We start from the raw sequence: 57,671 nt of genomic DNA on the forward strand, positions 1-57,671 counted from the left end.
TTCGTAAAAAATACGATAATCGCCAGAAGTTGCCATACCATTATTTTTGGGGGCTAAAATACGATGCGCTTTACGCACACCTAGCTCTGTATCTGGCTGTTCAATAGCGATACGCCATTCTTTATCACTAGGTTTTTTACCTGAAACTCTAAGCTCACCGCCAATTTCAACCATGTAGTTCGTTAAGCCATGACTCTCAAGTAGTTCTGCTACCTTATCAATACCATAGCCTTTTGCCGTGGCAGAAAATGATAGCGCTAAGCCATCGACTGATTTAGCTAAACCTTGATCTGTTAATATCAACTTATCAACACCAATTTTAGCAATCATTGCTAACAGTGCTTCATTAGTTGGTCGCTTAGTGGGCTTTTTATCAGGGCCAAAACCCCATAAATCAATTAATGGTCCCATAGTCACATCAAGGGTTTTAGTTGATTTCCCTAAGCGAATTGATTCACTGACTACAGCTCTAAAGTCACTACTGATAGGCATTACTTCGCCTGCTGGTAAACGGTTAAATTGATTTATTTCAGAGTCTTTAATGTACGTAGACATGGATAAATTAATGTCTTTCAATAACTGTGTTACTTCAGGCAACAAGTTAAGCGAGGCTAGTTTTTCTTGCTCGGCAAATACTTTAATGTGATAAGTTGTGCCCATCGTTTTACCTTCAAGGTATAACTCTTGCGGCTCATTTTTACCACAACCAGATATGAGTAAAGTGAGAGTAAGAAAAAATAAGGCAATTAATGCCTGCGGGTGAAAAACTCTATTCATAGCAGCCTACTCAGGTTAAATTTTAAATATAAAAAAGCCCCGTAGCATTAGTTACTACGAGGCTGATATTCTAACCAAAACTAAATTGTTTTGATATGGGTGTTAGCCACCGAAATCATCTAATAAGATATTTTCGTCTTCAACACCTAAGTCTTTCAACATAGTGATAACAGCAGCGTTCATCATTGGAGGACCACACATGTAGAACTCACAATCTTCCGGCGCTTCATGTTCTTTAAGATAGTTCTCAAATAACACGTTATGGATAAAGCCAGTATAGCCTTCCCAGTTATCTTCTGGTTGTGGATCTGAAAGCGCTGTATGCCATACAAAGTTAGGGTTTTCAGCGGCTAAGCCGTCAAAATCTTCAACGTAGAACATTTCACGTCTAGAACGTGCACCATACCAGAAACTCATCTTACGCTTAGAGTTCAAACGTTTAAGTTGGTCAAAGATATGTGAACGCATAGGCGCCATACCAGCACCACCACCAACAAATACCATTTCAGCGTCAGTATCTTTTGCAAAGAACTCACCAAATGGACCAGAGATAGTTACTTTATCACCTTCTTTAAGTGACCAAATGTACGATGACATTTTACCACAAGGTAAGCTTAAGTCCCTTGGAGGCGGCGCAGCGATACGCACGTTAAGCATGATGATGCCTTCTTCTTCTGGGTAGTTAGCCATTGAGTAAGCACGAATTGTTTCTTCGTCTACTTTAGACTCCAGCTTGAAGAAACCAAAATGGTTCCAATCGCCACGGTACTCTTCAGGTACATCGAAATCAGCATATTTAACGTGATGTGCAGGGGCTTCAATTTGAATATAACCACCGGCACGAAACGGTACTGACTCGCCATCAGGTATTTGTAGTTTAAGCTCTTTAATGAACGTTGCTTTGTTATCGTTAGAGATAACTTCACAATCCCATTTTTTAACACCGAAAATTGACTCTTCAAGTTCAATTTCCATGTCGTTTTTAACATTTACCTGACACGCTAAACGACAGCCTTCACGGGCTTCACCTTTAGATATGTGATCAAGTTCAGTTGGTAAGATATCGCCGCCACCAGAGTGAATGTGTACACGACACTGACCACAAGAGCCACCGCCACCACATGCAGATGATACGAAAATACCTGACTCAGATAGTGCACCTAATAGCTTACTACCTGCTGATGTTGTAATGGCTTTCTCTGGATCGCCATTTACGCCGATGATGATGTCACCGCTTGCAACTAACTTAGATTTAGCACCAATGATGACTAAAACTAGCAGTACAACGATAGCGATGAAAACACCAACGCCTAAGAAAATCTCATAACTCATGATTTATCCTCGCTACCTATTAAAGTGAAATACCAGAGAATGACATAAAGCCAAGACCCATTAAACCAACAGTGATAAAGGTAATACCTAAACCACGTAGGCCGTCTGGCACGTCTGAATATTTCATTTTCTCACGGATACCAGCAAGTAAAGTAATTGCCAGCGCCCAACCCACACCAGAACCGATACCATACACCACTGATTCAGTGAAGTTATAGTTACGTTCAACCATGAAAGATACTGCACCAAAGATTGCACAGTTAACTGTGATCAATGGTAGGAAGATACCTAACGCGTTATAAAGTGCTGGGAAGAACTTATCTAATGCCATTTCAAGAATTTGTACTAGTGCTGCAATAACACCAATGAATGTCAAGAAACGTAAGAAGCTAAGATCCGCTTCTGGGTAACCAAGCCACTCAAGTGCACCAGGTGCCAGAACTGCATGATAAACCAAGTTATTAACTGGTACTGAGATACCCAGTACCACGATAACTGCTACACCTAGGCCGATAGACGTTGTTACTTTCTTTGATACTGCAAGGAAAGTACACATACCTAGGAAGAAGGCTAAAGCTAAGTTTTCAATGAAAACGGCTTTTACGAATAAACTTATATAATGTTCCACAGTCTGCCCCTTACCCTTTCGCTTCTACTTGGTCTTTCTTATAAGTACGAAGTACCCAAATGAATAAACCAATGATGAAGAATGCACTAGGCGGTAAAATCAATAGACCCATAGGTTGATACCAACCACCATCTTGTACAAGAGGGATGATTTCAGCACCAAACAATGTACCTTTACCAAATAGCTCACGAATAAAGCCAACTGTCAGTAGCACAACTGAGTAGCCTAAACCATTACCGATACCATCAAGGAACGACATAAGTGGCGGCGACTTCATCGCGTATGCTTCAGCACGACCCATTACGATACAGTTAGTAATGATTAGGCCAACGAATACAGATAGCTCTTTTGCCGTAGCATAAGAGAACGCTTGTAGTACTTGGTCAACAACAATTACCAATGACGCAATAATAGTCATTTGCACGATGATACGTACAGATGACGGGATCTGGTTACGGATCATTGAGATAAATAAACTTGAAAAAGCCGTTACCAAGGTCAATGCAATTGACATGATTAATGCATTTTTTAAGCTAGATGTTACCGCAAGCGCAGAACAAACACCGAGAACTTGGAGCGCAATCGGGTTATTAGCAAAGACCGGACCAAACAGAACCGATTTCATTTCTTTTGTATCAGCCATTATTTCAATGCTCCTTCACGTACTCTCGCTAGGAAAGGGCCAAAGCCGTTTTCACCAGTCCAGAAGTCAATTGCATGATCAACACCGTTTGAGGTTAAAGTTGCACCTGATAGACCATCAATTTGATGTTCATTTTTAGCACCGCTTTTTACTATATCAACGGGTAATGCTTTACCTTGAAATGAAGCAGTCCATTGTGGGTTTTGAATTTCCCCACCCAGGCCAGGTGTTTCATTATGCTTATAAAAGTTAATATCTTTAACTGTTTCGCCATCGCTTTCAAGTGCAACAAAGCCATACATAACACCCCAAAGACCATAGCCTTGGATAGGTAAAATGATTGCATCAGTTGAACCGTCAGCTTTTTTAGAAATGTAAACTGGTGACTCTGTAGTCATACGCTGAATGCCTGCGATATCTTTGATACCGTTTGCTTTTAGTGCAAAACTAATTTTTTGGTCAAATTTACTTTTCTCGAAATCAAAAGTATTTGGGTCAGTGTCAACAAACTCACCAGTTTTCATATTAACAACACGCGCTTCGATTTTTGCATTGAAAGTATCAGAGATATTTTCAACAGCATCGATACCCGCTGCTGCTAAGATATTCTTTTGAATATCCTGCGTTTTGTTAGCTTGCTGCAATGGGCGAAGCTGAACTGAAGCAAACGATACAATGATTGCACACACTAAACATAGTGCTACAACAACAGATAGCGTTTTGCCGATTGATTCGTTATTACTAGACATTACGTGCCAACCTCCGCTTGATATTAGCCTGCACTACGAAGTGATCGAATAATGGTGCAAATAAGTTAGCAAATAAGATTGCTAGCATCATACCCTCTGGGAATGCAGGGTTAATTACACGGATCATTACAACCATTACGCCAATTAGTGCGCCATACGCAAATTTTGCTTTATCTGTAAATGCCGCTGACACTGGGTCTGTCGCCATAAAGAACATACCAAAAGCAAAACCACCAAGCACAAAGTGCCAATGCCAAGGCATTGCAAATACAGGGTTAGTGTCAGATCCAACTGCATTTAATAAGAATGCTGTTGCAACCATACCCAAGAATACACCTAGCACAATGCGCCAAGAAGCAATTCGAACGTAGATTAAGAACAAGCCACCAATCATCACTGCAAGGGTAGATGTTTCACCGACTGAACCTTGAATGAAACCGTAGAACGCATCCCACCAAAGAGCTATGTTGCTGTAATCAAGAGAACCAACAAACGCTTGACCTAGCATAGTTGCACCAGAGAACGAGTCTACTGCTGTCCATACTGTGTCACCTGAGATTTGTGCAGGGTATGCGAAGAATAAAAACGCACGGCCAGCTAATGCAGGATTTAAGAAGTTACGACCAGTACCACCAAAAATTTCTTTAGCGATTACTACACCGAATGTAATACCTAGTGCAACTTGCCACAAAGGAATGGTTGCAGGCAAGATAAGTGCAAATAAAACAGAGGTTACGAAGAAACCTTCGTTAACTTCATGCTTACGCACTGAAGCAAATATAACTTCCCAAAAACCACCTACAGCAAATGTTACTGCGTAAATAGGTAGGAAGAAACAGGCTCCGTAAAACATTTTAGCGCCCCAGCCGGAAGCAGCGGTTAATTCACCACCAAACATCTGGAACAGGCCAACTTGCCAAGTATTTGCTAGCTCAAAACCTTGTGCTAATGCACCAGCGGCCTGATGACCGATATTGAACATACCAAAAAACATTGCAGGGAACGTCGCCATCCACACTAAAATCATCATGCGTTTTAGGTCGATGTTGTCACGAACGTGTGTCGCGCCTTTATTTACGTAACCCGGGGTATAAAAAATAGTTGCAGCTGCTTCATACAGCGCATAGAATTTTTCATGTTTACCACCGGCTTCAAAATGCGGCTCGATATCTTCTAGAAATTTCTTTAAACCCATCTCTTAGCCTTCCTTCTCGATCGTAGTCAAGCAATCGCGTAGGATTGAACCATACTCGTATTTGCCTGGACAAACGAAGGTACATAACGCTAAATCTTCTTCATCAAGTTCAAGCGCACCCAAAGAAATTGCACCATCTAAATCACGTGCAATTAAATCACGTAATAATAGCGTAGGTAGAATATCTAAAGGCATAACTCGCTCATAGTTACCAAGTGGAACCATGGCGCGCTTTGAACCACCTGTTGACGTTGTCATTTTGAACAAACGACTCGGCGTAAGGTGTGATAAGAAAGTACGTGTCACAGAGAATTTATCACTACCTGGACGGATCCAGCCAAACAACTCTTTCTCACGACCTTCAAGTAATACAGATACTTGAACATGGTAGCGACCTAAGAATGCTTGCGGACCAGCAGAAGTAGCACCCGCTAATACCGAACCAGAAATAACACGGTTATCACCATCTTCTAATTCGCCAGCAACTAAATCATCTAATGCTGCACCCAATTGAGTTTTCACTAAACGTGGGTTTTTAACACGCGGACCAGCAAGCGAAACAACACGATCTGTGAAGATTTCACCAGTAAGGAATAAATTACCAAAGGCGATAACGTCTTGGTAACCAATATGCCAAACTTGTTTGCTAGCAGAAACAGCGTCTAAGTGATGGATATGTGTGCCAACAAGGCCAGCCGGATGTACGCCACCAAACTCATGTACTTCTACTTGAGGAATTGATGAACTAGGTACTTGGCTACCTGCTTGTTTACAAACAAATACTTTACCATCGGTCAAACGCGATACAACAGCTAAACCTGCTTCGAATGCTTGCACATGCTCAGCAATAATAACCGCAGGATCTGCAGCTAAAGGGTTAGTGTCTATTGCAGTAACAAAGATAGAGCTAGGATTTGCATCCACAGCGGCAACTTTGCTGAATGGGCGAGCACGTAGTGCTGTCCATTGACCAGACTGGATAAGTACTTCTTTGGCTTTTTCACGATCGAGGCTCGAAAGCTGCTCAGCCGAAAAAGAGTCAAAGGTGATTTGCTCACTGGCGTTTACTTCGATAACGACAGATTGCAGCACACGTTTTGCACCACGATTAATTTCTTTTACTGTACCAGAAGCTGGGGCAGTAAATAATACACCTGGGTTCTTTTTATCTTCAAAAAGTACCTGGCCTTTTTTAACTTGGTCATCCACACGAACATGCATGGTTGGACGCATACCAATAAACTCTTCACCTAGCACAGCTACACGTTTGACGGTAGAACCATCATGAATAACTTGCTGAGGTGCGCCCTCTATGGGTAAGTCCAGACCTTTTTTTATGTTGATCATACGCACTTGCACTACATTAACGGAAAGAAACTGAAAAATCGAACCAACCACGTCGCTTCTTTTAGTAATCTCAAGCTAAATTCAAGATAACAAAGAACCACCTGTCAAATTACAAGACAAGCAACGCAGTAAAAAACTTCTCACATATATTGCCCGAATTTTAACATCAATCAGGGTCACTATGCGAGTCTAAATATGAAATTTATACGACAGGAGCGCTTATTTAGCTCAATAGATGCATTTGAATAAAATTCAATATAGACCAAAGTGCTATTGCTTGCGAGGTAGGATGAAAATTAAACAGCAATTAATCAAAAATTAAAACTTAAAGACAAAAAAAGTCGCCTAAGCGACTTTTCTATTCATGATTATTGATCAATCTATCATGTTTGCGATTGGTGCTATTGAATCTACATCTTGCTCGTAATCAACTGTGTCGATACCAAAACCGAATAAACGTAAAAACTCATTGTGGTACCCCACGTAATCAGTTAATTCGTCAATTGTTTCTGTTGTTACGCAATCCCATACTGTTTGAATTCGGGCTTGAACATCATCTTCCAACTCTTTGTAGTTTTGGAATAAATGACCACCGTCATCAAAACGTGGTGACTCGCCATATAAATTTTCAGTGAACAATGCGTGAATTTGTTCAATCGTGCCTTCATATGTTCCATCCGCTTTCATTACTTTAAATAAAGCAGAGATATAAAGCGGCATAATAGGAATAGCAGAACTTGCTTGCGTTACTACCGCATTTAATGATGATACGTATGCTTCGCCATTTAATGCTTTGGTTGACTCTTTAATAGCAACTGTTGCGCGATCTAGATCTTCTTTCGCTTTACCAATTGTCGCATGACCATATATTGGCCACGTTAATTCTTTACCGATGTATGTATAAGCACTGGTTTTAAAGTTATCAGCTAAAACGTCAGCTTCTTTAAGTGCTTCTATCCACATTTCCCAATCTTCGCCACCCATCACTTTAATCGTGTTGTCGATATCATCTTGATTTGCGGCCTCGACTGTAATGTCGTCAATTTCACGTTTTGATGTATTTAAGTTTTTGGTCGTAACTGCATTCCCAATTGGCTTAAGTGTTGAAGAATACACTTCACCTGTATTTGGATCTGTGCGACGAGGAGATGCAAGACTATAGATAATTAGATCAACTTTACCTAAATCAGCTTTAATTGTATCAATCGCTTTTTGTTTGATTTCGTTTGAAAACGCATCGCCATTAATATTTTTAGACCATAAGCCTTCAGCGTCAGCTGCCGCTTGAAATGCAGCGGTGTTATACCAACCAGCTGAACCTGTTTTACGCTCTGTGCCTTCTTTTTCGAAGAAGATACCTAATGTTTTAGCACCGCCACCAAATGCAGCAGTAATACGAGATGCAAGGCCATAGCCTGTTGACGCACCGATAACTAACACATTTTTAGGTGCATTTTTTAATGCGCCTTGCTGTTTTACATAGTTAATTTGTTCTTGTACGTGCTCTGCACAACCTACTGGGTGGGCGTTAGTACAGATGAAACCGCGAATTTTAGGCTTAATGACCATTGATCATCCTATATCTATCTCAATAAAAATTAGCGCTAGTTTAAAGGCTAATTGTAAAAATACAGGTCTGATCAGTAATAGTTACTCTCAGACCTGGCCGTTAATCTAATTTTGATCCACCTAAACAATTTGGCGAGTCAGCAACTTGGCCGTTATGTTCACTAAATTCTGTCGGTGTAAATGTATGAATTGCCAATGCGTGAATATGATTAGCCAACTCATCTTTTAAAATCTCATTAATTTGACGATGACGTTGCAGCAAACGCTTACCGCTAAACTCTTCACTGACTACTATAACTTTAAAATGAGAGTCAGTACCACGACTATGCATGTGGCTTTCGTTCACTACATTTAGATGCTTGCAAGCAATCGCATCTGCTAGTTTGGTTTCAATTTGCTGTTGCATTGACATAATTAGTCACTTAAAAACATGTTTATAGGTTCACTATAACAAGTAAGCCTATAAATTGGCTAGCTAGGCGTTGGTAAAATGTATCTAAAAGTCAAACTTATACGGGGGTGAGCTAAGGTTGTTTGTTTTGGTATGGCGTGTTGGTAATCACGCTGACTATCGCCATGCATTATTAAAGTACTGCCGCTGTGTAACTTTAAGTCAGTTACTTTATTTGTCGCTTTATGCTTTAGCTTTAGCACCCGCTCGGCGCCAAGTGAAACACAAACGATTATTGGCTTTGGGCCTAGTTCAATTTCGTCATCACTGTGCCAGCCCATCGTATCGCAACCATCGCGGTAATAATTAACAAGTAATGAATTTAAAGGCTGCTTTAAATGACGCTCTAAACGTTCTCGCATAGCTAATAAAATAAAAGGCCAAGGCTCGATAATTAATTTACTGTGTGAGTACCCATATTCAATCTCATTATCACTGATAAAGCATTGTAAGCGCGGTATTGGGCCTGTTCGTCCATATACTGTTGTACTGGGTTGTTGCCAAGGTAAATTTTGCTGTAAATGATAGAATAAATTGAGACTTTTTTGCGCACTCAGCGTCATTCTTTGATAAGAAAAGCCATTTGGTAACTGTTGGGGGTTGGCGTTTGGCCGTTGCATGTTAGAATTTACCTATCATTTGATTACTGATCACTAACTATTATGACCACGCAAGCACAGTTCGGCGATAAAAAATTTACTCTTGAACGTTTTCCTCTCGATCAAAAAAATCGCAGCTTACAAGCTTGGGATTCTGCTGATGAGTACCTAATTGACTATGTTACGGAGCATTATCCTGATTGTCGATCTTTGCTGATCCTAAATGATAGCTTTGGCGCGTTATCTTGTTATTTTAGCAAACAACAGTTAACAGTTTGTTCAGTAAACGACTCTTATATTAGTCACCAAGCAGCCGCATATAATTTAGCAGAAAATAAAATTCCAAGCACAACATTTAGCCAACTAGATAGTTTATCTGCTTTGCCTGAACAAGTTGACTTAGTTATTTTAAAAGTGCCGCGCACATTAGCTTTTTTACAATACCAGCTATCAGAACTCAGTGAAGTGCTTGCACCAGGAACACCGGTTATTGGTGCAGCTAAAACGAAAGACGTACATAACTCGACCATTAAAGCATTTGAACAATTTATTGGTGAAACAAAAACCAGTTTAGCTGTGAAAAAATCACGTTTGGTAATTAGCCAAGCACAAGGCGGTTATAAGCCTGCTGACTTCCCTGTGAGCTGGCCTCTTGAGGGAACTGATTTTACCATTAGTAATCATGCGAATGTGTTCTCTCGTGACTCGCTGGATATTGGTGCAAGATTCTTTTTTGATTACTTACCGCAAACCAATAAAGCTAAACGTATTATTGATTTGGGCTGTGGTAACGGTGTTGTTGGTTTAATGACTTTATCACGCTGCCCTAATGCAGAAGTCACGTTTGTTGATGAGTCATATATGGCTGTTGAATCAGCACGCTTAACCGTTGAGCTAAATATGGAAAACAAGTTTGAACAATGTGCATTCATCGAAAACGATTGCTTAACTGGTTTTGAACGTGAAAGTGTTGATATCGTGCTATGTAATCCGCCTTTTCATCAAGCGCAAGCGGTTACCGATCACATCGCATGGCAAATGTTTAAACAAGCCAAGGATACGTTAAAAAATGGCGGTGAATTACGCATTATTGGTAATCGCCATTTAGACTATCACGATAAACTAAATCGCATGTTTGGTAATTGTCAGTTGCTCGGTTCAAATAAAAAGTTTGTCGTATTAAGTGCAACCAAAAATGATGGAATGTTATAAAAGTGATGAAATACATTTTGCCTTGCTTTGCTTTATTAGCACTGTCGGCCTGTAGTAGTCAACCTAACCAGATGATCTTAAACCCGGTCTATCAAGGGGGGAAATTAAGCTCAATAAATAATAGCGTGAGCACCAGTGTGATTGATTTACGTGGCGATCCAGCCACCTTAAAGTTAATCAAATCAGACAAAACTCAAACTATTGCCAGCCCAGGGCTGACTGCATCATTAAAAAGTGCCTTAGATAGCGCATTAAGTCGTAATGGTGCCAGCATTTCGAACCTTGCAACCACGCGTTTTGAAGTGGATATTCATACCCTGCAAGCCGTTGTGAGCGAAAAAATGGTTTCTCACACTAGCAATGCAAAAGTTGAATTAGGCGTGCGAGTTATTCGTAGCGATAGTAATTTTAGTAAAGTTTACCGCGGTACAGCCAATTTTGATGGCCCACTAAGTCACGACAGAGCTAAAGTTGAAGGTCAGCTCAATAAGTTGACTGTGCAGTTAATAACACGCATGGTATCAGATCCTGAATTACTCGCATTTTTAGAAGGTTAAGTATGAAACGTCTATTTTTATTATGTGCATTATTAGTGTTTAGTCAAAACCCCATTGCTGCGACTGAGGGACGTTTTGTGCAAAAAGATAATATGTTTCCACGCGTGGAAATCACGACCACAATGGGAAAAGTAATTATTGAAATGGATCGCTCAAAAGCGCCAATTACAGTTAATAACTTTCTCACCTATGTAATGGACGGCAGCTATAAAGGCACTGTATTCCACCGAGTAGAACGTGACGTTGAAAACGAACGTGACTTTGTAATACAAGGCGGTGGCTACGATAAAGAGTACGATGGCGTTTATGAAGGTGAGCCAATTTTTAACGAAAGCGGTAACGGTTCAAAAAACGATATGTACAGCATTGCTATGGCTTATCAAGATCGTCAGCCACACTCAGGGACTCGTCAGTTCTTTTTCAATATGGATGATAATGATCATTTAAACCCTGGTAGAGAATGGGGTTTTTCAGTATTTGGCATGGTGATGGATGGATACGAAACACTCGATAAAATTATGCAAGTTGAAACCGGTTTTAATGAAAAAATTGGTTATGATTTTGTACCTAAAGAGCCAATTATTATTTTAAATATTGCCGTATTAGAGCCCACTCCTCTGTAATACTTAATCATGGGGCTCACTGCCCCTACAACTTTGCCAATGAAGGCGTTATGAAAAGCAACTTATCTATTTCTGAATATTTTTCTTACTTTAAAGACAAACGTCTGATCAACGTATTCATTTTTGGTATGAGTAGCGGCTTTCCATGGGTTCTCATCGGCTCTGTTATGTCAGCATGGCTCAAAGATGAGGGCCTTAGCAGAAGTATGATCGGTCTATTTGGTATAGTGTTTGGCGCATACAGTATTAACTTTTTATGGTCCCCTTTGGTCGATAGAGTCAAACTTCCTCTACTTTATAACTGGCTCGGTCAACGACGCAGTTGGATCTTATTTTGCCAGTGTTTTATTTTACTTGGCGTCATCTTGCTCGCAGGACTCGATATTACGGCGCATTTAGGTATCGCTGCAGCTTTATGTTTACTCATTGCCATTGCTTCTGCCACTCAAGATATCGCTATTGATGCTTTTCGTATAGATACCCTCGATGAAAACGAAAGCCATAAAGCAACTGCGGCTGCGGCTATGGCAACCTCAGGATGGTGGAGTGGTTATGCACTACTCGGTGCAATTCCATTTTATATGGCTGATATGCCAAATATTGGCTGGCCACAAGTCTATTACTTTTTAGCAGGGTTAATGTTGCTACTTATGAGTTGTGTTTTTTGGGCTAAAGAGCCGAAATCGAACCGCGAAGCAGTACACGCTGAGCTTGAACGCATTTATCAAGCAAAACTGGCATCCACTCACGACAACCATATGTCAAAAATATTTGCATGGTTGGCTGTCACTGTGATCGACCCATTTAAAACCTTCTTTGCACGCAATGGCGTAAAAACAGCGCTCGCCTTACTTGCTTTTATCTTCTTATTTAAAATTGGTGAAGCATTTTTAGCGCGTATGTCGATCGTGTTTTATAAAGAAGTTGGTTTTTCTAATACACAAATAGCAAACTACTCAAAATTAGGAACAGGCTTAATTACAATTGTTTTTGCGTTTTTAGGCAGTATTTTTAACCATAAATACGGGATCGTAAAAGGCTTATTTATTAGTGGTGTTGCAATGGCAGCGTCTAACCTCATGTTCTCATGGATCGCACTAGCAGGCCCACAAGAGCACTTATATGCGATGGCTATTATTGTTGATGGCTTCACTCAAGCATGGTCGCTAGTCGCTATGGTGGCGTTTATATCTATGCTATGCGATCGTGCATTTAGTGCCACTCACTATGCATTATTAGCATCATTGGGGAATTTAGGGCGCACCTTACTTTCAAGTTACAGTGGTGTAGTGATTGATGATTGGTTAGGTGGAAATTGGTCGTTATTCTTTATTCTAACGGCGTTGATGGTACTACCATCATTAATATTCTTATACCTAATAAGACATAAGCTCTATCAATTAGAAAACAGTTATCATAGTAAAAGCGGAACGAAAATTTAGATCTGGTGATAATTAAAATGACATGGGGCAAGGATTAAACAAATACTGTGCATCCTTGCACTTCTATTATAAACAGCTTAACAACGCGCTAAGCTTTTATAACTGATCTTCTTTTAGTAAACCTAACCCTTCATATGGGTCAACTTCTAACGCATCACAATAGCGCAAGAATTCAATTACATCTAAGCGACGCTCTTGATTTTCGATTTTACCAATAAATGAATGCGGAGTACCTAGTACTTGTGCCAGGCTACGCATAGTGTGACCTTTCTCATGGCGTTTGCTTTTTAGCCACTTAGTCAATCTTGAGTTTTCTTCTGAAGAAACTGTTTTACCCATCATAAAAAACATCTCCTACTAGATGATTTAAAATTAATTTAGTCTAAAAGTGAAATTTTGCCCGTCTCACTCTTGGATACATTATATACTATTCAGACTCATGTGAAATAACTAATTTCAAAAAAGAACCTTTTACAGGAACGAGTTATTACAAGAAATACATGAGTTGCAAAATGAGCAACAATAGACCTATTTAATGATTCGTTCCTCTTTAATGTAACAAATTATTTATATAATGAAACTATTTTTAGGATAATAAATTTAAACACTAAAAATCAACAACTTAAAATCAAACAAAAATACATATTTAACTCGGAGAACAAGAAATGTTTCGTTTACTGTTTTTATTACCTATTATCCTATGCGTTATTTGGTACTTTTTTCTTAACAAAAATGGTGTCCCAATCAAGCAGGGAAAAAAAGGGTTTATATACATATTAGTATTTTCGACCCTTGTATTAAGTTTCTTTATTTTAATGATACAAGTCACTCACCATAAATAGTGAGTGACTTAGTCAATTTCCACTTAACTACACTCGCGTAACATTAAAAAGCAATGAGTAAAATAAGGGTTAAAACGGTGGCAAAGGTTAAATCCTGCACAGCCACTGCACTGGCTCGTTGTATTGACTATTATGTTGAAGGAGTGCCAAAATCGATTGTTCTATTAAATAAATCAATATTGATCTGTAATACCTTTAGAGCGTGCTGACCTTTGTGGATTGAAATTTGCTCAATCTAGGGGCGATTTAATCGCGGCGCGAGGTTTATAACCTAGCGGGCTCGATAACTGCTCCTGCGTTATTCTACTGGCTCACATCCATGTGAGAATAAGTAAAAATCGAGCAAAGCTTCCGCGCCAGCTCACGCCGCTTACCTACATTCATGTAGGTAACAAAGAGTCAATCGCCCCTAGGAAGAATCCTTTGGGCAGCGCATGTTTGGCATTTATACTGCTTCAAAATCAATCACGAAAGGTCAACACGCCCTAGCATTAAACCTAAAATAGTTGTAATTCCCGTTAGAAATATAGGGCATAGACCCTGCACCTCTATTCGTAAAGTAGCCTATTTAATGTCTAAACCTCGCCTGCGTAAGACATTATAAGTGACTATTAGTATCATATTGTTATTCACAACAATCTTCGCTAGTGTAATCACCTCAATCATTCAAAATGCTGCTGCACAATTTATCGAGTTCTGATTTGCCGTAAAATAACAGTGTTTTTATATTTTGAGCCACTAAGCTTTATAATTTACAACTTTATCAGCCTACGCAGACTATTTACTTTTGCCTGTGAGTCTTGCTACTGAGTAAATATTTTCAGCCCAGCGCTTCCTTTTAGGTGTAATAAAAAACCTAAGGCTTTACGATAATAACCTTTGCGTTTACCACTTTTTATAGATTTTAAGCAATAAAAAAGCCGCTATTAAGCGGCTTTCGTATACAAATAACGATTTAAACGCTGAAACTAGCGCCACACCCGCAGGTGGTTGTTGCATTTGGGTTAGAAACAAAAAAGCGTGCGCCTTCAAGTCCTTCAGTGTAATCAACTACACCATCAACCAAATACTGTATACTCATTGGATCAACCACTAAGGTGACGCCATTTTTTACGATCTCTAAATCGCCTGGGTTTGCTTTTTCATCAAAAGTAAAACCATACTGGAAACCAGAACAACCACCGCCGGTTACATAAACACGCAGTTTTAGTTCAGGGTTTTCTTCTTCATCAATTAACTGTTTAACACGAACCGCGGCTGCATCGCTAAACTTAATCGGTAATTCTTCTGACATACCAAGACCCTCAATTCCTACATTGATCGGATTATCTAATACCCGAGTGTTTTAATCAAGTATAGCGTTTATTTACTAAGCGCGAATACCTATAAATGATTAGGGCGTGTTAACCTTTGTGGATTGAAATTTCCAAACACACTGCTGTAAAATAAATCACGAAAGGTTAACACGCCCTAAAGTAACCGCCCATCGTTTTAAGTCAAAAATAGCACTGCTTGTGGTTTACTCTTTAAACACTGCTCATTATTAAAATGAATAACTGTAAATGGCATATCCCCACACCGATGAGAATAAACCTAACGCGATAAAAACAGCAGCTGATCCCATATCTTTGGCACGGCAAGATCATTATAAATTGAACTTATAGAGCAAGTAGTGATCAGATCAAGGCATGATATTAACCTGCATATTCTTGCGCTTAAAGGGGATCACTCAGGCATTCAAAAAGAGCTGAAGCTTGGTGGCACAAACGAGAGCGTGAAGGGTTAACGCAGAGCAATTTCGATGAGTATACCGAAATTAGCGCTGGTCATGGGCGTATCGAAACACGAACTTGTCAGCAGTTACTTATTGATAAAAGCTGGTTAGGCAAAGCGTATCGTTGGTCAGGCTTAACGAGCATACTTAAAGTCACGGCTGAAGTTCATGATAAATCGGCAGGCACAGATACAACAGAAACCCGTTGGAAGCTCATTAGACTCAAATGCGGAACAATCACTCAATGCAGTACGCAGTCACTGGCAAGTTGAAAGCATGCATTGGATGTTAGATATGAACTTTCGAGAAGATGAATCAAGAATACGCAAAAAACAGGGTCCACTCGTATTTATTGTAATGCGAAAAATAGCGATGGCGTTGTTTAAACAAGATACAACTAAGTCAGCAAGTATAGCGAGGAAAAAGAAAATGCCTGAACTAGGCGATGATTAACGCTCAACCCTGCTAGAATAAGGGGTTAAAATGCGCTAGCCGTGGCGTTTGTAACAAAATGTAGGCTTTGTTATTTTTTATAAAACTAGTCCGAAATAATAAACGATGCATTTAATCTAATCAATGTACAAAAACCGCATAACTATCAAAACACTCACTCTTTAACTTTCCCTGTTTCATTCATCACATCAAGCAACGCTCTATTCATTCTTTTTATAAAATCGTCTTTATATGGATAGCTAAACTCACGGCTAAATCCTATGTGCGCGGTTCTATGACTAAGCTCATCTTTTTCTATAACTGTAACCGTATTATATTGCGGGTAAGTTTTATTTATGCTGTTTAGTTCATATTGTGTGGCTTTTCTATCGTTGACGTAACAATCTATTTTATTGGTAAGTAATTTGATTACATTCGCTGCGGTGCTTTTATTTTCCCATAACTGGATTCGCCCTCGTGCAATTGCTTGTTTATAACGTTCATCCAGCAGTAAATAACCAGCATTCATTCCTAAATGAACAGGTTTATTAACCGGTAAATCTAAATTTAATGCAGCTTTTAAATCAACATTTTCACGACAATAAGTCACCACAAATTCGGTCCCTAACGCCACCGAATACGACGAAATAAAAGGCCTTGAATCATAATGTAAATACGGAGGAACCACGCCAATAACATCGCCTTTTTTAACGGTAAGTAATGCTCTTTTCCATGGTGTTGAAATTATTTTAACGTGATAATCTAGCTTTAATTGAGTACTAGCACGTCTCAATAAATCAATATAAATCCCTTTTACTTCACCATTTTCTAAATAGCTATACGGCGGATAATCATCATCAGCTAAAATAGTAACATCTACGTTGCTATGACTTGTAAATGCACACATCAGCATGAGTAAGCCCGTAATCAGTATTAAACGCTTTTTTAAAATATGCATGTTTTTACTATTAGTAACTCCACTTTTGTGAGTAGTCATAGCGAAACCCTACTGATAATGAACTAAAGTCAGCTAAATAATCAAAGTCTCGGTAAAGGTATTCAACATGTAAACGTAAGTTTTCTGCAGGCAACCATTCAAGCGTTAAATTTGCGCCATTATAGTTTTGCGTTTGATCGGCTTGGTGTCCATCATCAAAATCAAAATAACCCATTTTTACTTTATAATTTTTGCTAAGCGGATAAGCCATTGATACATCAAGTGTATGCCCGTCTCTATCCAGGCTTAAGTCTCTATTGTATTCTTTTGCTTGATATCCCAGCGCAAAATACAAACCACTATCAAAAGAGTAAGCTACTGATCCAGCAACAATATTATTATCTCCCAACGCTTGTTCATTTTCATAGATACCTTTATTTGTATACGTCAAAGCAACATGTAAATTATTTTTATCATAACTTACCCCACCATTGATAAGGTCACTTTTATTATCGCCTTGTGCGCCATTAAATTGGCTAACCAGCATCCACGTAAAATCACCTTGCGTTATCTGATAAGTAAGCAGGTTATTTACAAAAAAGAGACTTTCAGGATCATATGCAAACGGGCTATTACCGTGGTTAAAAATATCGACGTACTCAGCAATAAACAGGTACTGAGCTGGGCGCTGCTTGCCTATACCGACCTTCCCATAAGGGCTATCCAAAGCAACATAGACTTGCCTAGCTTTACCAAAATCACCATTGTTTGATAAATCAACGCCCCACTCACCATGGAGAATCCCTTGCCATTGGTCGTTAAATTCTACCGTTGATTTAATACCAACATGAGAAAGTGCGTCTCTTACATCCCATTGAGATTCGTTGTCTTCATCAATATATCCGAGTGTTGGTCTTATTGTTGCGTAAATTTTAACATCTTTTTTAATAGCCTCAGGTGATGATACAGGTAATTGCAAATCAGTAATTGGGGGGATTATTGCGACATTTGACGCAACAGAAGAACCCTGTTTTTTATTTTCAAGCACCTCAATTCTTTTACTGATACTCTCAAACTGTAGTGTTAATGACTCTAAAGCGGCTAATTGCGCGCTGATTTTATTTAGCTGTAATTTTAAATTTTTTAGTTCTTGTTGTTCATCTTGAGCGTATACTGAAAACGAGCAAGATGTAGTTAACAAAAAGCAGATGAGCTTTATTTGCATGAATGCGCCTTACCATTTAAACTTTTCCTAAGTGTAGACTATGTTTATATATACATAACAAAAAACACTCGTTCTTATTCAGTCAAAAAGTGAAATATTATGAAAATCAGAACTAAATTCTCCATCGCTTCAGGCATAGTGGTATTTATCGTTATTTCACTACTTGCAACAACAACTTACTTACTTGTACAACAAACGCTAAAAAAGTCCACCGACGCGTATATGCAGGATAATGCATCACTGTTATCACAAAGCATTAGCAATTGGCTGGTTAGTAAATCAGCACAAGTTAATGTTTTAAAAAAGCAGATTGAATCAGACTTCTCTAAAGATAATTTTCAAGCTGGGTTAGAAAACCCAGCCTTTTCAGATGATTTTTCATTAATGTTTGGTACGCTAAGCGATGAAAAAGGGCTTCGCTCTAATGATAAACAGAGGGTTAATCCACCTGGTATCGATTTTAAAGAAAGACCATGGTACAAGTTAGTGCAAAACAACGATGCGATCTCATTTACCGCACCTTATGTTGATGCTGCTACAAACGAACTATTATTATCAGTTGTCACTGCAATTAACACTTCTAGTGGTTTTCAAGGTGTTATTGGTGGTGATTTGAGCTTAAATGCCATTGCTGATAGCGTAAATACCATTAACTTTAACGGCAATGGTTTAGCATTTGTTGTCGATGGCACTGGTAAGATTATTACTCACCCGACCACCAGCTTCAGCAATAAACAAACTCAAAATATTTACCAAAAATCCCCAACTGAAAGTAAGCAAATTTTAGAGATTGAGCACGAAGGACAAACAAAGTTACTCTACTTTTATCCCTTGAGTGATAACGCTGGCGTTGATTGGTCTTTAGCCATGCTACTTGATAAAGATAAAGTGTATGAATCCCTAACCGTCTTTACAACACGTACCTTTTTCATTGCTATTTTAAGTATTGCTTTTTGTGTGTTGGTCATCAGAACATTGGCAACAATACTATTAAGACCGCTAGATGAACTAGAGCATGCAATCAGTGAAATTGCCTCTGGTGGCGGAGATCTAACTCAACGATTAACAGTAACTACAGAAGATGAGTGTGGCGTGGTAGCTAAAAGTTTTAATCGCTTTTTATCGTCATTACAGATATTAGTGACGGGCGTTATTGATAAAGCGAATAGTGTTGAAGCGCAAAGTGCAGCAGCAAAATCATTATCAACCGAATCAAGCCGCTCCCTGAACGAACAATACCAATTAATTGATAGTCTAGCCACTGCGATGCATGAGATGAGCACCACCTCATCTGAAATTGCCTCCAGCGCACAAGAAGCTGCAACATCAGTAACCTTGGTAAATGATTCAACGAGTTCAAGTAAAACCTTGTTTGAAAAAACCACATCAGATATTACTAATCTATCGGATTCAATTTCTAACTCCCAAGAACTGAGTAATCAATTAGCGGAACACAGTAATAGTATTGAGCAAATACTTTCTGTAATAAATAACGTAGCAGAGCAAACCAATTTGCTTGCACTAAATGCAGCAATTGAAGCAGCAAGAGCTGGGGAGCAAGGGCGCGGGTTTGCGGTTGTGGCCGATGAAGTAAGAACCTTAGCCTCAAGAACGCAAAGCTCAACAACAGAAATAAAAGCAATGATTGAGCAGATTCAACTGTTTTCATCAAAAGTACAGCAAGCTATGGAGCAAAGTAAGCAAAAGGCATCGCAGTGTGTTGAGCAAACTGAGGTTGCCAATCAATCTTTAAACACTATTTCTATGTCAGTTAAAGACATTATGGATAGGAACTTTCAAATAGCTGCCGCGATTGAAGAGCAAAGCACGGTTATTGAAGAAATTAATAAAAATACAATTAATATTAAAGATATTAGTGTGCAAGTGGATGAATTTGCTAAAGAGCAATTTGAAACCAATACAAATCTAGCTGAAAACGTAAATGCTCAGCAAGATTTACTGAAAAAATTTATTGTGTAATTAAACTTGATGGTATATGCCCAAGTCACCTCAAGATGTAAGTGTCAGTTGGAATTAAAAGCGATTTAGACAAGGCATTGATTGTAAATAATGGTTGCCCCCTTGTTAAAATCAATAGCGCAGTATAAGTCGCTTTTAAATCAACCCTTTGGGCATTTCACAGACGCTTACTTTCATCGTTGTAACTTCTTAAAAGGGACTGCCATTACTGCAAATAACGCCTTGATATTAAACACCTGTGAAACGCTGAATTCTGCATTTTGAGGTGGTTTGGGCATAAATATACCTGCAAGCTCACCTTCTGCATATTGAAACTGTATTAATAATACGGCGCACTAAGCCGTCTATTTGCCACTAATAAATCCCCCCATCCCCCCGTACTTATGCCCTTGAAATGAGCCTGATAAAATCAGAGGTTATCCGTAGATAATTCAAAAATCAAAAGGACTTACTGCCGTACATTTGATAAACTGCCCGCCTAAATGGGTGGCGAGGAAAAATGCATGTGGCTTGAAACGCTTAGGCGTCGCTTGGCTAAGCCAAAAACATCGGTGCAACTGTGCTTACTAGGTGTATGTGCTGGTTTAATTGCTGCGTTTTTTATCATCTTATTCCGTTTAACAATTTTATTCTTTCAAGGTTTATTTCTTGAAACACCTGATGACTTTACAACACTTCCAACCCTTGAACGGGTATTAATGCCAATTGGCGCGGCCTTTTTGATTGCCTTATTTGCAGCCCTAACAGGTTTTAAACATTATCGCTTAGGCATTCCCTTTGTTATTCACCGCATAAAGCGTCACTACGGACAAATGCCGTTATATAACACAGTTAATCAATTTGTCGGTGGTGCTCTGGCGTTAATTAGTGGTTTTTCTGTTGGACGTGAAGGGCCTTCAGTACATATGGGTGCAACGGGCGCAAGCTTGCTTGCTGATAAACTGCACTTACCTCACAATGCTATGCGCACGCTAAGCGGTTGTGGTGTGGCTGCGGGTATTGCCGCTTCGTTTAATACACCACTAGCAGCCGTCATTTTTGTGATGGAAGTGGTGCTCAGAGAGTATAAAATCCACATATTCGTCCCCATTATGCTTGCCGCCGTAACGGGGGCCCTTGCCACTCAATTTGTATTTGGTGATGTCTCTGAGCTTGCTCTTATTGTTGTTAACCCCTTAAGCGGTTGGCATTACCCATTTTTAATCATTTTTGGGATGGCTTTAGGCGCGGTTGCTTTTGCGTTTAACCAAAACCTGATGATGATAATTCGCACGTTTAAACCCCTAAGTATGTTCCCGCGTTTACTATTGGCCGGCGTAATTGCAGGCGGTATAGCTTATATGGTCCCACAAGCGATGGGCTCTGGTATGAGCGCTATTACTATTGCAATTGAATCTCCTGACGATGTACAACTGTTAACAACCATTTTAATTGCTAAGTTGCTTGCCACCTTATTTGCGATTGGATTGGGTATCCCCGGTGGAATTATAGGCCCAGTTATTGGACTGGGTGTATTAATGGGCACTCTCATGGCATTTTTTGCACAATTTATTAGCCCCGGTGCTGATATAGCCGGCACTTATAGCGTATTAGGCATGGCAGGCTTACTCGCTGCCACACTGCATGCCCCGCTTGCCGCTTTAACAACCGTTATGGAACTGACCTCAAGCCCTGAGATTATTGTCCCTGCTATGCTGGTTATTTCGACAGCCTACGTCACTGCATTACAAATTTTTGGTAATCGTTCTATTTTCTTGCAGCAATTAGATTTTCAAGGTTTGTCGTATCATGTATCCCCTGCCACTGAGGCATTACAAAAAGTGGGGGTGATGGATGAAATGGATGAAAACTTTAAATTGCTCTACTCCGCGGATAAAGAACAAATTAAAACAAGCCTTGATGCTGTGAGTAGTCAAACTCCCTTGATTGTTTACGATACTGAAAATGGCTACCGTTTAGCTGAATACGATTTAAGTTTAATGTCAGAACAAAACATATCAATAAATTACATTAACTTACAAGGCGTTAGTAGCCAATCAACACTTGCTGATGTATTTGACTTACTAAAAGATAAACGCAGCGGTGCTGTGTATATTTATAACTTACTCGATAACCAACAAATTATGGGAATTATGCGCTGGGATCAGATCCGCCATATCCTTACTATACGTAATAGCTTACTGTAACAAAAAATAAGAGAACACTATGAGCGCGCTACTGGTTTATAAAGCCTTACATGTATTTTTTATGATTGCCTGGTTTGCCGGCATATTTTACTTACCACGCCTTTTTGTTTATCACGCCATGAGTGAAGAACGAGCCTGTAATTCTATGCTTAAAGTGATGGAGCGTCGCTTGCTCTATTTTGTAACCCCTTTTGCCATATTAACAGCCGTATTTGGTGTACTACTCATTGTTGAATATGGCCGGGAATGGTTTAAATACAGCATGTGGTTGCATTACAAATTAGTACTCGTCATCGCACTGTATATATACCATGCGTATTGCTTTAAATTACTCGCTGATTTTAAACATGACCGTAATACACGCAGTGATCGCTTTTATCGTATTTTTAATGAGTTGCCCGTGTTAGTGCTATTAGTCATCGTATTTTTAGCCATAACTAAACCAAGTTTATAAAAAATTTGCTATAGTACCGCGCGATTGCGTGCCCATCTTTGATGGTTAGATCGCGCCCCTTTTCAATGTGATAGGAATAACCCCATGTTAAGTTTCCAAGGTGAAAATATTCTTTCGGTCAATCAGCTTGATCGTGACTGTATTGAACGTATCTTTGCAGTTGCAAAGAAAATGGAGCCATATGCTAAAAAGCAAAAACGCACAAACGTGCTTGAAGGGGCAATATTAGCAAACTTATTCTTTGAGCCAAGTACGCGTACTCGCGTAAGTTTTGGTACTGCTTTTAATTTATTAGGCGGCTTGGTTCGCGAAACAACCGGTATGCAAAGTTCAGCTCTTGCCAAAGGCGAGTCGCTCTATGACACCGCTCGTGTTATTTCAGCTTATGCCGATGCAGTCGCCATGCGCCACCCTGATTCAGGCTCAGTTGCTGAATTTGCAACCGGTTGCTCAGTGCCTGTCATAAACGGCGGCGATGGCCCAAACGAGCACCCGACACAAGCACTACTTGATTTACTGACTATTGAACGTGAACTTCACCGCTTTGATCAAAACATTGATGGTATGCACATCGCCCTTGTTGGCGATTTAAAATATGGCCGTACGGTGCATTCGTTATCAAAACTACTGTGTCATTATAAAAACATTAAGTTTTCGATGGTCGCACCTGACGGCTTACAAATGCCAAGCTACATTTTGGATGCTGTTGATAATGCGGGTCATAAAATAGAAATTGTTGATAAAATGGAAGGCAATTTAGCCGCTGACATTGTCTATCAAACACGTATTCAAGAAGAGCGCTTCCCATCACAAGAAGAAGCAAACAAATACCGTGGTGGCTTTAGAATTAGTCAATCTATTTATAATGCCCATTGCAAACCCAACTCTATTTTAATGCACCCACTGCCGCGAGATAGTCGTATGGAAGCTAATGAGCTCGATAACGATTTAAACCTAAATGACAACTTAGCAATTTTTCGTCAAGTACAAAATGGCGTATTAATTCGCATGGCTCTGTTTGCACTTACACTTGATGTTGCCGATAAAGTAGAGCAATACGAAGTTGCAGTGCCTTGGTTTAGCCGCAAACGCGATAGTTAATTTTTAAAGTGACAACTTAATAGGATTTTTCATGACAATTAGCCAAGATTTATTTGCCCGCGCACAACAATCTATTCCGGGTGGTGTTAACTCACCAGTACGTGCCTTTAATGGCGTTGGCGGCACACCGCTATTTATTACCAGCGCACAAGGCCCATTTACTTTCGATGCCGATGGCAATCGTTATATTGATTATGTAGGTTCATGGGGTCCGATGATTATGGGCCATAATCACCCTGCAATTAAGCAAGCAGTGCTTGAAGCGGTAGAAAATGGCCTAAGTTACGGCGCACCTACCGAAGCTGAAATATTAATGGCCGAAAAAGTAAAAGAGCTAGTTCCATCAATCGAAAAAGTTCGCATGGTAAGCTCAGGAACTGAAGCCACCATGAGCGCAATTCGCTTAGCTCGTGGCTTTACTGGCCGTGACAAAATACTTAAATTTGAAGGGTGTTACCACGGTCATGCTGATTCACTACTAGTGAAAGCAGGCTCAGGTGCATTAACTATGGGCGTGCCTAATTCACCGGGTATTCCTGAAGATTTTGCTAAGCACACATTAACAGTGTCGTTTAATAACCTTGATGAAGTGAAAGCCATTTTTGCAAAATATGCAGATGAAATTGCGTGTATTATTGTAGAGCCAGTGGCCGGCAACATGAACTGTATTCCTCCTGTTCCTGGCTTCTTAGAAGGCCTGCGTGAAGTATGTGATGAATATAAATCAGTGCTTATTTTTGATGAAGTAATGACCGGCTTTCGCGTAGCACTTGGCGGCGCACAGGCTTATTACAACATCATCCCTGATTTAACCTGTTTAGGTAAAGTTATTGGCGGCGGTATGCCTGTGGGCGCGTTTGGCGGTAAAACGCAGATCATGGATTACATAGCTCCAGTTGGCCCTGTCTATCAAGCGGGTACTCTTTCAGGTAACCCTATTGCAATGGCCGCAGGTTTGAAAGCGCTAGAGCTACTTAGCGTTGAAGGCCTACACGCTAAGCTTGAAGCGAAAAGTAAAGCAATCTGTGAGGGTTTTGAAGCAGCAGCAAAAGCTGCAGGCATCGCCCTTACAACTAACTATGCCGGTGGCATGTATGGCTTTTTCTTTACTGATCAAGACAAAGTAACCACTTACGAGCAAGCTACACAATGCGATTTAGAGCGCTTTAAAAAGTTCTTCCACTTAATGCTTGAAGAAGGCGTTTACTTGGCCCCATCAGCATTTGAGGCAGGTTTTGTATGTTCTGAGCATTCAGAGCAAGAGATTACAGATACGATTGCCGCTGCACAGCGCGCTTTTGCAAAACTATAAGTATTAGGGTGTGTTGATCTTTCGTGATTAATTTTGCAGCAGACTGTTTGGTATTTAGGCAAGACAGCGCCTATGGTGTGTGGTTGTTCCCCATAAATCGACGATAACGCAGTATAAATGCCAAACATGCGCTGCCCAAAGAGTTCTTTCTAGGGGCGATTAACTCTTTGTTACCTACATGGAGGAAAGGTAAGGGGCGTGAGCAGGACGCGGAAGCTTTGCTCGATTTTTACTTATTCTCACATGGATGTGAGCCAGTAGAATAACGCAGGAGCAGTTATCGAGCCCACTCGGTGACAAACCTCGCGCCGCGATTAAATCGCCCCTGGATTGAACAAATTTCAATCCACAAAGGTCAATACGCCCTCGTTTTAATGTAATTAAAAAGCCCATAAGGGCTTTTTTTGTTTATAGGCTAATATTAATGAATGATATTGCAAGTAAGCTAGGTCTTACTAAACAGCATTCACTATTTTGCCTATAACAAGAGAGCACTATGTCAGGACTACGACGCGCAACTTCCCCTGCTATCAACTTGATGGCAAATTTAAAATACAAAACTAAAATTAGTCTCGTATTTGGTATTTTATTAGTTCCCCTAAGTGTTAGCCTATTCTTCTTACTCTCGTTATTAACCGATAGTATTCATGTTTCAACAATGAAACGTCAAGGTTTACAAAGTTACAGTGCTTTACTCGAAAACCAAATGAACTCCCAAACAAATAAAAATGCTGCTATTGCTCGCAGCTTCGGTTATCAAGTTAGTGACTCTCAAAACAAGGATGCGCTTGAATTAGTCTCTATCCAATCGCAACTCGCTGTGGATGATCATTTAGCCAGTGCTTACTTGAACCGCGCACTGGTATCTCCCATCCCAGCTTTAATAGAACAAGTTAATTTAACAAGCAATAGCGCAAATACAGTTTTAACTAATAAAGGCTTTACTCCTGACACATTTATAGCGCTGTCAAATTTATCTAAATCCTTACCTCAGTATGAAGAAAACATTGAAAAAACCTTATTCGTAGCCACAACGGCCAACAAACAAGTGAGTAAAATTTTAACTCCTTTGATAAATAAACTACAGCAAAGTACCCTTAACTTTAAGCGCGCCATCGACAGCAAACTATTAGAGCCCGATAATTTAGAAATAACACAGGCCGAGTTTTCTCAATTACATCAAGCAGTCACCAGCAATATCAAAGAACTTATAAAGCAAAGTGTGCCAACACTTGAGCAACTAATTACTGACAAGTTACAGCAGCAACAATGGATCAGAAACATTGTATTAATTGCTTCAATATTAAGTTTGTTGAGTGCATTTTATTTATTAATTGGTTTTTATTTTGCTGTAGTGGATGGTATCACCCGATTTGCTGACGCAGCAGAACAAGCTGCTAATGGCGATCTAAGTGCTAGATTAGAATCTATCGGCAGTGATGAAATGAGCATTATTACAGCCCGTTACAATGCATTACTAAAAGCATTTAGTAATCTATTAGCAGAAGTAAAAAAAACAACCGTAGATTTAAGCAGCGCTACGGTATCACTTGAACAAGCAAGCCATCAAACAAGTCATGATGTAAGCGAGCAACAAGGGCGTGTAAATACAATTCACAACGCATTAAGTGATATGTCAGACAGTGCTCATGCTGTTGAAGAATCAGCAAATCAAGCAATGTTAATTGCGCAAAATGCAGCCCAACATGTTAAAGAAGGCTCGCGTAACACCATGGAGCTTGCTCAGTATATGCAAGACTTACAAGTGGAGTTTAGCGAAAACCAACAAGCACTCGATCGCCTAGCCGTGGATAGCCAAAATATTGGTAATGTAAGTAAAGGTATTAGTGAAATAGCTGATCAAACCAACTTATTAGCGCTAAATGCCGCTATTGAAGCAGCGCGCGCTGGAGAGCAAGGCCGTGGTTTTGCTGTTGTTGCTGATGAAGTACGAACACTTGCTTTACGTACACAGGCACAAACTCAAGAAATACACCAAATTATCAGCTCATTGCAGCAAGCATCAGATGATACACAACAAAAAATGCGTTCAAGTGTAGAGAAGATGGTGCACTCAGTGCAGTCAGCAAATGACACTAATAATGTGCTACAAAATGCAGAAAAAAGCATGCAAGAGATCAAAGTACAAGGTGAGCAAATTGCGCAGCGTGTGCAATTACAATCCCAAGCAACAACCCAAGCGTTAAACGATGCCCAACAAATTAGTCACTTAGCAGAGCAAACCCAAATATCTGCGCAGTCTAGCCTATGTGATGCGAAAAAAATTAGTCAGCTTTCAGAGCTACTATCCGATGCAATGCGATTTTTTAAATCTTAATGTATGCTATAAAAAAGCCAACTTATGTTGGCTTTTTTACTTAGAGACTTAACGCTGGCAGCTTGGCCTTGGTTCGAATTCGCTAACCCTAAGTGGTAGTTGAATAACTTTACCGCATCCCGGTGGTGCTTGTTTTCCTGTCAGTTCATTAATAAATGCCCAGCGAATCGAAGCAGGACGTGTATCGGCAATTGCTTGTGGGTTAAGCGGTTTAAGATAACGGATATACGCTTCAAGCGCCCCTACACTGCCTGTTAAGCCCGTACTTTTATTATCATCACGACCAAGCCATGCGACCGTTACTGTATTTTGATCAAACCCTGCAAACCAGCTATCACGCAAGTCATTACTCGTGCCTGTTTTACCCGCTAACTGAATTGACGGAAAATGGGCATTTAAACGTTTTGCGGTACCATCTTTTGTCACTCGCTTCATCGCATACTTGGTCATGTACATGGCGTCTTTTGCAAACCTTGGCTGTGATTTCACCTTATGTGAATACAAAACACTACCCACAGAGTCAGTCATTGCTGAAATCGATGTCAGCGCTCGGTATTCACCGTCAGCTGCAAGCGTGGTGTAAAGCTGCGCCACCTCAAAGCTCGACATTTCAAGTGCACCTAATAATAATGAAGGATAATGATCTATTTGCTCTTTAACACCCAGTTTATTAAGTGTATCGGCGACGTTATCAACACCAACATCCAAGCCCAAATTCACTGCTGGAATATTAATACTTTGACTAAACGCTTTATAAAGCGGCAACATACCACGAAACTGACGATCAAAGTTCTCAGGCTGCCATACTTTTCCTTGCTCATTTGTCACCTGCAAAGGTGAATCATCTAACAAGGTGGCTAAGTTATAATTAGGCGAACCAAGTGCCGTTAAATAAACCGCAGGCTTCACCAGTGAACCAATATTTCGTTTAGTATCAAGTACACGGTTAAACCCTAAAAAGCGCGGATCACGTCCCGCAACTAAAGCCGACACACCGCCTTTTTCTACATTAACTGAGATCATCGCCGCTTCTAACTGCTCTGTCGTTGAGCGCTTCTCTAAGTACGGTAAACTATTTGCTATTGCCTCTTCCATCGCAGCTTGTTTTTGCAAATCAAAATAGGTAAACACCCTCACACCGGCATCTAGCACCTCTTGATCAGGTAATAGTTTTTTCAACTCACGATCAACTAACTCCAAATAACCCGGGTATGATTTTGTAATGCTGTCTTTCATTGGTGACACAGTAATAGGACGCTTTAGCGCTGCACGGTACTCTCTGGTATCAATTAATTGATTTTCGACCATTAAACGCAATACTAAGTCACGGCGTTCCATCGTCCGTTCACTATAACGACGCGGGTTGTAATATGACGGACCTTTAACCATTGCCACCAGTAAGGCTATTTGGTCAAACTCAAGTTCATCAACGGGCTTTGAAAAATAAAAGTCTGACGCTAACCCCATGCCATGAACACCTTGGTTATAGGATTGACCAAGGTATACCTCGTTTAAATAGGCTTCTAGGATCTGATCTTTTGAATAACGATAGTCTAAAATTAAAGCAATGAGTGCTTCGTTGAATTTACGCACCAGCGTGCGCTCACGGGTCAAATAAATATTTTTAGCTAACTGCTGTGTTAACGTACTGCCACCTTGAACCGTACGACCGGCTTTAATATTACTATACAAAGCACGCATAATTGACCACACAGACACACCATGGTGTTTATAAAAATTTTGGTCTTCAACCACCAGCAAGGTATCTTTTAGCATTGGCGGGAATTTATCAAGTGGTACAAATTCGCGATCTTGTTTTGAGTCATTGCCAATACGTGCTATTTGCACCGGCTCCAAACGCGCTGAATTAACACGGCGCCCAAACTTGTCTTTAATCGTCGCCAGTTTTTGCCCCGCGAAACGCAGCTCAATTTCACTCGCTTGCTCAAACCCGTCATAAAAATCAAACTCACGACGGTAAATTTTGATACTGTCTGGACCTTTAATATATTGCCCAGTACGGCTTATTTTATTAACGGAAGAATAACTTAAGCGTTTGAGCTCCCAAATAACTTCGTCACTAGATAAAAACTGTCCTGGATAAAATGTCATTGCTCTGGCGTATACTTGCGCAGGCAGTTGCCATTTATTACCTTCAAATTGGCGCGTTACCTTTGCATCAAGATAAATCAAATATAAACTCATAGCGACGATACCCGCTAAAGTTAACTTCCAGAAAATAGACCATAGCTTACGCCCAATACTGCGCTTTTTAACATTTTCAGACGCGTTCTTTTTAGCTTCAGTTTTTTTATTTGCAGTGGTTTTACTCACCGTTTTTTTTGCGGCTTTAGGTGTCGAGCTTGGCTCTTTCTTTGCAGGGCGTTTTGAAGACGTTTTTGTTGTTCGCGAGTCTTTTTTATCAGTCATTGACGTTGCTATTTATTTCCAGAAGTTAATTTTACAGATGTAATGACGACAATATTAACACCTGTAAAATTAACAGTCACTGAAACTTAGCGTGTACACAACCAAAGTGAATGGATCACGGCAGGTATAAAAAAGATAAAACATAGAACGATATTAATGATGAGATCTTTACCCACACCCGCTTTTAAAAATACAGCTATCGGTGGTAAAAATAACGACAAAATGATCAGTACTAATTTGTTATCCATAAGGATCCTTATTATAGTTTGGTAATAATTTTGTCCTAAGCATAGCCAGTAATCGTTATTTTTCCTATGCGAATGTTCTGATTTTTCCGTGTCTGTATTGTCTATCGCACAAAAAAGCCCTAACCGCAGTTAGGACTTTGTTTTGAACACACAATTATTTAAATTTGCTATTACTGATTAGTTACCACGCACAGAGACAAACTCAGGATAAGCATCAATACCACAATCGTGCTGATCCATTCCATTTAACTCTTCTTCTTCTGTGACACGAATACCTATGGTTTTCTTCAAAACAGTCCATACAATGACTGACGCTATAAATACAAACCCTAAAATACACACCAAACCAATTAACTGATTAACAAAGGTTGCCTCTGCATTCGTAACAGGCACTAGCATGATACCAAGTACCCCGCATACACCATGAACTGAAATTGCACCAACGGGATCATCAATTTTAACTTTATCCAGCGCTACAATGCTAAATACCACGAGTGAGCCACCTAAAACACCCAATAAACACGCCATTACCGGCGAAGGTGATAAGGGGTCTGCCGTAATCACAACGAGTCCTGCCAATGCACCGTTAAGCACCATTGTTAAGTCTGCTTTACCCCATAGCACTTTACATACAAACAACGCTGCAATTGCGCCAGTGGCCGCAGCGGCATTGGTGTTTAGTAATATTTTGCCTACGGCAGTTGCATTTGCTGCATCTGAAATTAATAACTGAGAACCACCGTTAAAACCAAACCATCCCATCCATAAAATAAACGTACCCAATGTTGCTAACGGCAAGTTAGAACCCGGAATTGGATAAATTTCACCATTTTTACCGTATTTACCTTTACGAGCACCAAGCATTAATACACCTGCAAGCGCCGCCGCTGCACCTGTACCGTGCACAATCGCAGAACCTGCAAAGTCAACAAAACCCATTTCAGATAAGAACCCTCCACCCCAAGTCCAATAGCCCTCAATCGGGTAGATAAAACCGGTTAATACAATTGCAAATGCAAGAAAAGCCCATAACTTCATACGCTCAGCAACAGCCCCCGATACAATTGACATCGCAGTTGCTACAAATACAACTTGAAAGAAGAAGTCTGACTCCAAAGAATGATCTGCATCAGCAGCTTGCGTGCCTATTAATGCGCCAAGCGAAGGGACTAAGCCACCTTCAGTGTTGTCTACATACATAATGTTGTAGCCAACCAGTAAAAACATGGTGCATGCGATTGCATACAACGCCACATTTTTAGTTAAAATTTCAGTGGTATTTTTTGAACGCACTAAACCGGCTTCAAGCATGGCAAAACCTGCAGCCATCCACATCACTAAAATACCTGAGATTAAAAAATAAAATGTATCTAACGAGAATTTGAGTTCTATAATCGTGTTTTCCATAAAGCCCCCTTAAATTGCTTCTTCATCTAATTCACCCGTACGAATACGGACAATTTGATCCAAGTCGTAAACGAAAATTTTACCGTCACCTATTTTTCCTGTTGAAGCAACCTTAGTAATGGTTTCAACAACACGTTGGCAATTTTCGCTACGAGTAGCAATTTCGATCTTTATTTTTGGAATAAAATCGACTTGATATTCGGCGCCGCGATATAACTCGGTGTGCCCTCGTTGACGGCCAAACCCTTTAACGTCAACAACGGTCATTCCTTCAATGCCTAAATCAGCCAATGCTTCTCGCACATCATCCAGTTTAAATGGCTTTATTATTGCACTAATCATTTTCATAGTGGCCCCCTTCGGACGCTTATTGTTATCCTGTTTCCTTAGATAATCCAACCTTTGTGCCACTATTTAAAGCTCTTATTAAACAAGAGCTTATTAATTAAAGTTAATTTTAAGCAATAAAAAACGCACCATATAGGTGCGTTTTATTAACATTTCTACAGTGCTGGTGCAGCACACTAGCTTTGTTGTACAACACAATCTCTGTCTTGCGCTTTTGCTTGATATAACGCCTTATCTGCCAAGCGCATCGCACTCGTTAATGTTACATTTTGAAAGTTTGCTAAGCCAATGCTTACCGTAATGGTAAATGACTGACCATTTATAACAAAGTCATACGCAGCAAGACGTGATCTAAATGCATCAAGTAGCGGGTATGCTTGCTCTAAACTGATGTCAGCCAACACAATTGCAAACTCTTCACCACCTACACGCGCTACCGTAAAACCTTTGAAAGAGCTGCGTAATAAAGACGCAACTTGCTTTAATGCCTGATCACCCGCTTCATGACCAAACTTGTCATTAATCGCTTTAAAAAAGTCAATATCCAGCAATGCTAAGCTATTTTTACGTGCTGTTTCCTTTAAAAGCGACTCTGCAAATTGATAAAAGTAACGTCGATTATATAAACCAGTTAAATCATCACGATATGCACTTTCTTTAATATCTGCGATTAACGAAAGTTGTTCCATTGTTTGCAATACCCGACAATGGAACTCTTCGTTCATAAATGGCTTTGTTAAAAAGTCATTAGCGCCATACTTTATAAAGCGTGCTGATAGGCCATGTTTGCCAGCCCCAGATAACCCTATGATGGCTAAATCATCACGCCCTCTAAAATTGCGCACCGCTTTAACTAATTCAAAACCATCCATAGTAGGCATAGCGTAATCAGTCATGAGTAGTTTAATTTCAGCGTCTTTTTTTAGAATTTTTAGCGCTTCTTCACCATCATGGGCCACTTGTACATCAAACAACTGCTTTTCTAGCATTTGTTTCATCAATGAACGACTTAGTAACGAGTCATCAGCAACTAATGCTTTACATCCTTGATTACGTAATAATTGTGCAACCAATTTTACAGCGTAATGATACGAATCACGGTTGTCTTTAATAACATAATCAACAACCCCTATCTCGAGCATTTCTTGGCGCTTGTATTCATCAATTTTTGAGGTTAAAACAACTGTAGGAACATTTTTTTCCAACGTGTATTTAACAACCTCACCGTTCATTGCATCGGGAAGAGTTAAGTCAACAAGCGCCAAAGTATAGTTTTGATTGCTTATATATTCTTTAGCCTCTGCTAGTGACCAAGCAAAATCAACTGCTACATTAAGGTAGTGGGCAACTAAATGGCGCAACACTTGCTGAACAACTTTACTATCTTCAACCACTAAAACTCTTTGCATAAATCTTCTCTATACTGCAGATGGATTTTGCTTGTTTTATCCCTTCCCTAAGAAACAACAAAGCACAACGTAATAATTTAGCATGGAATATACTCCACTCTTGTAATAATCAAAATCTATTAAGGTTAATATACGCATAAAGCATACTTTCTTTGAAAAAAGCTAATATAAACTTCCGCCTCTTAACGATTAATACTGGTAGCTAGTCTCATTACCTTTGTTATTTTCTAAAAAATTATCTTTAATAGGCTAACTTTCGTTTAAAGGATCCCCCATGAAGCTTGTCAGTATCATTAGTTTATCTCTGGCCGCACTAACAGTTAGTGTAACAACCAGTAGTTATGCCACAGACAATCAACGCCGAATCGACGTTGACAGTAATGTTGTAACTCAACATAAAGCGCGTATTAATGGTGAGCGTTTTTCTTATACCGCTACCACAGGTACACAGCCGGTGTGGGACGATAAAGGCGATGCGGTTGCCACCTTGCAATACACTTACTACGAGCGAGATAAGGTCGATGATCGCACTAAGCGCCCATTACTAATTTCATTCAATGGCGGACCAGGTTCTGCATCTGTATGGATGCACTTAGCCTATACTGGACCACGCGTATTAAAAATTGATGACGAAGGTTACCCAATTCAACCTTATGGCGTTAAAGACAACCCATATTCTGTGCTTGATGTTGCTGACATAGTTTACGTAAACCCTGTAAATACAGGGTACTCGCGGGTAATTGAAAATGATAAAGGCGAATTATTAAGCAAAGATGCACAAAAGAGTATGTTTTTTGGCGTAAATGCCGACATAAAATACTTAGCAGAATGGCTAAATACTTTTGTAAATCGTAATGAACGCTGGCGCTCACCAAAATTTTTAATCGGTGAAAGCTACGGCACTACGCGTGTATCTGGCCTTGCTCATGAACTACAAAATCGTCAATGGATGTACATCAACGGTGTTGTTTTAGTGTCCCCTACTGATATTGGGATTAAACGCGATGGCCCAGTAAAAGCCGCTAACCGCCTGCCATACTTTGCTGCCACTGCCTGGTATCACAAAGCACTAAGCCCGGAACTACAAGCTAAAGATCTAGATGAATTACTGCCTGAGGTAGAAAATTTTACTATCAACAAACTAATTCCTGCACTTGCAAAAGGTGGTTTTATTGGTGATGAAGAAAAGAACGCGATTATTAAACAAATGGCGCTTTATGCAGGGGTATCTGAAAAATTTGTTCAGCAAAACAACCTTGATATTCCAAACAACTTCTTTTGGAAAGAACTATTACGTGAACGCGGGCAAACACTGGGGCGTTTAGATTCACGTTACCTAGGAATTGATAAACGTGACGCTGGCGAATCACCTGACTATTGGCCTGAGCTAACGTCGTGGTTGCATTCATTTACACCGGCTATTAACCATTATCTTCGTGAAGAGCTTAACTATAAAACAGACATAAAATACAACTTGTTTGGTAATGTTCACCCGTGGGATCGCAGTAATAACAAAACAGGCGAGAACCTACGTTTAGCAATGGCACAAAACCCATATCTTAATGTACTTGTTCAAGCCGGCTACTTCGATGGCGCAACAAACTACTTTGATGCTAAATACACTATGTGGCAGCTCGATCCAAGCAGTAAAATGCGCGATCGTTTAAGCTTTAAAGGCTACCGTAGTGGCCACATGATGTACCTACGTCATGCCGATTTAGAAAGTTCAAATAACGATTTACGTGACTTTATGCTCAAAGCATTGCCTAAAGAAGGCCAAGCTGCAAAATACTAATCGTATTAACGTTTACAACAGCCCGCTTATTGCGGGCTTTTTTTTACCCATGATTTTGATCTACCCAAGTCGCGTATTTAGGATGTTACAAGGGCTTAGGGTCGAAGCGTTACCTTGTAATAATACCTTGGCTAAATCGCTTTTAATTCCAACGACACTCGCATCTTTAGGTGGCTTGGGTATATACTCAAACTATTGATCTCACGTTTTTGGAAAACACAGATGGCAGAAAACTTCCGTGTCATGTTTGCAGGGCTAGCGCCAGATACAGAGCAAGCACAAGCGATCACCCAATTAGCTACAAAGCTAAAAGCCCCCACAAGCAAAGTCGCTGCCTTTTTTGACAACAAACCTCTATTTGCACCATGTGAAAAAGAAAAAGCATTAAAACAAGCCAAGTTACTTGCCAGTGTTGGTATCACGAGCAAGTTACTGCCACTAAATAATTCAGCCTCGGCAACAAATAATAACGACACAGCAAGCTTACGTGACGAACGTATTTTTAATGCCCTTGATTACATTACAAGCAGCTTAATTCGTATAGAAGAAAAGCTCGACGACTTAGAACAGCGTTTACCTGCTACAGCACAACAACCTTTAGAAGATGAAACCGATGATTGGCAAGATGACGACTTACTCATCGATGACGAACTAACAACCCCGGTAAAAAAACGCAGTAATATTTTATTATATTCACTGATATCGATGGTGATCCTGCTATTAATTGTATTGGGCTTATCGTTTTTGTTTCCTGATTTTTTTAATATTTTGGATAGTTAAAAGGTAATATACGCTTAAAATGAGCCAACAAAGAGCCACAATCCGTCAAGAAACCCGAAGAAAACGCAATTCACTGTCAAATAATGAACAAAAAATTGCAGCCTCTGCGCTCAAAGTGAATTTTACTCAACATTTAAAACTACAAAAAACAACTCAAAATGCCCATGTAGGTATTTATTTAAGTAATGATTCAGAATTAGATACATCATTGTTAATAAAAGACCTTTGGTCTAAAAACCACACCACCTACCTCCCTATCATTCACCCATTTAACGGCACTACTTTATACTTTCAGCGCTATGAAGAAAATTCACCCATGAGGCCAAATCGCTATGGTATCTTGGAGCCTAAGTTAAATTGTAGTCAGATATGCCCACTTGCAGAGCTTGATTATCTACTTATGCCATTAGTTGCATTTGATGATCACGGCAACCGTTTAGGGATGGGGGGTGGCTTTTATGATAAAACGTTGGCGCGCTACGAAAAAGAAAATTGGCAAAAACCACAACTAATAGGCCTTGCATATCAATGCCAACATGTGGAAAATTTACCAATTGAATCGTGGGATGTACCACTAAAGTTCATAATCACACCACAGAAAATCTATCATTGGTAAGCAATTAATTTGTATACTAACGTTTAGCAACTCCACCTATAGAGCATAAAACTATGACACAAGACGAATTAAAAAAAGCCGCTGCTTGGGCAGCCCTAGAGTTTGTAAAAGAAAACACGATAGTAGGTGTTGGCACCGGCTCAACGGTAAATCATTTTATTGACGCCCTTGGCACAATAAAAGACACCATTAAAGGTGCGGTTTCAAGCTCTGATGCATCAACTGCAAAGTTAAAAGAACTAGGCATTGAAGTATACGAATTAAACGATGTAGATGGCCTTGATGTATACGTAGATGGCGCTGATGAGATCAACACCCTAAACGAAATGATCAAAGGCGGCGGCGCAGCTCTCACCCGCGAAAAAATAATTGCAGCCGTGGCTAAACAGTTTGTATGTATTGTTGATGATACGAAACTAGTCGACACACTTGGTGAGTTTCCACTGCCAGTCGAAGTGATTCCAATGGCGCGAAGCTATGTAGCCCGTGAATTACTAAAGCTTGGCGGCGACCCTGTTTATCGCCATGGAGTGGTGACTGATAATGGCAATGTCATTTTAGACGTTCACAATTTATCAATCACTCAAGCAAAAGAATTAGAGCTAACAATTAATCAAATTGTTGGTGTAGTAACTAACGGCTTATTTGCCCATCGCGGTGCAGATAAAGTCATTATAGGCACCAAAAATGGGCCACAAATTAAATAAATAGGATGAGGATATGAGTAAGGTATCGTTAGCAAAAGACAAAATTAAAATTCTCTTGCTTGAAGGTGTGCACCAAAGTGCAGTTGAAACACTTAAACGTAATGGTTACAGCAACATTGATTACGTAAAAACATCGTTACCTGAAGATGAGCTAATTGAGCGTATTAAAGATGTGCATTTTGTCGGCCTTCGTTCTCGTACTCATATCTCAGAAGCTGTTTTAGAAGCCGCAGATAAGCTCGTTGCGATAGGCTGTTTTTGTATCGGCACCAATCAGGTTGATTTAAATGCAGCCCGCCAGCGCGGTATTGCAGTATTCAACGCGCCGTTTTCTAACACTCGCTCTGTTGCTGAACTTGTACTAGGTGAAATACTCCTGTTGTTCCGTGGTATTCCTGAGCGTAACGCCATTGCACACCGTGGCGGCTGGTTAAAAACGGCCAATGGCTCGTTTGAAGCAAGAGGTAAAACACTCGGTATAATTGGTTACGGCCACATCGGTACTCAACTGGGTATTATGGCTGAAAATATCGGCATGAATGTTGAGTTTTTTGACATCGAAGACAAACTAAGCCTAGGTAATGCCAAGCAAGTGCATAACTTAACGCAATTATTACAACGCGCCGATGTTATAAGCCTACACGTACCAGAAACACCGCAAACCAAAAACCTTATTGGCACAGCAGAGCTTTCAGTAATGAAGCAAGGCGCAATATTAATCAACGCCTCTCGCGGTACTGTGGTTGATATTGACGCCCTAGCCGAAGCCCTTACAGAGAAAAAGTTAAGTGGCGCAGCCATCGATGTATTCCCTGTTGAACCAAAATCTAACGCAGATGAATTTATCTCGCCACTGCGTGAATTCGACAACGTGATTTTAACACCGCACATTGGTGGTTCAACACAAGAAGCACAAGAAAATATCGGCATTGAAGTTGCTGGTAAATTAGCGAAATATTCAGATAACGGCTCAACAATTACTGCAGTTAACTTCCCAGAAGTATCGCTACCAGAGCTTGCAAATCGTAGCCGCTTATTACACGTACACCACAATCGCCCTGGTGTACTAACACAAATTAACCAAGCGTTTGCCCAGCACGGCATCAACATCGCCGCGCAGTATTTACAAACAGACGAAGCCATTGGTTATGTTGTAATAGATGTGGATACCGATCACTCTGAAGTCGCACTTAAAGAATTAAGTGCAGTTGAGGGAACGATTAGAGCGAGAATTTTGCACTAAGAGCTAAGCTGTAAGCGAAAAGAATAAAAGCCGTGCCTGTTAAGTTAAGCACGGCTTTTATTTAGATTAGCAATCGTCTTTCTAAACCTGAATAGAGCATGTAAACATACATAATGAAGACATCCAGCTTGATTTTATTGAAATTATTCATTTAAGCGGCTACCTACGACATGCAGTTTACACATTTCACTCTTGACGATTTAGCAGCTACCTACTTTATTCTTACTGCTTGCCAACATTAAGAAATTCCGCATAAACTTCTAAATCAATGTGATCCCCAACAATCGGTATATAACTGTCCATACCAAAGTCAGAACGTTTTATTTGACCTACCGCGCTAAAACCAATGGTGTATTTCCCTGTCATCCAGTTGTCTGCTCCACCGTGAAATGTGGCTTTAAACGTCACTGGTTTAGTAACGCCTCTAAGCGTTAAATCGCCTGAGAAATTAAAACTGGTATCAGATACAACCGTAACGGTGTGACTAGTAAATGATGCTTGTGGAAAGCGTTCACTGTTAAACCAAGTGTTATTTTGTAAGGTTTCTGCTAACTCAGTATTATTAATATCGATAGAGCTAATATCCACCACTGCGCTTAATGACGCGACAGCCATATTATTAGGATCAAAGTTCAGTTGTGCATCAAATTGATTAAAACGTCCTACATAGGTTGATAACCCTAAATGTTGGATTTTAAATATTAATGCAGCATGTTGATTATCTAGCTGATATTCACCTGCTTGAAGCGCTATCAACTCAGATTTAACAGTGGGTGCAATCCAACTCACACAACTTGTCAGTAACAGCGCACCGCACATGACTGAGACCGAATGTATAAATGTTCGCGTTGTATTCTTTAATGCTGAGTTCATAGTAGTTAAGCCATTAGTGATGTGTTAAGTATTGGTAAAACAAAACGTCATTTTGCATATAAATCAAAATATATAATGCCTCATATTTTCCATTTTCACCTCTCTTTTATATTCATGATGGAGTAAAAGCCGCCAATTCCCCGTCTATTAATTAATAGGCTTATCATAAAGAAATGCCACAGAACAAGACTAATGTGAACACTAAAAACGAGCTACTTACATTTACGTTACCTTTTCTCTTTTGGATACTTAATCTTTTGAAATTGATTAAATAGCTCACATGAATTATTAACAATTTCGTAGCCATCATAAAAAGACATTGAATATTCCCTTGTAACATCCATAAACCCAATAAGTGGCCAGTGACCTTGGGCTGCTTTATTCAATGAGAGGTATTTACCTGTGAGGCCGATATGGCAATTATTAATTTTTAATACATCGAGATCAGATAAACCTCTAATACTGATTCTTTCTTTACCTCGACTAAAGCAAGAAGCCATATTTAGGCATAAAAAATTACCTTTTTCTGTTTTGAGGAAATAGCCACTCACCTCAATTTCGACTTCATTATATTCATCTGGAGAACTTATTAAGTTGATAATACTGACATAAGGAGTGCTTATTTTCATGTCTGAAAAGACGTTGAAAGAAACAACCAATATGATAAAAAATATAACTATTTTCATTTAATAACCTTTCGCAATTGATACTTTTGAGTGATTAAAAAATGCCACTTCGCTATCAGAATGACAATTAAACCCTGTAACTTAAAAATAACGATTAGGGCTTGGCTTTTACCTAAGCATTTTATGTTCGTAGCGCTTGAAACCTCAATACTGTTTTAAGTTTTTCAGGTGCAACTTTACGGGGATCACTTCGATATATCTCCCTATGTATTTTGGATTGGCGCTAAATGCCTGCATTTTTTGCAAACTATTCCATTTTTTAAAGCTGATTGGTTCGTCTTCAAAAATGCCTAAATGCAATATTTGAAAACCAAAGGGGTCAAACCCTGACTTCAGACATCATAATTATTAACCGTCTGCAATTTGATCTAAACCGTCATTCAGTTTATTATTTCACTCGATATTTGTATCAAAATAGGAACTCCCCTATCGCTGATACACTAACAAAAAAAAATTAAATGCGAGTAGTTCTACAGGTTCGTTAAACGTTAAAAAAAATGGTATCTCACTATGAGAAAAGAGTTTTTATTTAAAGTTAAAGGTCACACTATTAAAGTCGTTAATTCTTGGATGCGCGGCGTAAAATTATATGTTGACGGTGATTTACGTGATCACGATTTTAGCTTGTTCGCAAATGGTAAAATAGCACTCGTATGTGCAAACTTAGGTGATTATGGCGTGCTAGAAATTAATCCATTATCGTCGTTATTCTCTGTAGAAATTGATGCATTTCTAATTTTAAATAATTCACAACAGCATGTTTACAGCTCACATAAACGCTTGAGTTTAACTGAACAAAGAACAGCGCAATAAACTTATGGCCGAGTTAGTGAAGGAATGACCTATAACATACACTTTGTTATTAGTGACAAGTGAGACTGGCCATTTATTTATTGTAATAACTTAAAAACAACGATTAGGGCTTGGCTTTCACCTAAACATTTTATATTCGTTGCGCTTGAAACCTTAATACTGTTTTAAGTTTTTCAGGTGAAACTTTACGGGGATCACTCAGATATATCTCCCGATGTATTTTGGATTGCCGCCCAATGCCTGCATTTTTTGCAAACTCTTCCATTTTTTTAAAGCTGATTGGTTCATCTTCAAAAATGCCTAAATGCAACATTTGTACGCAAAGACCTTCTGACGAACGTTCAAAATTTAGCTGCGCTAATAATGGATTTTTCTTCTTTGCTTTTGCCACTTCAAGCATTTCTTTAAAGAAGTATTCATCCACAAAATCGGGTTGGCGTATCATCAATTTATATACAAAGTCGTCTTTGTTGATCTCACCGGTAAAGTTCGCTTTTGCAGCTTCATTAATGCCCCAAACGCCCTCCAGAGGATATACCGTAAAGTCATAATAACCCTTTGGTGTCACATCCATTTTCTTTAGTGTCATTTTTATCGTATAGGCTAACGAATATAAAGCGCCAATTTTTTCAGTGAATATGCTTTTTGCCGGACTGCCTGTGCCTTCTATTGTAATAAACTTGAACTCAGGCACATCCAGTATTTCAGGTTGATTTTTTGGAAGATACAGCGCTTTCTCTTTTTTCCTCCATTCATATTTAGCTTGCATAAACATCCTCTTTTATACCTAAGCAGATTAAACGCTAAATATTAAGGCGTTCTAGCTAAGGGTCTCATTAAAATATCGATTAGCTTACCTATTCAGCCAATGCCAGCTCTACACCCAAAGTTGCATGTATTTGTGTTGTATCGTATAAGATAATATCTGTATCGCATTGCTGTACGAGCAAAGCTATTTCTGTGCAGCCAAGGATCACTGCTTGAGCACCTTCTCTAGCAAGCGCGTTAATAATATTTATGTATTTAACTTTAGATTGTGGGTTAATCGTTCCTTGGCACAATTCATTATAAATAACATCATGCACAATTTGTTGATCCGCTTTATTGGGCACAACCACATCAATTGCGAACTTATCGGTGATACGTCCTTTATAAAACTCTTGCTCCATTGTAAACCGCGTACCTAACAACCCTACTTTACTAATATTATCACGCAATAAAAATTGCGCTGTTGCATCAGCGATGTGCAAAATTGGAATCGATAACTCTCGCTCAATATCAGGTGCCACTTTATGCATCGTATTGGTACAAATCATTAAAAAATCAGCGCCCGCTTGCTCGATTGATTTAGCTGCACTCGTCAATATTTTAGCTGTTTCTTGCCAATTACCTTCATGTTGAAGCTTTTCAATATCATCGAAATTAACACTGTGTAGAAAAATCTTAGCGCAATGCAAGCCACCAAGCCTAGCTTTAACGCCTTGATTAATTAATGTGTAGTAGCTTGAGGTTGACTCCCAACTCATTCCACCTAAAAGTCCAATCGTTTTCATTAATTTCACCAATTTTTGTTATAAAACCTAATTAGTAGGCATTGCTCAGCTTTAAGCTAAGTATAGTCACAGGCTTTATTAAACGAAGAAGAAAGCACAAAAAATAAGGTTAACGGTCTTTATTTAAACGCCTTATCTTTTATATATGTGATAAAGCACTTACTCTTTCAAATCAATCGCATTTATAGTGCCCCTACATTTTGAACGCATAAGATGTCCCATTTAGTCGTAGTGCCCCTGCGAATCCACAAGGATATGGAAAAAAGTAGGCTGCGATGAGATCGCAATAAGAGAGCCTCTATATGTGGTTGCCGTAAGCAACTTGCTTAACAGCCGCATCGACAGACGAAGTAAACGAATTTGTTTATTGATTTGAAGTTGACCGTCACTGTATAAAAACGGTCAAAAAGAACACTAATGCCTATTGACAGAGTTAAGGCTCATATGTGTTAAGTGCATTTTAGTAATAACGACACCTTGAGCTTTTCAATTTTTTAACTTCGCGGTTTTTATAAATTATTTCATCAATAGCATCATCCAATACAGATATGCCAAAACAAGAATGTTGCCCAATTAATTGTGCCTCACCGTTTTGATACAACTCAAGCTCAAAGGGGTAGCTACTTACACACATTTTCTGTAAATTTTCACCTGACTCGTCATCTACAATCAATGACTGCTGATAGGACAACAAAGCAGCCTGCACTAATTTATCTAGTTGCGACTTTGATAAGTATACCTTTACTGTTTTCTGCGTAATTTCATCATCACAATAATGACGAGTTAAAGTACTTGAGTATGAGTTATATATATCTGAACCGTTTATTAACTTTATAGAAGTCTAATGTACAGTATTTGAGCATGAAACTAAAAGTAGCGAGATAAAGACTATAACGTAATTCACTATGCACCTAGACGCCTCGCTTAACCGGCGCAAAATAGCAGGCTAAAATTAGCGACGAAGGAGCACAAGCCTGCTGTTTTGCGTCCTTTGGTTAAAGCGTTTGTTAATTTTCAATGCCTACCAACAAAAGCCATAATCCAATCATGCTCTTCATCACTTGTTGTTTGAGTATCAAAGAACTCTGATATTTCAGCTTTCATTGCATCTAACTCGCTTACTCCCTCTTCAAGAGTTGATAAGTAAGTCGTATGAAAGAAGCAGCCGTACACCCCACTTGTTATGGAATAAGGCGCAATATTCCCACCTTTTTCCAAAGTTAGGCGAGCACCTTTGGAGTGCTCCTCGTCCTTGATTATTTCACCAGTTTCAGAACCTGTTGTTCCGATGGTTTCTCCAATATCAGTTTGATTCCACATAGTTCAACTTTTGAAAACTAACGAGGCTGTAGAATTACTCTAACAGCCAAATTCAATTAAAAAACGAGCTCCTGTAATTAACTCTAAGCGCTTTTAAAGCATTAGGTAATGCATTTTTGGAACCCATAAAACAGGCTGTTTTTCTTAAAAAAGAGTAATTCTACAGCCACAACGAGGCTGTAGAATAACTCTAACAGCCAAATTCAATTAAAAAACGAGCTCCTGTAATTAACTCTAAGCGCTTTTAAAGCATTAGGTAATGCATTTGGAACCCATAAAACAGGCTGTTTTTCTTAAAAAAGAGTAATTCTACAGCCACAACGCCTTGCTAAGCGGAAAATAATGGTTGGCTATAATCGGTAATCGCGAAGCGATAGCCAACTGTTATTTTTCCGTTTAAGCAACTTGTTATAAGCACACTACGCCAATGCCCGACGGAGACTTGCAGAAACATTAGTAATATGAAATGTACCATCAAGTGTTTTCACTGATTGAATATGATCATTAGACTCTAAAGCATTCAATATATGATTAATTATCATTATTGGTTTACTAGTTTTTTCTTGTAAAGACTTATTATTATTAATACCTTCATTCACTATCAAGCTTACTACTTTATCAGATGTTTCAGAATAATCAGGGAGGTAAGATTGGACATAATTATGAAGGCCGTATGTCGTTACACTGTAATGACACATATAGCTATTAATACCGCCGCCCATATATCTTGAAACATCTAAATAACCATTCTGCTCTAAAACTTCAATACAATCTTTAATCTCAGAGTGACTAAAGCCAAGTTTGTCACCATTACCAAGTAATGAGTCAGGATCTACCATATTATGACCATTTTCAATAATATATTGGCATGACTCTTTTAAAATTAAATTATCAGCCTTGGTTAAGCCTCCAATCTCATTATAAACACTTGATGTATGTGCTGGTGTCTTACCTAAAGCTGGCTTATCTGTTGTTCCAAAAATTGACGATAAAACTCGTTTAAAACTACTATCATAATCATTTAAATCTGAGATTGATTCCCAAAGGGTTGAAGTCAAAGATTGAGGGACATCACAACTATCTAGAACAATTGGAATTATTTTTGTTCCTTTAGATAATTTTGAAACTATACCTGCATTTAATTCTTCACGAACCCAAGGCTTTTTGACACTAAAATTTGACAACACAATGATGACAGCTTGAGCATCTTTCAGACCTTCTTCGAATATTTTATCTACAAGGCTATCTCCAGGTAACATCTCCCACTTATCGAGCCAAGCATCTACACCATTTTCACGTAGTTTTGTTGAAAATTCAGTTACAAATCTTTCTTTATCTTCGCTTGCATGACTTACAAAAACTTTAGGGTGCATAAATATTCCTTTTTGTGCTTATAACAATTTTATAGTGCGCGAAGGGCGGATCTTTCTGCCGATGCCACGCTTATGTATTTATAAATCTATTTTTAACAAATTAACTAAGATATTGCCATCACTAAGTTTTCTATTACCTTTAAGCAAAGCTAAATGAAACAATATACGCATGTCGCTCATTTTCCTGAATATGGGAGCAAACAACAGCTTTATTATTCAATAAGTTACTATCCTAAACCTATACCAACGTCGGTTTCCACCTTGAAACTATCACTCAGCTTTACTCTTTCAGCTTTGGCTTTCGTTGCTCTCAGTCACAATCTACGATGATTAATTTAACGCCAAACTGCTCTGGTTTTTCCTAGTACCTAGCGCCTAAAACCTAGTCCCTCAAGTAAACAAAAAAGCGCGAGATATACTCGCGCTTACAACTTACAGCTTTTTATAACTCTGCGATCTATTCACCTTTCGCTTTTAAATTTATAAACTCTGCTAGCTCGTTTGGTTGGCCCATCAAAGTAAATATTTGCTGATTAATCTCTGTCATTGTTTGCCCTGCGGGTAAACTGGCTGACACGGTTAATGAACCTAAACCTTGTGTGAAGTCTTTAATGGCTTGTGCAAGCTCGTCACTAACAGGGGCTTGCTGTAGCTGCATTTCAACCATTTGCTGCATTTGTTCTAGCGTCATGCCTTGCTTACTTAATACTTGTTCAACAAGGGCTTTAAACTCGCCTTCGTTATTAAGTTTAATTTCAATACTACGAGGCTCAAGTTCTGAGATAGCTTGCATTAATAAAGTTTGTTGCTGTAATTGCTGCTCAAGCGGCAACGCCTGTGTACCTTGCGCTTGTTGCATTTTACCCATTGCTAGTGAAGCTTCCATTAGTGCTTTTGATTTAGCTAAACCTAGATCAAAGTTAAGCGCAACAATCTGGTTTGCGTTGAGCGAAAAAGCAATATCGCTGTCGCCAGAGTTTTCGTCGTAGTTCATTAGCGTGTGTAAATCGTAACTTGCTGAGGCAAGTTGGTTATTTGCATCATTTGGTAGTTGCGCTACAAACGCATCGCTAAATTTAAAGCCTTTTAATGACAGCTCTGTACGCGGTGCTATTTTATCAACCTCGTAACCTGCAACTGTAATACTGCTTATTTGCGCAATACTTTCGTTATCAAAACCTTTGATTTCAACACCTGATAATTCAACACTTTGTGAAAACACACTTGCTGATAATGTTTCATAGGTTGCAGTTGAACCTGTTTGCTTAGCTAATAAAGCAAGCTGACGATCTACTTCTGTTTTTACTTCTTTGGTAAGCGCATAGTTTGCGTAGCTTGCACCACCCACAGCTAGTGCAACAACAGCTGCAACAATCGCTAATTTTTTCATTTTATTTCCTTATTACTGTTCTTTTTAATCATTAATTTGTGCTTACAATAGCATTTATAAGTAAGCTGACGTTATTGGTAATTGTAACAAAAATACCCTCTTAATTTATTAAACTAAGTAATTCGTGCACTGTTTTTACTGGCGTTATTTTAGCGCCCAGCCCTTCCATTGATTTATGGTAATTGCGAAATGGAATAAATATTTCGGTAAAACCATGCTGGGCAGCTTCTTTAACGCGGGGCACGCCACTGTCTATTGGGCGTACATCACCATTTAAACTCAGCTCGCCCATTATGCAAGTGGTACGCGGCACAACAAACTCATTTAAGCTGCTGAGTAATGCTGTTACTAGCGCTAAATCAATACAGGTTTCTGTTTCATCGATGCGTAGGCCACCAACAATGTTAAAAAACGTATCGTGAAATATCTTTGTTTTAGTGTGCTTACGTAAAATACCGGTCAGCATTTTAATCCGATTCATATTCAAACCAACACATACTCGCTGTGGAAACTCGGCCTCTGTTTCAGTAGTTAAGCATTGTATTTCGAGTAACAGATTACGATTGCCTTTACGGATACAGGTGATCGTTGAACCAGGGGAGTCAGTGCTAGAACCTGATAAAAATATTTCACTAGGGTTATCAACGCTCAACATGCCGCGTTCGCACATTCTAAAAATACCCACGGTATCAATGTCGCCAAAACGGTTTTTATTCGCGCGCAAGGTACGTATTTGACCATCGTTTGTGTCTATATGCAGTAATGCATCAACAATGTGAACTAGTGTTTGCGGGCCTGCAATTTCGTTATTTTTATTAACGTGGGCAATGATAAACATAGTAACGTCGTTTTGCTTGCAGTATTGCGTTAACGCTTGGGCGGCACTTTTTACTTGTGATGGAGAACCCGGGCTGCCATTTGCGTTATCGGTCACAACCGCTTGAATTGAGTCGATAACAGCAAACTTAATCTTATTTTTTTCAAGCTCTTCGATAATGGTTTCAACACTGGTTTCTGATAATAAGTACAGTTCATCAGGGTTGTAATCAAGCTTTAAGCGGTTAACACGATTTTTAAACTGTGATAGTGACTCTTCTGCGGTACAGTATAGCGAAGGCATGCGCTGTGACATGCGCGCAACTAAGTCAGATAATAATGTTGTTTTACCTGCCCCAGGGTCGCCAGAGATAATATTTACAGAACCGGTGGTAACACCACCCGATAACACACGATCAAGCTCGCCAATACCAGTAAGTTGTTTTTCGGCCTCTGTGGTTGTTATGTCATTAATTTTTTTAGAGCCACCACCAACACCACCAGCGTAACCCCCCACAACTGCTCGTGTAGCTGCTTTTTTACTTTGCCCTGCAGAGGGTTTGAATTCAGCTAAGGTATTCCATGCCCCACAACGGCATTGCCCCTGCCAACGCTGGTAATTCATACCGCACTCGGTACAAACAAATTCTATTTTTGCCGCTTTTGCCATTTACAGTGCCTACTTTGCTAACTTTTTGCTCATTCTCCCTAAGCATATTGAGTAAACTCATTTATGATTAGGTGCTTATTTTACTATTTCGTTGCCTTAACATCGAACATTGCCCTTGCCAATAGCGCAATTCAGCGCCACAATCGGAGTATAATTAAAGCTATTTTGTTACTTTTGCTTTAGGGCACGCTTTTTGCTTTAGTATTTTGTTACTAAAGCAATTGGAAGTAACAGTCATTAATTTGGCAATCTCATAATAATAAAAACTTAAAGATGGATACTCGCTACACTTAAATTGTCGTAATAATGCATTAAGATAAACGTATTTATAACGCAATAGTATACCAACTTTTTAGAATAGACGGTGATGGTTTTATAAATGACTGATGACATACTATTTAAATATGAAAGTTTAGTTGATGAACTTAAATCATATTTAGGTAACTCCAAATTTGACTCGATCTTTAAATCGAAAACCGCGGGCTTAACCAAGCCTGAGCAATTTTTGATCAAGATGGAAATGTCTCGCCTTTCACAACCAATCGCCCGGTTTATTGATTTACGAGGCCAAGTAACAGGCCAAGTAAAACCTTTTGAATATGAAGGTAAACAGCACTTTATGGATGAAACAGCCATAGAAGTGTTTGAAAAAGCAATTGAACGACATGGTGGTTATACGCTTGCTGTTTATGAAGCCGTAATGAATACTGATAATAACCATCGGGTGATGCAAAAAAAAGCGGCACAATTAGCCCAGCAGCCAGAGCATCAAGAAGAGCAGAGCTTTGATTGTCAGGTTATCAAGTTTGCATCCTATGAGAGCCGCCGCGAAGAGCGGATGAATTACTCAATTAAAATCACTGTTGAGCTTGAAAAAAGCAATACGGTTGCGGCCACGACGTCTGATATATCGTTAAGCGGCGCCAAAATAAAACTCGCACCTCGCTACCATGTCAAACGAGGACAAATACTTGGCTTACGGCTAGTTGGTCTTGAGCAAGATTTTGAACTTGGTTTAAAAAATGGTATTCAATACGAAGTTGTTGCCGTTGAAAAAGTTTCTGCTGACTTTAACCATATTCGCCTAAAAAGAACATTTGTTGAAAATAATGAAAAGTTTGATGGATTCTTAGAAAGCTTTATCCATGGAAATAAACGCCGCTATAAAGTAAATTTAGATAACACTTTAGATGCTGTTGTATCTAAAGGTTATGAGCAATATTATATTCCCCGTGTTACTTCTTTATTTACTTTCTTCAGCCAGCATGATGATAAAATATACCCGAGTTTAGTGCTTACCACTGAAAATAATATTTTTATCCAGCGCTATTTCTGCGATGAGCGAAAACTATCTTGTTTATACACAATATTAAATCAACAACGGATAAACTTATTACTGAGTGACCCATCTCCAGTAAAAGAAGAATATTTATATACGTTTACCCATGTTGTTGGCGGTAAAGTTTATTATTATTCAGCAACCCGCTCAGAGCTTGCCACTGAACCTGAATTAAAACAGCTGTTCTTTGGTTTTGGCAGTCAAAAAGAAAGCTGGCAATGCTTTAAAGTACAGCTGATGCCCAGTCATCCCGATGATTCATTTATCCCTTTAAGTTTGCCAAATACCGCTGGCAAAGACATCGAAAAATTAAATAAGCCCCCCACTCCTCGCGTGCAAGGGATGGTGAAAGACGTTAAGTACTTAGTGATTTTAACGTCTGTAGGGACTAAAGCTGAACAAACGCATTATCAAACTTTTAGTTATGACAAAAGCTTGGTAAATCAGTTAAAGCGCTTTGGTCATGGTAAGCATAAAGCGCCGCCAAAGCTCGAAACCGTTGATTTAGAATATGTAAATTTACGCGCACATAAGCGCTACCTTTATAAAACAGATATCTTGATCACTTTGCCTGATGAGCAAGTTTATACAGCGCATAGTCGCGATTTTTCGGTCATGGGGCTACAGATTGAGTGCCAGCAACCCGTTAGCTTTAATAAAGGTGATGTTGTTGAATTAAGCATGCCTGAGCTGCAAAAGATCACTAAAAAATACCAACTTTCAGCATTGAAATATGAAGTTATGGCTGTGAGTAAGTCGCTTACTACAATTAATTTAAAAGCAACGCGGATAGCTGATTTACCGCATATGGGTGTAAAGTTTTTCACGCAGTTAATTGAAAATAATAAAGATAAGCTAAAAGTATCTGAAGAAGCGCCAAAAATTCCAGGTTTGTCTACAGCGCTTAGAAACATGGTCACTAAAAGTGTATGCCAATTCCCATTTTATTTGCATAAAGAAGCCGCGCACTTCAAAACAGGGGCAATTGGTCATGGGCTATATCCAAGCTCACTGCATACTATTTTACAAAATTACGGCTTGCTTAATGACACCACAACAATTGATCCCTTTTTATCAACAGAGCAAATTACCGATATTATTACTCCGTTAATTAAAGATCGTAGTCGCCAAGATCCCCCGCTACAATTTACGCTGTTTATTCGCTTTGATCCTAAAAAATCGACACTTCAAGAAGCCGTTAAAAGCCAGTGTGTTGCTGATGATAACTTTTCACCTTTGCACTTATTTTTAAAGAAAGGCTTAAAATCTGAATTAGTATTCGTTATGCGTTTATATATTTCTCGCACTGGCCGCCCTGATACAGATTACTTATCAAACGAGCTTAAATACGTGAGCCAATATGCGCTTCATAAAGCTAAAGATCTTGAGGAAGCGCTATGGTCAGTTGCAGGTGTTGGCGACATGGTAGATGTAACTGATGAAACGCTCAGCCACTTGGATTTTACAGCTGAGCTAATAGAGCAAATGAATAAGCGCAAACAAATTTGGCTTAAGCGTTTAACTTAAGCTCAGGGATCATCAAAAGGTATAATATTTGTAATAGCGATCCTTGGCAAATTGCAGCTTGAGCTTGCTCAACCACCTTTGGCTTACCATGTACTGCTACACCTAAACCTGCCGCTGCCATCATGGTTAAGTCATTCGCGCCATCGCCAATGGCAACCGTTTGCTGTACAGGCAAATTTAATTGCTGTTGTAGTTTAGTCAACACCACCGCTTTTTGCTGTGCATCAACAATAGTTCCAAGTACTTTGCCGGTGAGCTGATTATCTTTAAACTCCAATACGTTGGCATGCACTTCATCCAAATCAAGTATGCTTTGTACTTGCTCTGCAAAAGGCACAAAACCACCAGAGGCAATTGCTAAATACCAGTTATGTTGTTTTAGCACTTTGCATAGCGCTTGAATGCCGGGCATTAAAGGTAAATTATTTTTAAGTTCATCAATTAAGCTTTGTTTAATACCTGTAAGTTTGGCAACGCGCTGATGTAAGCTTTCGCTAAAATCTAACTTTCCAGCCATTGCTTGCGCTGTTACCGCCGCAACATCATCGTACACATTTGCAAGGCGCGCTATTTCATCAATGCATTCAATAGTAATAGCAGTTGAATCCATATCCATAACCAATAAACCAGGCTGTATTAAGCTAGGTGGCTTGCTAACTTGTACTAGCTGAAAACCTAACGGATGAGCAAACTCATTTAATAACAACGGATTAATGGTCAATTGGCTTTTATCACTATAAAAGCACCATGCAGGCGTTAATTTTTGATCAGGCTGGTAACGACATACAGCACTAACAATAAAGCCATGTTGAGTTAAGAAAGCCGCAATACTAACGAGCTTTTGCCCATCAAAATTACCTGCAAAGGCGATACTGAATGTTCCCTGTGAATTAATCACTGCGCTGGTTTGTTCTACTAACGCACCCTGATCGCGATACCATTGTCCTAACGAAAATTGCATTGCCACTTGCTCAGATGTTAGGGTCGCAAAGCGCTCCAATGTCATGATGACTCCATAATGATACTAATGTCTCAACTGCGACTTAAGAGTAAATTCGCCATTGAGGGGGATTTAAGGTTATAGTTAGGCTTAGTTGTAACATCAAAAGCAAAAGCTGTCAGCAGCGCAAGCGGTGACTATGAAAAATAACCATCTTAAAAACCCTATTTCTGCATCTCAAAGGCAACGCTTAGTTCGTTTGAGTCTGGCTGCTGCATGTTTTTTACTGTTGAGCTGGGTTGCAATAAATAGTAGTTTTCAAAGCCATCAGTTACTTTATGACAGTGCCGACAGTACCGCTAAAAGCTTAACTCGCTTCATGGCACTTAATGCAAAAACCCCATTACTTGAAAAAAATAAACCCGCACTAAACGCGCTTTGCAATAATATTAGTAAGGACGAATTTGTGCTTGCGGCAATGATTTATGATCACCAAGGAGTGCTTATTGCAAACAGCGCTAATTGGCAAACGCATCATTTATTAGGTAAATTACCAGATTCCACTCCCGGTATAAGTAAACTTAAAACACCCTTTGTTGAACCAGTTATTAGCGATGATGACCGCCCCCTTGGCTTTGTATCCATTACGTATTTAACGCGATCATCGATAGCACAAAGCCACAGCCACTTTCATGACTTAGGCCGCCAAGTATTATTGATGCTGGTTATAACCTGTATTTTTACATGGCAACTAGGGCGCGGTTTAAAACGTTGGCAGGTTAATCGTTATATTCGAAAAAGTGCTGAGCACGAGTCATAAAGGCGTTGTTTTAGATCATTCCTATTTAATGATGTGACTTGTTTTAACTGACAAAGCTGATCAAACACTAATGGTAATTGCAGTGGTGTATTGTGCTGCCCCTGAAAGCCCGCAAGCGGCATTGATGGTGCATCCGTTTCAAGTAATAAATGCTCTGGCGCTATTTGAGCAATAACGTGACGTGTTTTTTGCGCGCGCTCATACGTAATTACCCCGCCGACCCCAAGTTTAAAGCCCAATTTAATGTATGAATTTGCTTGTTGTAATGAGCCTGAAAAAGCATGAATAACACCACCGAATTTAGGCTTACAGCGCTTAAATGATTGCGCAATTAAATCATGACTTTGCCGATGATGTACAATCAGTGGGAGTTCCAGTTGATTAGCAAGTTCAATTTGATATTCAAATATTTGTGTTTGCTTTGCTATATTTTCGATACTACGATCGATCCCACATTCACCAATAGCGACTAACTGATCTTTATGCTTGTGAGCCAGTTTGTTAAGTTCATCTAAATGCTCATCACGGTGTTCAGCCATAAAATAAGGGTGCAAACCAATGGCAATGTATACGCTCGGGTATTGTTTAGCAAAAGAGGTGAGTGAATAAGATTGTGCCAAGCTAACACCCGGCACAATAAAATGATTAATTCCCAGTTCTAAACTTTGCCGAATGAGTTGTTCGCGCGTGGCGTCAAATTCAACAAAATCTAAGTGGCAGTGGGAATCAATAAACGCCATAACTGGTTATGGGTTTAAACGCGTTACTTGCCAGCTGTTGTCAGCTTGGCGTTGATACATAAAGCGATCGTGCAAGCGATGCGCCCCGCCTTGCCAAAACTCTACTTTAGTTGGCACAACACAGTATCCGCCCCAAAAATCAGGTAAAGGGATCTGACCTTTCGCAAATTTATTTTTCATATTCGCAAAGGTTTCCATTAATACTTTCCGTGATGACACAGGCCGACTTTGTGCAGACGCCCATGCAGCAAGCTGGCTCTCTTTAGGGCGTGATAAAAAGTACTTGGCAACCGCTGCGGTTGGCAATGGTTTAGCTTCACCGTATACAATCACTTGGCGTTCCATGGTGTGCCACGGGAAATGCAATGATATTTTGTTATTACCTTTTAGCTCTTGTGCTTTACGTGAGCCGGTATTGGTAAAAAATACAAAACCGTCATCATCAAGATGCTTTAACAATACAATGCGTTGCGATGGTTGGCCGGTTTCATCAACCGTCGCCACGACCATAGCTGTAGGATCTGATAAATTAGCCGTTACAGCATTATCGAGCCACTTTTCAAACTGCTTAAATGGGCAATCAAGCAAGTTGTCTTCGCTAAGCGCATCTTGCAGGTATTCACGACGAATATCTTCGAGTTTCATATCAAATCCTTCTTTATCAGCTATCAGCTATCAGCTATCAGCTATCAGCTATCAGCTATCAGCTATCAGCTATCAGCTATCAGCTATCAGCTATCAGCTATCAGCTATCAGCTATCAGCTATCAGCTATCAGCTATCAGCTACAAAATTAAGCAATTGCAGCTCAGTGTCAATACACCTAGCACCTAAAATTATCTGCAAGTGTAGAAGTGCTGACAAGACGGAGTGCTTTTTTATGCCTAGGAGCATACGTTTTTGTATGTGACTAAAGCTAAAAAAACACAACAACGCAGTCAAAACTAACTATACGATGCAGATTTCACCTAAGTAGTTTAGCCTAAGACAAGGCGGACACTCGACTGAGCCCTATGAGCATACGTGGTGTATGTAATTAGGGTTAGTAACTCAATGCCAAACTACATATCTGCAAGTGTAGGAGCGCTAGCAAGGCAATGAGTTTATTTATGCCAAGGAGCATACGTATCTGGTATGTGACTTAGGCTAAATAAACTCATTGACGCAGCTAAAGCGAACTACGTGCAGCAGATTACATTTGCTCCATGACTTCGATACCTAACAGATCCAATCCTGTACGCAGTGTATCAGCCACTAAATTACACAACACTAAACGGCTGTCGCGTACACTTGGCTCTACACCTTCTTTAAGTACTGGGCAGGCTTCATAGAATGTCATGTATAGGCTAGCAAGTTCGTATAAGTAACTACACAATACGTGCGGTGTTGCCTCATTGATCATTTGATCAAGCACTTCTTCTAATTGTAGCAATTTAAGTGCTAGAGCTTTTTCTTGTTGCTCAACAATGGCTATTTCAGCATTTAGGTTTGCAGCATCTACACCTGATTTACGGAAAATGCTACGTACGCGAGTATAAGCGTATTGTAAGTAAGGTGCAGTTGCGCCTTCAAAGCTAAGCATGGTATCCCAGTTGAAAATATAATCACTGGTACGATTTTTAGATAAATCAGCGTATTTAACTGCGCCAATACCAACTTTACGGGCAATTTCACTGCGCTCAGCGTCGCTTAAATCAGATTCACGCTCAGCAAGTTTTGCTGTTGCACGAACAATTGATTCTTCAAGTAAATCGGCTAATTTTACTGTGCCACCAGTACGGGTTTTAAATGGTTTGCCATCTTCACCCATCATGGTGCCAAAAGGGCAAAATTCGTAGCTAGTCTCATCACGAAGTAAACCGGCTTTGCGTGCTGTAAGCTCTACTTGATTAAAGTGTAAGCTTTGGCGTGCATCAACAAAAATTAGGATACGTGCTGCACCCAACTTGTTTGAACGGTAATCACAAGCTGCTAAATCGGTGGTTGCGTATAAGAAACCGCCACCTGATTTTTGTACGATAAATACAGATGGCTCACCATCTTTATTTGCCAGCTCATCTAAAAAAACTACCTGTGCGCCTTGTGACTCAACCGCAATATTTTTATCTTTTAATAACGCAATAATGTTATTAAGCTCACTGTTATAAGCGCTTTCAGCCATTATATCGTCTGGCGTAAGCGTTACATTTAAGCGTTTATAAACTTCTTCAGAATGCTTTACAGATGTTGCGATAAACAGCTTCCACAGTTTTTCACAATGAGCGTCGCCGCCTTGTAGTTTTACTACGTAGTCACGGGCTTTATCGGCAAAACCTTCTTCGTCGTCAAAACGCTTTTTAGCATCGCGATAGAAAGTTTCTAAATCAGCTAACGCAACAGTATCAAGATCAACACCTTGGCTTATTTGATCTTCTAAATGCGCAATCAACATACCAAACTGCGTACCCCAATCGCCCATGTGATTTTGGCGAATAACAGTGTCACCACGAAACTCAAGCGCACGTACTACTGCATCACCAATGATCGTTGAACGTAAATGCCCTACATGCATTTCTTTAGCTAAGTTAGGAGATGAGTAATCAACCACAACTTTTTGTGGCTGTACATGCTCTGCAACAGCCAGTTTTTCATCTTGATTTGCCGCTTTTAAACTTTGCGCTAAAAACTCAGGCTTTAAGTGAATATTAATAAAACCAGGACCCGCGATCTCCGTTTTTTCTGCAATATCACTTACATCTAAATGATCTATTATTTTTTGTGCAAGCTCGCGCGGGTTGCTTTTCATTTTTTTAGCTGCGCCCATTGCACCATTGATTTGGTAATCACCAAATTGTGGGCGGGTGCTTTGTGTGACTGCAGGGTTGGTATCTGCAGGTAAGCCTGCCCCCGTCATTGCCGCGATGGCTTTTTCAATCAATAGCGTACGAATGTTCATGTAATTTATTACCTTTACCAGCCCGCTATTGCAGGCTTTAAATTGAATTTTTGTTTAGTTTTCACGCGTGTGGTTAAACGTCACTTCTGGGTAGCGTTCAGTCGATAAGTTAAGATTTACACGACTTGGGGCAATGTAAGTTAAATTATCGCCACCATCTAGCGCTAGGTTGCTTTCACATTTACGCTTAAAATCTTCAAACTTTTTAACATCATCACAACTCACCCAACGAGCCGTATTTACATTAACACTTTCGTAAATAGCATCAACGTTGTATTCGGCTTTTAAACGCGCTACTACTACATCAAACTGCAATATACCTACAGCACCAACAATTAAATCGTTATTAATGAGAGGTCTAAATACTTGTACTGCACCTTCTTCAGATAGCTGCACTAAGCCTTTTAATAATTGCTTTTGCTTTAATGGATCGCGCAGACGAATACGACGGAATAACTCAGGTGCAAAGTTTGGTATACCAGTAAATTTAAGTTTTTCACCTTGTGTGAAAGTATCACCAATTTGAATCGTACCGTGGTTATGTAGGCCAATGATGTCACCAGCGTAGGCGTCAGCTGCACGCTCACGGTCACCTGCCATAAAAGTTACGGCATCTGAAATGCTTACTTGCTTACCTATACGCACATGATTCATTTTCATGCCTTGGCTATATTTACCCGATACAATACGCATGAATGCAATACGGTCGCGGTGTTTTGGATCCATGTTTGCTTGAATTTTAAATACAAAACCTGTGAAGTTTTCTTCACTTGCAACAACTGTGCGGTCTTCCGTTTCGCGCGGCAATGGCGTTGGTGCCCATTCAGTCAGACCTGTCAAAACATGATCAACACCAAAGTTACCAAGTGCTGTACCAAAATACACAGGTGATAATTCACCGGCTAAGAAAAGATCTAAATCAAACTCATTTGATGCACCAATCACAAGCTCAAGTTCATCGCGCAATTGCGCAGCTAACTCTTCACCAATTGCATCATCAAGTTCAGGGTTATCTAGCCCTTTAATACTGCGCACTTCTTGAATCATATGACCTTGCCCTGTTTTATATAACAAGGTTTCGCCACGATGAATATGATAAACACCTTTAAACTCTTTACCGCAGCCGATCGGCCATGTAATAGGTGCACACGCAATATTTAGCTCTGTTTCAACTTCATCAAGTAACTCC

At 39.5% G+C, this 57,671-nt stretch carries 52 protein-coding genes (2 of these 52 cut by a window edge); 19 read left to right on the forward strand and 33 right to left on the reverse strand.

The genetic code is table 11. The features are described 5' to 3' along the window. From HH219_RS01790 to HH219_RS01835, 10 genes are all read right to left on the reverse strand, one after another. On the reverse strand, nucleotides 1-777 hold the 5' portion of the coding sequence (locus HH219_RS01790; protein WP_169326468.1) for an FAD:protein FMN transferase. 252 nt of this gene lie to the left of the window's left edge; 777 of the gene's 1,029 nt are visible here — the first part of the coding sequence; it begins with the start codon at nucleotides 775-777; its stop codon lies beyond the left edge, outside the window. A gap of 102 nt (nucleotides 778-879) precedes the next feature. Further along, the gene (nqrF, locus tag HH219_RS01795) at nucleotides 880-2,109 is read right to left on the reverse strand and encodes an NADH:ubiquinone reductase (Na(+)-transporting) subunit F (RefSeq protein ID WP_054205556.1); all 1,230 of its coding nucleotides are present in this window, start codon (nucleotides 2,107-2,109) and stop codon (nucleotides 880-882) included. Nucleotides 2,110-2,128: 19 nt separating this feature from the next. Next, nucleotides 2,129-2,737, reverse strand: a complete 609-nt coding sequence (nqrE, locus tag HH219_RS01800; protein WP_054205555.1) for an NADH:ubiquinone reductase (Na(+)-transporting) subunit E — start codon at nucleotides 2,735-2,737, stop codon at nucleotides 2,129-2,131. A 10-nt stretch (nucleotides 2,738-2,747) separates the two neighbouring features. Further along, nucleotides 2,748-3,380, reverse strand: coding sequence for an NADH:ubiquinone reductase (Na(+)-transporting) subunit D (locus tag HH219_RS01805; protein ID WP_054205554.1), 633 nt, complete (start codon nucleotides 3,378-3,380; stop codon nucleotides 2,748-2,750). After that, nucleotides 3,380-4,129, reverse strand: a complete 750-nt coding sequence (locus HH219_RS01810) for a Na(+)-translocating NADH-quinone reductase subunit C (protein WP_054205553.1) — start codon at nucleotides 4,127-4,129, stop codon at nucleotides 3,380-3,382. Before HH219_RS01810 ends, HH219_RS01805 begins: the two co-directional genes overlap by 1 nt. Continuing rightward, a complete protein-coding gene (locus HH219_RS01815) occupies nucleotides 4,122-5,324 on the reverse strand; it encodes an NADH:ubiquinone reductase (Na(+)-transporting) subunit B (RefSeq protein WP_054205552.1) in 1,203 nt (400 codons plus the stop codon). Before HH219_RS01815 ends, HH219_RS01810 begins: the two co-directional genes overlap by 8 nt. Before the next feature lie 3 nt (nucleotides 5,325-5,327). Further along, on the reverse strand, nucleotides 5,328-6,671 hold the full coding sequence (locus HH219_RS01820) for a Na(+)-translocating NADH-quinone reductase subunit A (RefSeq protein ID WP_054453923.1): 1,344 nt from the start codon (nucleotides 6,669-6,671) through the stop codon (nucleotides 5,328-5,330). Nucleotides 6,672-7,046: 375 nt separating this feature from the next. Next, entirely contained in the window at nucleotides 7,047-8,240 is a 1,194-nt protein-coding gene (gene fabV, locus HH219_RS01825; RefSeq protein WP_169326469.1) for an enoyl-ACP reductase FabV, read from the reverse strand. Nucleotides 8,241-8,340: 100 nt separating this feature from the next. Beyond that, nucleotides 8,341-8,652: a BolA family protein gene (locus HH219_RS01830; RefSeq protein WP_054205550.1), complete on the reverse strand. Its 312-nt coding sequence runs from the start codon at nucleotides 8,650-8,652 to the stop codon at nucleotides 8,341-8,343. Nucleotides 8,653-8,711: 59 nt separating this feature from the next. Then, the gene (locus HH219_RS01835) at nucleotides 8,712-9,311 is read right to left on the reverse strand and encodes an alpha-ketoglutarate-dependent dioxygenase AlkB (RefSeq protein WP_169326470.1); all 600 of its coding nucleotides are present in this window, start codon (nucleotides 9,309-9,311) and stop codon (nucleotides 8,712-8,714) included. A gap of 42 nt (nucleotides 9,312-9,353) precedes the next feature. Between HH219_RS01835 and HH219_RS01840 the strand changes: the two genes are divergently transcribed. From HH219_RS01840 to HH219_RS01855, 4 genes are read left to right on the forward strand one after another with little or no spacing between them, the layout of a single operon-like run. Further along, a complete protein-coding gene (locus HH219_RS01840) occupies nucleotides 9,354-10,502 on the forward strand; it encodes a methyltransferase (protein WP_054205548.1) in 1,149 nt (382 codons plus the stop codon). A 5-nt stretch (nucleotides 10,503-10,507) separates the two neighbouring features. Further along, nucleotides 10,508-11,059 carry a YajG family lipoprotein gene (locus tag HH219_RS01845; RefSeq protein ID WP_211841980.1) on the forward strand — a complete coding sequence of 184 codons (552 nt, stop codon included), beginning with the start codon at nucleotides 10,508-10,510 and terminating at the stop codon, nucleotides 11,057-11,059. A gap of 2 nt (nucleotides 11,060-11,061) precedes the next feature. Continuing rightward, nucleotides 11,062-11,682, forward strand: a complete 621-nt coding sequence (locus HH219_RS01850; RefSeq protein ID WP_054205546.1) for a peptidylprolyl isomerase — start codon at nucleotides 11,062-11,064, stop codon at nucleotides 11,680-11,682. Between the two features lie 50 nt (nucleotides 11,683-11,732). Continuing rightward, entirely contained in the window at nucleotides 11,733-13,124 is a 1,392-nt protein-coding gene (locus HH219_RS01855) for an MFS transporter (protein WP_169326471.1), read from the forward strand. A gap of 96 nt (nucleotides 13,125-13,220) precedes the next feature. Here the strand turns inward: HH219_RS01855 and HH219_RS01860 are convergent, their stop codons facing one another. Together HH219_RS01860 and erpA are read right to left on the reverse strand one after the other, a co-directional pair. Continuing rightward, the gene (locus HH219_RS01860) at nucleotides 13,221-13,466 is read right to left on the reverse strand and encodes a helix-turn-helix transcriptional regulator (RefSeq protein ID WP_054205544.1); all 246 of its coding nucleotides are present in this window, start codon (nucleotides 13,464-13,466) and stop codon (nucleotides 13,221-13,223) included. Nucleotides 13,467-14,921: 1,455 nt separating this feature from the next. Beyond that, entirely contained in the window at nucleotides 14,922-15,260 is a 339-nt protein-coding gene (erpA, locus tag HH219_RS01865; RefSeq protein WP_054205543.1) for an iron-sulfur cluster insertion protein ErpA, read from the reverse strand. 648 nt (nucleotides 15,261-15,908) lie between these two features. Here erpA and HH219_RS21900 point away from each other — a divergent pair. Next, complete coding sequence (locus HH219_RS21900; RefSeq protein WP_249118427.1) at nucleotides 15,909-16,193, forward strand: hypothetical protein; 285 nt, start codon at nucleotides 15,909-15,911, stop codon at nucleotides 16,191-16,193. A 154-nt stretch (nucleotides 16,194-16,347) separates the two neighbouring features. Here HH219_RS21900 and HH219_RS01875 read toward each other — a convergent pair whose 3' ends face one another. Both HH219_RS01875 and HH219_RS01880 read right to left on the reverse strand, forming a co-directional pair. Beyond that, nucleotides 16,348-17,169: a transporter substrate-binding domain-containing protein gene (locus tag HH219_RS01875; RefSeq protein WP_169326472.1), complete on the reverse strand. Its 822-nt coding sequence runs from the start codon at nucleotides 17,167-17,169 to the stop codon at nucleotides 16,348-16,350. Continuing rightward, nucleotides 17,141-18,334 carry a porin gene (locus HH219_RS01880; protein WP_054205537.1) on the reverse strand — a complete coding sequence of 398 codons (1,194 nt, stop codon included), beginning with the start codon at nucleotides 18,332-18,334 and terminating at the stop codon, nucleotides 17,141-17,143. Before HH219_RS01880 ends, HH219_RS01875 begins: the two co-directional genes overlap by 29 nt. A gap of 99 nt (nucleotides 18,335-18,433) precedes the next feature. On the opposite strand from HH219_RS01880, the gene HH219_RS01885 reads away from it, so the two are divergent. The 6 genes from HH219_RS01885 to HH219_RS01910 all read left to right on the forward strand — a co-directional run bounded on the left by HH219_RS01885 (nucleotide 18,434) and on the right by HH219_RS01910 (nucleotide 27,705). After that, nucleotides 18,434-20,314: a methyl-accepting chemotaxis protein gene (locus HH219_RS01885; RefSeq protein ID WP_169326473.1), complete on the forward strand. Its 1,881-nt coding sequence runs from the start codon at nucleotides 18,434-18,436 to the stop codon at nucleotides 20,312-20,314. A gap of 503 nt (nucleotides 20,315-20,817) precedes the next feature. Further along, nucleotides 20,818-22,500: a chloride channel protein gene (locus tag HH219_RS01890; protein ID WP_054453667.1), complete on the forward strand. Its 1,683-nt coding sequence runs from the start codon at nucleotides 20,818-20,820 to the stop codon at nucleotides 22,498-22,500. Between the two features lie 19 nt (nucleotides 22,501-22,519). After that, nucleotides 22,520-22,954, forward strand: coding sequence for a CopD family protein (locus HH219_RS01895; RefSeq protein ID WP_169326474.1), 435 nt, complete (start codon nucleotides 22,520-22,522; stop codon nucleotides 22,952-22,954). An 84-nt stretch (nucleotides 22,955-23,038) separates the two neighbouring features. After that, the gene (locus HH219_RS01900) at nucleotides 23,039-24,055 is read left to right on the forward strand and encodes an aspartate carbamoyltransferase (protein ID WP_054205533.1); all 1,017 of its coding nucleotides are present in this window, start codon (nucleotides 23,039-23,041) and stop codon (nucleotides 24,053-24,055) included. A gap of 31 nt (nucleotides 24,056-24,086) precedes the next feature. Beyond that, nucleotides 24,087-25,367 carry a glutamate-1-semialdehyde 2,1-aminomutase gene (hemL, locus tag HH219_RS01905; protein WP_064435253.1) on the forward strand — a complete coding sequence of 427 codons (1,281 nt, stop codon included), beginning with the start codon at nucleotides 24,087-24,089 and terminating at the stop codon, nucleotides 25,365-25,367. Nucleotides 25,368-25,863: 496 nt separating this feature from the next. Further along, entirely contained in the window at nucleotides 25,864-27,705 is a 1,842-nt protein-coding gene (locus HH219_RS01910) for a methyl-accepting chemotaxis protein (protein ID WP_169326475.1), read from the forward strand. Nucleotides 27,706-27,753: 48 nt separating this feature from the next. Here the strand turns inward: HH219_RS01910 and mrcB are convergent, their stop codons facing one another. The 5 genes from mrcB to HH219_RS01935 form a co-directional block, all read right to left on the reverse strand. Next, on the reverse strand, nucleotides 27,754-30,135 hold the full coding sequence (gene mrcB / locus HH219_RS01915) for a penicillin-binding protein 1B (RefSeq protein ID WP_054453663.1): 2,382 nt from the start codon (nucleotides 30,133-30,135) through the stop codon (nucleotides 27,754-27,756). Between the two features lie 86 nt (nucleotides 30,136-30,221). Next, nucleotides 30,222-30,383: a YqaE/Pmp3 family membrane protein gene (locus HH219_RS01920; RefSeq protein WP_082355624.1), complete on the reverse strand. Its 162-nt coding sequence runs from the start codon at nucleotides 30,381-30,383 to the stop codon at nucleotides 30,222-30,224. Between the two features lie 177 nt (nucleotides 30,384-30,560). Further along, on the reverse strand, nucleotides 30,561-31,790 hold the full coding sequence (locus tag HH219_RS01925) for an ammonium transporter (RefSeq protein WP_054204192.1): 1,230 nt from the start codon (nucleotides 31,788-31,790) through the stop codon (nucleotides 30,561-30,563). Nucleotides 31,791-31,799: 9 nt separating this feature from the next. Then, the gene (locus tag HH219_RS01930) at nucleotides 31,800-32,138 is read right to left on the reverse strand and encodes a P-II family nitrogen regulator (RefSeq protein WP_054204193.1); all 339 of its coding nucleotides are present in this window, start codon (nucleotides 32,136-32,138) and stop codon (nucleotides 31,800-31,802) included. Between the two features lie 176 nt (nucleotides 32,139-32,314). Then, nucleotides 32,315-33,547, reverse strand: a complete 1,233-nt coding sequence (locus tag HH219_RS01935) for a response regulator (protein ID WP_054204194.1) — start codon at nucleotides 33,545-33,547, stop codon at nucleotides 32,315-32,317. 274 nt (nucleotides 33,548-33,821) lie between these two features. Between HH219_RS01935 and HH219_RS01940 the strand changes: the two genes are divergently transcribed. The 5 genes from HH219_RS01940 (at nucleotide 33,822) to serA (ending at nucleotide 38,688) form a co-directional block, all read left to right on the forward strand. Then, nucleotides 33,822-35,342: a carboxypeptidase gene (locus tag HH219_RS01940; RefSeq protein WP_169326476.1), complete on the forward strand. Its 1,521-nt coding sequence runs from the start codon at nucleotides 33,822-33,824 to the stop codon at nucleotides 35,340-35,342. Between the two features lie 222 nt (nucleotides 35,343-35,564). Next, entirely contained in the window at nucleotides 35,565-36,122 is a 558-nt protein-coding gene (locus HH219_RS01945; protein ID WP_054453661.1) for a hypothetical protein, read from the forward strand. Between the two features lie 19 nt (nucleotides 36,123-36,141). Next, nucleotides 36,142-36,738 (forward strand): 5-formyltetrahydrofolate cyclo-ligase, encoded by a 597-nt coding sequence (locus HH219_RS01950; protein ID WP_169326477.1) that lies wholly within the window; start codon nucleotides 36,142-36,144, stop codon nucleotides 36,736-36,738. Nucleotides 36,739-36,791: 53 nt separating this feature from the next. Further along, nucleotides 36,792-37,445, forward strand: coding sequence for a ribose-5-phosphate isomerase RpiA (gene rpiA, locus HH219_RS01955; RefSeq protein ID WP_169326478.1), 654 nt, complete (start codon nucleotides 36,792-36,794; stop codon nucleotides 37,443-37,445). A 13-nt stretch (nucleotides 37,446-37,458) separates the two neighbouring features. Beyond that, nucleotides 37,459-38,688, forward strand: coding sequence for a phosphoglycerate dehydrogenase (gene serA / locus HH219_RS01960; protein ID WP_054204199.1), 1,230 nt, complete (start codon nucleotides 37,459-37,461; stop codon nucleotides 38,686-38,688). A 222-nt stretch (nucleotides 38,689-38,910) separates the two neighbouring features. Here serA and HH219_RS01965 read toward each other — a convergent pair whose 3' ends face one another. Further along, nucleotides 38,911-39,561 (reverse strand): YceI family protein, encoded by a 651-nt coding sequence (locus HH219_RS01965; RefSeq protein ID WP_169326479.1) that lies wholly within the window; start codon nucleotides 39,559-39,561, stop codon nucleotides 38,911-38,913. A gap of 227 nt (nucleotides 39,562-39,788) precedes the next feature. Then, nucleotides 39,789-40,247, reverse strand: a complete 459-nt coding sequence (locus tag HH219_RS01970; RefSeq protein WP_169326480.1) for a hypothetical protein — start codon at nucleotides 40,245-40,247, stop codon at nucleotides 39,789-39,791. A 510-nt stretch (nucleotides 40,248-40,757) separates the two neighbouring features. On the opposite strand from HH219_RS01970, the gene HH219_RS01975 reads away from it, so the two are divergent. Beyond that, complete coding sequence (locus tag HH219_RS01975; RefSeq protein WP_054204201.1) at nucleotides 40,758-41,060, forward strand: hypothetical protein; 303 nt, start codon at nucleotides 40,758-40,760, stop codon at nucleotides 41,058-41,060. 130 nt (nucleotides 41,061-41,190) lie between these two features. Here the strand turns inward: HH219_RS01975 and HH219_RS01980 are convergent, their stop codons facing one another. The 7 genes from HH219_RS01980 to radA all read right to left on the reverse strand — a co-directional run bounded on the left by HH219_RS01980 (nucleotide 41,191) and on the right by radA (nucleotide 48,182). Continuing rightward, nucleotides 41,191-41,829 (reverse strand): GyrI-like domain-containing protein, encoded by a 639-nt coding sequence (locus HH219_RS01980; protein ID WP_169326481.1) that lies wholly within the window; start codon nucleotides 41,827-41,829, stop codon nucleotides 41,191-41,193. Nucleotides 41,830-41,917: 88 nt separating this feature from the next. Then, nucleotides 41,918-42,613 carry an aspartate/glutamate racemase family protein gene (locus tag HH219_RS01985; RefSeq protein ID WP_169326482.1) on the reverse strand — a complete coding sequence of 232 codons (696 nt, stop codon included), beginning with the start codon at nucleotides 42,611-42,613 and terminating at the stop codon, nucleotides 41,918-41,920. A gap of 460 nt (nucleotides 42,614-43,073) precedes the next feature. Further along, entirely contained in the window at nucleotides 43,074-43,319 is a 246-nt protein-coding gene (locus HH219_RS01990) for a hypothetical protein (protein ID WP_169326483.1), read from the reverse strand. Between the two features lie 308 nt (nucleotides 43,320-43,627). Next, nucleotides 43,628-43,933, reverse strand: coding sequence for a hypothetical protein (locus HH219_RS01995; RefSeq protein WP_169326484.1), 306 nt, complete (start codon nucleotides 43,931-43,933; stop codon nucleotides 43,628-43,630). A 419-nt stretch (nucleotides 43,934-44,352) separates the two neighbouring features. Further along, the gene (locus HH219_RS02000) at nucleotides 44,353-45,306 is read right to left on the reverse strand and encodes a toll/interleukin-1 receptor domain-containing protein (RefSeq protein ID WP_169326485.1); all 954 of its coding nucleotides are present in this window, start codon (nucleotides 45,304-45,306) and stop codon (nucleotides 44,353-44,355) included. A 457-nt stretch (nucleotides 45,307-45,763) separates the two neighbouring features. Then, nucleotides 45,764-46,696: a hypothetical protein gene (locus HH219_RS02005; protein ID WP_169326486.1), complete on the reverse strand. Its 933-nt coding sequence runs from the start codon at nucleotides 46,694-46,696 to the stop codon at nucleotides 45,764-45,766. Nucleotides 46,697-46,796: 100 nt separating this feature from the next. Continuing rightward, entirely contained in the window at nucleotides 46,797-48,182 is a 1,386-nt protein-coding gene (radA, locus tag HH219_RS02010) for a DNA repair protein RadA (protein WP_054204205.1), read from the reverse strand. A 379-nt stretch (nucleotides 48,183-48,561) separates the two neighbouring features. Here radA and HH219_RS02015 point away from each other — a divergent pair, with 379 nt between their 5' ends. Then, nucleotides 48,562-51,048, forward strand: a complete 2,487-nt coding sequence (locus HH219_RS02015; RefSeq protein ID WP_169326487.1) for a PilZ domain-containing protein — start codon at nucleotides 48,562-48,564, stop codon at nucleotides 51,046-51,048. On the opposite strand, the gene serB is transcribed toward HH219_RS02015, so the two are convergent. After that, complete coding sequence (serB, locus tag HH219_RS02020) at nucleotides 51,032-52,054, reverse strand: phosphoserine phosphatase SerB (RefSeq protein WP_169326488.1); 1,023 nt, start codon at nucleotides 52,052-52,054, stop codon at nucleotides 51,032-51,034. The two genes, HH219_RS02015 and serB, sit on opposite strands and share 17 nt — an antisense overlap. A 133-nt stretch (nucleotides 52,055-52,187) precedes the next feature. On the opposite strand from serB, the gene HH219_RS02025 reads away from it, so the two are divergent. Then, nucleotides 52,188-52,808, forward strand: a complete 621-nt coding sequence (locus HH219_RS02025) for an AhpA/YtjB family protein (protein WP_054204208.1) — start codon at nucleotides 52,188-52,190, stop codon at nucleotides 52,806-52,808. On the opposite strand, the gene HH219_RS02030 is transcribed toward HH219_RS02025, so the two are convergent. The 4 genes from HH219_RS02030 to prfC all read right to left on the reverse strand — a co-directional run. Continuing rightward, the gene (locus tag HH219_RS02030; RefSeq protein ID WP_169326489.1) at nucleotides 52,775-53,548 is read right to left on the reverse strand and encodes a TatD family hydrolase; all 774 of its coding nucleotides are present in this window, start codon (nucleotides 53,546-53,548) and stop codon (nucleotides 52,775-52,777) included. The genes HH219_RS02025 and HH219_RS02030 overlap by 34 nt on opposite strands. 6 nt (nucleotides 53,549-53,554) lie before the next feature. Beyond that, nucleotides 53,555-54,193, reverse strand: a complete 639-nt coding sequence (pdxH, locus tag HH219_RS02035) for a pyridoxamine 5'-phosphate oxidase (protein ID WP_169326490.1) — start codon at nucleotides 54,191-54,193, stop codon at nucleotides 53,555-53,557. Between the two features lie 546 nt (nucleotides 54,194-54,739). After that, nucleotides 54,740-56,482 carry an arginine--tRNA ligase gene (gene argS / locus HH219_RS02040; RefSeq protein WP_169326491.1) on the reverse strand — a complete coding sequence of 581 codons (1,743 nt, stop codon included), beginning with the start codon at nucleotides 56,480-56,482 and terminating at the stop codon, nucleotides 54,740-54,742. A gap of 54 nt (nucleotides 56,483-56,536) precedes the next feature. Beyond that, on the reverse strand, nucleotides 56,537-57,671 hold the 3' portion of the coding sequence (gene prfC, locus HH219_RS02045; protein ID WP_054204212.1) for a peptide chain release factor 3. 449 nt of this gene lie beyond the right edge of the window; only the last 1,135 of its 1,584 coding nucleotides appear in the window; the start codon falls outside the window, past its right edge; it ends in the stop codon at nucleotides 56,537-56,539.

It is taken from the genome of Pseudoalteromonas sp. NEC-BIFX-2020_015, assembly GCF_012952265.1.
GTDB lineage: Bacteria > Pseudomonadota > Gammaproteobacteria > Enterobacterales > Alteromonadaceae > Pseudoalteromonas > Pseudoalteromonas neustonica.

Bases quoted from the DNA above. Each gene is read 5' to 3' on its own strand.
- nqrF (WP_054205556.1), bottom strand. From the start codon at position 2,109: ATGAGTTATGAGATTTTCTTAGGCGTTGGTGTTTTCATCGCTATCGTT.
- HH219_RS01805 (WP_054205554.1), bottom strand. From the start codon at position 3,380: ATGGCTGATACAAAAGAAATGAAATCGGTTCTGTTTGGTCCGGTCTTT.
- HH219_RS01810 (WP_054205553.1), bottom strand. From the start codon at position 4,129: ATGTCTAGTAATAACGAATCAATCGGCAAAACGCTATCTGTTGTTGTA.
- HH219_RS01815 (WP_054205552.1), bottom strand. From the start codon at position 5,324: ATGGGTTTAAAGAAATTTCTAGAAGATATCGAGCCGCATTTTGAAGCC.
- HH219_RS01820 (WP_054453923.1), bottom strand. From the start codon at position 6,671: ATGATCAACATAAAAAAAGGTCTGGACTTACCCATAGAGGGCGCACCT.
- fabV (WP_169326469.1), bottom strand. From the start codon at position 8,240: ATGGTCATTAAGCCTAAAATTCGCGGTTTCATCTGTACTAACGCCCAC.
- HH219_RS01830 (WP_054205550.1), bottom strand. From the start codon at position 8,652: ATGTCAATGCAACAGCAAATTGAAACCAAACTAGCAGATGCGATTGCT.
- HH219_RS01835 (WP_169326470.1), bottom strand. From the start codon at position 9,311: ATGCAACGGCCAAACGCCAACCCCCAACAGTTACCAAATGGCTTTTCT.
- HH219_RS01840 (WP_054205548.1), top strand. From the start codon at position 9,354: ATGACCACGCAAGCACAGTTCGGCGATAAAAAATTTACTCTTGAACGT.
- HH219_RS01845 (WP_211841980.1), top strand. From the start codon at position 10,508: ATGAAATACATTTTGCCTTGCTTTGCTTTATTAGCACTGTCGGCCTGT.
- HH219_RS01850 (WP_054205546.1), top strand. From the start codon at position 11,062: ATGAAACGTCTATTTTTATTATGTGCATTATTAGTGTTTAGTCAAAAC.
- HH219_RS01855 (WP_169326471.1), top strand. From the start codon at position 11,733: ATGAAAAGCAACTTATCTATTTCTGAATATTTTTCTTACTTTAAAGAC.
- HH219_RS01860 (WP_054205544.1), bottom strand. From the start codon at position 13,466: ATGATGGGTAAAACAGTTTCTTCAGAAGAAAACTCAAGATTGACTAAG.
- erpA (WP_054205543.1), bottom strand. From the start codon at position 15,260: ATGTCAGAAGAATTACCGATTAAGTTTAGCGATGCAGCCGCGGTTCGT.
- HH219_RS21900 (WP_249118427.1), top strand. From the start codon at position 15,909: ATGATAAATCGGCAGGCACAGATACAACAGAAACCCGTTGGAAGCTCA.
- HH219_RS01875 (WP_169326472.1), bottom strand. From the start codon at position 17,169: ATGACTACTCACAAAAGTGGAGTTACTAATAGTAAAAACATGCATATT.
- HH219_RS01880 (WP_054205537.1), bottom strand. From the start codon at position 18,334: ATGCAAATAAAGCTCATCTGCTTTTTGTTAACTACATCTTGCTCGTTT.
- HH219_RS01885 (WP_169326473.1), top strand. From the start codon at position 18,434: ATGAAAATCAGAACTAAATTCTCCATCGCTTCAGGCATAGTGGTATTT.
- HH219_RS01890 (WP_054453667.1), top strand. From the start codon at position 20,818: ATGTGGCTTGAAACGCTTAGGCGTCGCTTGGCTAAGCCAAAAACATCG.
- HH219_RS01895 (WP_169326474.1), top strand. From the start codon at position 22,520: ATGAGCGCGCTACTGGTTTATAAAGCCTTACATGTATTTTTTATGATT.
- HH219_RS01900 (WP_054205533.1), top strand. From the start codon at position 23,039: ATGTTAAGTTTCCAAGGTGAAAATATTCTTTCGGTCAATCAGCTTGAT.
- hemL (WP_064435253.1), top strand. From the start codon at position 24,087: ATGACAATTAGCCAAGATTTATTTGCCCGCGCACAACAATCTATTCCG.
- HH219_RS01910 (WP_169326475.1), top strand. From the start codon at position 25,864: ATGTCAGGACTACGACGCGCAACTTCCCCTGCTATCAACTTGATGGCA.
- mrcB (WP_054453663.1), bottom strand. From the start codon at position 30,135: ATGACTGATAAAAAAGACTCGCGAACAACAAAAACGTCTTCAAAACGC.
- HH219_RS01920 (WP_082355624.1), bottom strand. From the start codon at position 30,383: ATGGATAACAAATTAGTACTGATCATTTTGTCGTTATTTTTACCACCG.
- HH219_RS01925 (WP_054204192.1), bottom strand. From the start codon at position 31,790: ATGGAAAACACGATTATAGAACTCAAATTCTCGTTAGATACATTTTAT.
- HH219_RS01930 (WP_054204193.1), bottom strand. From the start codon at position 32,138: ATGAAAATGATTAGTGCAATAATAAAGCCATTTAAACTGGATGATGTG.
- HH219_RS01935 (WP_054204194.1), bottom strand. From the start codon at position 33,547: ATGCAAAGAGTTTTAGTGGTTGAAGATAGTAAAGTTGTTCAGCAAGTG.
- HH219_RS01940 (WP_169326476.1), top strand. From the start codon at position 33,822: ATGAAGCTTGTCAGTATCATTAGTTTATCTCTGGCCGCACTAACAGTT.
- HH219_RS01945 (WP_054453661.1), top strand. From the start codon at position 35,565: ATGGCAGAAAACTTCCGTGTCATGTTTGCAGGGCTAGCGCCAGATACA.
- HH219_RS01950 (WP_169326477.1), top strand. From the start codon at position 36,142: ATGAGCCAACAAAGAGCCACAATCCGTCAAGAAACCCGAAGAAAACGC.
- rpiA (WP_169326478.1), top strand. From the start codon at position 36,792: ATGACACAAGACGAATTAAAAAAAGCCGCTGCTTGGGCAGCCCTAGAG.
- serA (WP_054204199.1), top strand. From the start codon at position 37,459: ATGAGTAAGGTATCGTTAGCAAAAGACAAAATTAAAATTCTCTTGCTT.
- HH219_RS01965 (WP_169326479.1), bottom strand. From the start codon at position 39,561: ATGAACTCAGCATTAAAGAATACAACGCGAACATTTATACATTCGGTC.
- HH219_RS01970 (WP_169326480.1), bottom strand. From the start codon at position 40,247: ATGAAAATAGTTATATTTTTTATCATATTGGTTGTTTCTTTCAACGTC.
- HH219_RS01975 (WP_054204201.1), top strand. From the start codon at position 40,758: ATGAGAAAAGAGTTTTTATTTAAAGTTAAAGGTCACACTATTAAAGTC.
- HH219_RS01980 (WP_169326481.1), bottom strand. From the start codon at position 41,829: ATGCAAGCTAAATATGAATGGAGGAAAAAAGAGAAAGCGCTGTATCTT.
- HH219_RS01985 (WP_169326482.1), bottom strand. From the start codon at position 42,613: ATGAAAACGATTGGACTTTTAGGTGGAATGAGTTGGGAGTCAACCTCA.
- HH219_RS01995 (WP_169326484.1), bottom strand. From the start codon at position 43,933: ATGTGGAATCAAACTGATATTGGAGAAACCATCGGAACAACAGGTTCT.
- HH219_RS02000 (WP_169326485.1), bottom strand. From the start codon at position 45,306: ATGCACCCTAAAGTTTTTGTAAGTCATGCAAGCGAAGATAAAGAAAGA.
- HH219_RS02005 (WP_169326486.1), bottom strand. From the start codon at position 46,696: ATGAAAAAATTAGCGATTGTTGCAGCTGTTGTTGCACTAGCTGTGGGT.
- radA (WP_054204205.1), bottom strand. From the start codon at position 48,182: ATGGCAAAAGCGGCAAAAATAGAATTTGTTTGTACCGAGTGCGGTATG.
- HH219_RS02015 (WP_169326487.1), top strand. From the start codon at position 48,562: ATGACTGATGACATACTATTTAAATATGAAAGTTTAGTTGATGAACTT.
- serB (WP_169326488.1), bottom strand. From the start codon at position 52,054: ATGACATTGGAGCGCTTTGCGACCCTAACATCTGAGCAAGTGGCAATG.
- HH219_RS02025 (WP_054204208.1), top strand. From the start codon at position 52,188: ATGAAAAATAACCATCTTAAAAACCCTATTTCTGCATCTCAAAGGCAA.
- HH219_RS02030 (WP_169326489.1), bottom strand. From the start codon at position 53,548: ATGGCGTTTATTGATTCCCACTGCCACTTAGATTTTGTTGAATTTGAC.
- pdxH (WP_169326490.1), bottom strand. From the start codon at position 54,193: ATGAAACTCGAAGATATTCGTCGTGAATACCTGCAAGATGCGCTTAGC.
- argS (WP_169326491.1), bottom strand. From the start codon at position 56,482: ATGAACATTCGTACGCTATTGATTGAAAAAGCCATCGCGGCAATGACG.